The organism is Rarobacter incanus, assembly GCF_006715765.1.
GTDB classification, from domain to species: Bacteria; Actinomycetota; Actinomycetes; order Actinomycetales; family Cellulomonadaceae; genus Rarobacter; species Rarobacter incanus.
The window spans coordinates 519043-576713 of the sequence record NZ_VFNV01000001.1; the positions used below are offsets into that span (position 1 = coordinate 519043).

At 64.4% G+C, this 57671-nt stretch carries 51 protein-coding genes and 4 tRNA genes (2 of these 55 only partly in view); 29 read left to right on the forward strand and 26 right to left on the reverse strand.

What is annotated here, in order from left to right:
- Positions 1 to 228: the start of a lysophospholipid acyltransferase family protein gene (locus FB389_RS02125; RefSeq protein WP_142111152.1), read on the reverse strand. The gene continues 534 nt to the left of window position 1, outside the view; only the first 228 of its 762 coding nucleotides appear in the window; the start codon lies at positions 226 to 228; its stop codon lies off the left edge, out of view.
- A gap of 74 nt (positions 229 to 302) precedes the next feature.
- Here FB389_RS02125 and FB389_RS02130 point away from each other — a divergent pair, with 74 nt between their 5' ends.
- The 3 genes from FB389_RS02130 to FB389_RS02140 all read left to right on the forward strand — a co-directional run bounded on the left by FB389_RS02130 (position 303) and on the right by FB389_RS02140 (position 4448).
- Positions 303 to 860 carry a hypothetical protein gene (locus tag FB389_RS02130; protein WP_142111153.1) on the forward strand — a complete coding sequence of 186 codons (558 nt, stop codon included), beginning with the start codon at positions 303 to 305 and terminating at the stop codon, positions 858 to 860.
- A 103-nt stretch (positions 861 to 963) separates the two neighbouring features.
- Positions 964 to 2772 (forward strand): AMP-dependent synthetase/ligase, encoded by a 1809-nt coding sequence (locus FB389_RS02135; RefSeq protein ID WP_142111154.1) that lies wholly within the window; start codon positions 964 to 966, stop codon positions 2770 to 2772.
- Between the two features lie 29 nt (positions 2773 to 2801).
- Complete coding sequence (locus FB389_RS02140) at positions 2802 to 4448, forward strand: DEDD exonuclease domain-containing protein (protein ID WP_142111155.1); 1647 nt, start codon at positions 2802 to 2804, stop codon at positions 4446 to 4448.
- A 69-nt stretch (positions 4449 to 4517) separates the two neighbouring features.
- On the opposite strand, the gene trpD is transcribed toward FB389_RS02140, so the two are convergent.
- Entirely contained in the window at positions 4518 to 5594 is a 1077-nt protein-coding gene (gene trpD, locus FB389_RS02145) for an anthranilate phosphoribosyltransferase (protein ID WP_425467263.1), read from the reverse strand.
- Between the two features lie 275 nt (positions 5595 to 5869).
- Between trpD and ctaE the strand changes: the two genes are divergently transcribed.
- From ctaE to FB389_RS02170, 5 genes are all read left to right on the forward strand, one after another.
- A complete protein-coding gene (ctaE, locus tag FB389_RS02150; protein WP_142111157.1) occupies positions 5870 to 6511 on the forward strand; it encodes an aa3-type cytochrome oxidase subunit III in 642 nt (213 codons plus the stop codon).
- 44 nt (positions 6512 to 6555) lie between these two features.
- Entirely contained in the window at positions 6556 to 7344 is a 789-nt protein-coding gene (gene qcrC, locus FB389_RS02155) for a cytochrome bc1 complex diheme cytochrome c subunit (protein WP_142111158.1), read from the forward strand.
- Positions 7338 to 8390, forward strand: a complete 1053-nt coding sequence (gene qcrA, locus FB389_RS02160) for a cytochrome bc1 complex Rieske iron-sulfur subunit (RefSeq protein WP_425467264.1) — start codon at positions 7338 to 7340, stop codon at positions 8388 to 8390. Before qcrC ends, qcrA begins: the two co-directional genes overlap by 7 nt.
- Positions 8387 to 10051 carry a cytochrome bc1 complex cytochrome b subunit gene (qcrB, locus tag FB389_RS02165; RefSeq protein ID WP_142111160.1) on the forward strand — a complete coding sequence of 555 codons (1665 nt, stop codon included), beginning with the start codon at positions 8387 to 8389 and terminating at the stop codon, positions 10049 to 10051. The genes qcrA and qcrB overlap by 4 nt, the downstream gene beginning before the upstream one ends.
- A 187-nt stretch (positions 10052 to 10238) precedes the next feature.
- Positions 10239 to 10862, forward strand: a complete 624-nt coding sequence (locus FB389_RS02170) for a superoxide dismutase (protein ID WP_142113431.1) — start codon at positions 10239 to 10241, stop codon at positions 10860 to 10862.
- A gap of 301 nt (positions 10863 to 11163) precedes the next feature.
- Here the strand turns inward: FB389_RS02170 and FB389_RS02175 are convergent, their stop codons facing one another.
- Genes FB389_RS02175 through ctaC form a run of 3 tightly spaced genes read right to left on the reverse strand, consistent with a single transcriptional unit; the run spans position 11164 to position 14242 of the window.
- A complete protein-coding gene (locus tag FB389_RS02175) occupies positions 11164 to 11580 on the reverse strand; it encodes a cytochrome c oxidase subunit 4 (protein WP_142111161.1) in 417 nt (138 codons plus the stop codon).
- Between the two features lie 14 nt (positions 11581 to 11594).
- Positions 11595 to 13325, reverse strand: a complete 1731-nt coding sequence (gene ctaD, locus FB389_RS02180) for an aa3-type cytochrome oxidase subunit I (protein WP_142111162.1) — start codon at positions 13323 to 13325, stop codon at positions 11595 to 11597.
- The gene (gene ctaC / locus FB389_RS02185) at positions 13325 to 14242 is read right to left on the reverse strand and encodes an aa3-type cytochrome oxidase subunit II (protein ID WP_246043475.1); all 918 of its coding nucleotides are present in this window, start codon (positions 14240 to 14242) and stop codon (positions 13325 to 13327) included. The genes ctaD and ctaC overlap by 1 nt, the downstream gene beginning before the upstream one ends.
- A gap of 278 nt (positions 14243 to 14520) precedes the next feature.
- On the opposite strand from ctaC, the gene FB389_RS02190 reads away from it, so the two are divergent.
- Positions 14521 to 15621, forward strand: coding sequence for an aminotransferase class V-fold PLP-dependent enzyme (locus FB389_RS02190; protein WP_142111164.1), 1101 nt, complete (start codon positions 14521 to 14523; stop codon positions 15619 to 15621).
- A gap of 166 nt (positions 15622 to 15787) precedes the next feature.
- Here the strand turns inward: FB389_RS02190 and FB389_RS02195 are convergent, their stop codons facing one another.
- Positions 15788 to 16138 carry a HesB/IscA family protein gene (locus tag FB389_RS02195; RefSeq protein WP_142111165.1) on the reverse strand — a complete coding sequence of 117 codons (351 nt, stop codon included), beginning with the start codon at positions 16136 to 16138 and terminating at the stop codon, positions 15788 to 15790.
- Positions 16139 to 16385: 247 nt separating this feature from the next.
- On the opposite strand from FB389_RS02195, the gene FB389_RS02200 reads away from it, so the two are divergent.
- Together FB389_RS02200 and rarD are read left to right on the forward strand one after the other, a co-directional pair.
- Complete coding sequence (locus FB389_RS02200; RefSeq protein WP_170207835.1) at positions 16386 to 17525, forward strand: GTPase; 1140 nt, start codon at positions 16386 to 16388, stop codon at positions 17523 to 17525.
- Between the two features lie 98 nt (positions 17526 to 17623).
- Entirely contained in the window at positions 17624 to 18568 is a 945-nt protein-coding gene (gene rarD / locus FB389_RS02205) for an EamA family transporter RarD (RefSeq protein ID WP_142111167.1), read from the forward strand.
- A 170-nt stretch (positions 18569 to 18738) separates the two neighbouring features.
- Here rarD and FB389_RS02210 read toward each other — a convergent pair.
- The 3 genes from FB389_RS02210 to FB389_RS02220 all read right to left on the reverse strand — a co-directional run bounded on the left by FB389_RS02210 (position 18739) and on the right by FB389_RS02220 (position 19021).
- Positions 18739 to 18813, reverse strand: a tRNA-Val gene (locus tag FB389_RS02210).
- 11 nt (positions 18814 to 18824) lie between these two features.
- Positions 18825 to 18895: transfer RNA gene (locus FB389_RS02215), tRNA-Cys, on the reverse strand.
- A gap of 53 nt (positions 18896 to 18948) precedes the next feature.
- A tRNA-Gly gene (locus FB389_RS02220) sits at positions 18949 to 19021 on the reverse strand.
- Positions 19022 to 19271: 250 nt separating this feature from the next.
- Here FB389_RS02220 and FB389_RS02225 point away from each other — a divergent pair.
- The 4 genes from FB389_RS02225 (at position 19272) to FB389_RS02240 (ending at position 23129) form a co-directional block, all read left to right on the forward strand.
- Complete coding sequence (locus tag FB389_RS02225; protein ID WP_142111168.1) at positions 19272 to 20300, forward strand: chorismate-binding protein; 1029 nt, start codon at positions 19272 to 19274, stop codon at positions 20298 to 20300.
- The gene (locus tag FB389_RS02230) at positions 20297 to 21169 is read left to right on the forward strand and encodes an aminotransferase class IV (protein ID WP_142111169.1); all 873 of its coding nucleotides are present in this window, start codon (positions 20297 to 20299) and stop codon (positions 21167 to 21169) included. The genes FB389_RS02225 and FB389_RS02230 overlap by 4 nt, the downstream gene beginning before the upstream one ends.
- A 166-nt stretch (positions 21170 to 21335) precedes the next feature.
- A tRNA-Val gene (locus FB389_RS02235) sits at positions 21336 to 21410 on the forward strand.
- A gap of 645 nt (positions 21411 to 22055) precedes the next feature.
- Positions 22056 to 23129 carry a PfkB family carbohydrate kinase gene (locus FB389_RS02240; protein ID WP_170207836.1) on the forward strand — a complete coding sequence of 358 codons (1074 nt, stop codon included), beginning with the start codon at positions 22056 to 22058 and terminating at the stop codon, positions 23127 to 23129.
- On the opposite strand, the gene FB389_RS02245 is transcribed toward FB389_RS02240, so the two are convergent.
- Entirely contained in the window at positions 23126 to 23782 is a 657-nt protein-coding gene (locus FB389_RS02245; protein WP_142111171.1) for a nucleoside/nucleotide kinase family protein, read from the reverse strand. The genes FB389_RS02240 and FB389_RS02245 overlap by 4 nt on opposite strands.
- Positions 23783 to 23927: 145 nt before the next feature.
- On the opposite strand from FB389_RS02245, the gene FB389_RS02250 reads away from it, so the two are divergent.
- Positions 23928 to 24323 carry an LbetaH domain-containing protein gene (locus FB389_RS02250; RefSeq protein WP_142111172.1) on the forward strand — a complete coding sequence of 132 codons (396 nt, stop codon included), beginning with the start codon at positions 23928 to 23930 and terminating at the stop codon, positions 24321 to 24323.
- A 157-nt stretch (positions 24324 to 24480) separates the two neighbouring features.
- Here the strand turns inward: FB389_RS02250 and FB389_RS02255 are convergent, their stop codons facing one another.
- Positions 24481 to 26079 carry an ABC-F family ATP-binding cassette domain-containing protein gene (locus FB389_RS02255; RefSeq protein WP_142111173.1) on the reverse strand — a complete coding sequence of 533 codons (1599 nt, stop codon included), beginning with the start codon at positions 26077 to 26079 and terminating at the stop codon, positions 24481 to 24483.
- A gap of 119 nt (positions 26080 to 26198) precedes the next feature.
- Here FB389_RS02255 and FB389_RS02260 point away from each other — a divergent pair, with 119 nt between their 5' ends.
- The 4 genes from FB389_RS02260 (at position 26199) to FB389_RS02275 (ending at position 29456) form a co-directional block, all read left to right on the forward strand.
- A complete protein-coding gene (locus tag FB389_RS02260) occupies positions 26199 to 26831 on the forward strand; it encodes a biotin transporter BioY (RefSeq protein ID WP_142111174.1) in 633 nt (210 codons plus the stop codon).
- The gene (locus FB389_RS02265) at positions 26828 to 27586 is read left to right on the forward strand and encodes an energy-coupling factor ABC transporter ATP-binding protein (RefSeq protein ID WP_246043476.1); all 759 of its coding nucleotides are present in this window, start codon (positions 26828 to 26830) and stop codon (positions 27584 to 27586) included. The genes FB389_RS02260 and FB389_RS02265 overlap by 4 nt, the downstream gene beginning before the upstream one ends.
- Before the next feature lie 146 nt (positions 27587 to 27732).
- Entirely contained in the window at positions 27733 to 28290 is a 558-nt protein-coding gene (locus FB389_RS02270) for a hypothetical protein (protein ID WP_142111175.1), read from the forward strand.
- An 83-nt stretch (positions 28291 to 28373) separates the two neighbouring features.
- Positions 28374 to 29456 (forward strand): polysaccharide deacetylase family protein, encoded by a 1083-nt coding sequence (locus FB389_RS02275; RefSeq protein WP_142111176.1) that lies wholly within the window; start codon positions 28374 to 28376, stop codon positions 29454 to 29456.
- 33 nt (positions 29457 to 29489) lie between these two features.
- Here FB389_RS02275 and FB389_RS02280 read toward each other — a convergent pair whose 3' ends face one another.
- The 8 genes from FB389_RS02280 to FB389_RS02315 form a co-directional block, all read right to left on the reverse strand.
- The gene (locus tag FB389_RS02280) at positions 29490 to 29873 is read right to left on the reverse strand and encodes a metal-sulfur cluster assembly factor (protein WP_142111177.1); all 384 of its coding nucleotides are present in this window, start codon (positions 29871 to 29873) and stop codon (positions 29490 to 29492) included.
- Positions 29866 to 30363, reverse strand: a complete 498-nt coding sequence (sufU, locus tag FB389_RS02285) for a Fe-S cluster assembly sulfur transfer protein SufU (RefSeq protein WP_142111178.1) — start codon at positions 30361 to 30363, stop codon at positions 29866 to 29868. Before sufU ends, FB389_RS02280 begins: the two co-directional genes overlap by 8 nt.
- Positions 30360 to 31667, reverse strand: coding sequence for an aminotransferase class V-fold PLP-dependent enzyme (locus tag FB389_RS02290; protein WP_142111179.1), 1308 nt, complete (start codon positions 31665 to 31667; stop codon positions 30360 to 30362). Before FB389_RS02290 ends, sufU begins: the two co-directional genes overlap by 4 nt.
- A gap of 90 nt (positions 31668 to 31757) precedes the next feature.
- Positions 31758 to 32519: a Fe-S cluster assembly ATPase SufC gene (gene sufC / locus FB389_RS02295; RefSeq protein ID WP_142111180.1), complete on the reverse strand. Its 762-nt coding sequence runs from the start codon at positions 32517 to 32519 to the stop codon at positions 31758 to 31760.
- 63 nt (positions 32520 to 32582) lie between these two features.
- Positions 32583 to 32918 (reverse strand): non-heme iron oxygenase ferredoxin subunit, encoded by a 336-nt coding sequence (locus FB389_RS02300; RefSeq protein WP_142111181.1) that lies wholly within the window; start codon positions 32916 to 32918, stop codon positions 32583 to 32585.
- A complete protein-coding gene (sufD, locus tag FB389_RS02305; protein ID WP_142111182.1) occupies positions 32918 to 34105 on the reverse strand; it encodes a Fe-S cluster assembly protein SufD in 1188 nt (395 codons plus the stop codon). The genes FB389_RS02300 and sufD overlap by 1 nt, the downstream gene beginning before the upstream one ends.
- A gap of 54 nt (positions 34106 to 34159) precedes the next feature.
- Positions 34160 to 35596: a Fe-S cluster assembly protein SufB gene (gene sufB / locus FB389_RS02310; RefSeq protein WP_142111183.1), complete on the reverse strand. Its 1437-nt coding sequence runs from the start codon at positions 35594 to 35596 to the stop codon at positions 34160 to 34162.
- 46 nt (positions 35597 to 35642) lie between these two features.
- On the reverse strand, positions 35643 to 36317 hold the full coding sequence (locus tag FB389_RS02315; RefSeq protein ID WP_246043477.1) for a helix-turn-helix transcriptional regulator: 675 nt from the start codon (positions 36315 to 36317) through the stop codon (positions 35643 to 35645).
- A gap of 164 nt (positions 36318 to 36481) precedes the next feature.
- On the opposite strand from FB389_RS02315, the gene FB389_RS02320 reads away from it, so the two are divergent.
- Positions 36482 to 37426 (forward strand): ABC transporter ATP-binding protein, encoded by a 945-nt coding sequence (locus FB389_RS02320; RefSeq protein WP_246043478.1) that lies wholly within the window; start codon positions 36482 to 36484, stop codon positions 37424 to 37426.
- Positions 37426 to 38172 carry an ABC transporter permease gene (locus tag FB389_RS02325; RefSeq protein ID WP_142113437.1) on the forward strand — a complete coding sequence of 249 codons (747 nt, stop codon included), beginning with the start codon at positions 37426 to 37428 and terminating at the stop codon, positions 38170 to 38172. Before FB389_RS02320 ends, FB389_RS02325 begins: the two co-directional genes overlap by 1 nt.
- A 116-nt stretch (positions 38173 to 38288) precedes the next feature.
- Here the strand turns inward: FB389_RS02325 and FB389_RS02330 are convergent, their stop codons facing one another.
- The 3 genes from FB389_RS02330 to FB389_RS02340 form a co-directional block, all read right to left on the reverse strand.
- Positions 38289 to 39428 (reverse strand): alkaline phosphatase family protein, encoded by a 1140-nt coding sequence (locus FB389_RS02330; RefSeq protein WP_142111185.1) that lies wholly within the window; start codon positions 39426 to 39428, stop codon positions 38289 to 38291.
- Positions 39429 to 39436: 8 nt separating this feature from the next.
- Positions 39437 to 40030 carry a DUF5998 family protein gene (locus tag FB389_RS02335; protein WP_142111186.1) on the reverse strand — a complete coding sequence of 198 codons (594 nt, stop codon included), beginning with the start codon at positions 40028 to 40030 and terminating at the stop codon, positions 39437 to 39439.
- Between the two features lie 115 nt (positions 40031 to 40145).
- Positions 40146 to 42734: a GNAT family N-acetyltransferase gene (locus FB389_RS02340; RefSeq protein WP_142111187.1), complete on the reverse strand. Its 2589-nt coding sequence runs from the start codon at positions 42732 to 42734 to the stop codon at positions 40146 to 40148.
- 492 nt (positions 42735 to 43226) lie between these two features.
- Between FB389_RS02340 and FB389_RS02345 the strand changes: the two genes are divergently transcribed.
- Both FB389_RS02345 and nadA read left to right on the forward strand, forming a co-directional pair.
- Complete coding sequence (locus tag FB389_RS02345; protein ID WP_142111188.1) at positions 43227 to 45701, forward strand: DNA gyrase/topoisomerase IV subunit A; 2475 nt, start codon at positions 43227 to 43229, stop codon at positions 45699 to 45701.
- Between the two features lie 172 nt (positions 45702 to 45873).
- Complete coding sequence (gene nadA, locus FB389_RS02350; protein WP_170207837.1) at positions 45874 to 47115, forward strand: quinolinate synthase NadA; 1242 nt, start codon at positions 45874 to 45876, stop codon at positions 47113 to 47115.
- A 42-nt stretch (positions 47116 to 47157) separates the two neighbouring features.
- On the opposite strand, the gene FB389_RS02355 is transcribed toward nadA, so the two are convergent.
- On the reverse strand, positions 47158 to 48513 hold the full coding sequence (locus tag FB389_RS02355; protein ID WP_142111189.1) for a dipeptidase: 1356 nt from the start codon (positions 48511 to 48513) through the stop codon (positions 47158 to 47160).
- Positions 48514 to 48562: 49 nt separating this feature from the next.
- On the opposite strand from FB389_RS02355, the gene FB389_RS02360 reads away from it, so the two are divergent.
- Positions 48563 to 49150, forward strand: a complete 588-nt coding sequence (locus FB389_RS02360) for a DUF3043 domain-containing protein (protein ID WP_211344933.1) — start codon at positions 48563 to 48565, stop codon at positions 49148 to 49150.
- Positions 49151 to 49233: 83 nt separating this feature from the next.
- Positions 49234 to 52173 (forward strand): FAD-binding and (Fe-S)-binding domain-containing protein, encoded by a 2940-nt coding sequence (locus FB389_RS02365; protein ID WP_142111190.1) that lies wholly within the window; start codon positions 49234 to 49236, stop codon positions 52171 to 52173.
- 69 nt (positions 52174 to 52242) lie between these two features.
- On the opposite strand, the gene FB389_RS02370 is transcribed toward FB389_RS02365, so the two are convergent.
- Genes FB389_RS02370 through FB389_RS02380 form a run of 3 tightly spaced genes read right to left on the reverse strand, consistent with a single transcriptional unit; the run spans position 52243 to position 54165 of the window.
- Positions 52243 to 53331 carry a quinone-dependent dihydroorotate dehydrogenase gene (locus FB389_RS02370; RefSeq protein WP_142111191.1) on the reverse strand — a complete coding sequence of 363 codons (1089 nt, stop codon included), beginning with the start codon at positions 53329 to 53331 and terminating at the stop codon, positions 52243 to 52245.
- A 49-nt stretch (positions 53332 to 53380) separates the two neighbouring features.
- Positions 53381 to 53782 (reverse strand): hypothetical protein, encoded by a 402-nt coding sequence (locus FB389_RS02375; protein ID WP_142113442.1) that lies wholly within the window; start codon positions 53780 to 53782, stop codon positions 53381 to 53383.
- 23 nt (positions 53783 to 53805) lie between these two features.
- Positions 53806 to 54165 (reverse strand): hypothetical protein, encoded by a 360-nt coding sequence (locus FB389_RS02380; protein WP_142111192.1) that lies wholly within the window; start codon positions 54163 to 54165, stop codon positions 53806 to 53808.
- A gap of 64 nt (positions 54166 to 54229) precedes the next feature.
- On the opposite strand from FB389_RS02380, the gene FB389_RS02385 reads away from it, so the two are divergent.
- The 3 genes from FB389_RS02385 to sucB form a co-directional block, all read left to right on the forward strand.
- Complete coding sequence (locus FB389_RS02385) at positions 54230 to 55714, forward strand: leucyl aminopeptidase (RefSeq protein ID WP_246043479.1); 1485 nt, start codon at positions 54230 to 54232, stop codon at positions 55712 to 55714.
- A gap of 157 nt (positions 55715 to 55871) precedes the next feature.
- Entirely contained in the window at positions 55872 to 57260 is a 1389-nt protein-coding gene (gene lpdA / locus FB389_RS02390; RefSeq protein WP_142111193.1) for a dihydrolipoyl dehydrogenase, read from the forward strand.
- Between the two features lie 24 nt (positions 57261 to 57284).
- A protein-coding gene (sucB, locus tag FB389_RS02395) for a 2-oxoglutarate dehydrogenase, E2 component, dihydrolipoamide succinyltransferase (RefSeq protein WP_142111194.1) crosses the window boundary here: on the forward strand, positions 57285 to 57671 show its 5' end (the start). 1425 nt of this gene lie beyond the right edge of the window; the window shows 387 of its 1812 coding nt (coding positions 1-387); the start codon lies at positions 57285 to 57287; its stop codon lies off the right edge, out of view.

Below are 57671 nucleotides of genomic sequence, written 5' to 3' on the forward strand. Positions count from 1 at the left end.
CATAAAACCTGCCGTGATGCGACCCGTGATGCCACGCCCGGCGAAGTATTCGGCTTTCCCGATGAAGACGATGTTGCGGTCAAGTACCAGCGGCAGCAGGAACGAGTCGAGTACCGAAAGGTGGTTGGAGGCCATGATAACGGGGCCGGATTCCGGCACGTTCTCGGCGCCGATGACCCATGGTCGAAAGGCCAATTTAAGAAGGGGACCGCCAATGACCCGCTTCATGAGCCAGTAGAACAACGAATCTCCCTTACGCCCGCGCCTGTGATAACCACCGCGGATAACCCTACAGTGGAGGCATGTCGACAAGCCACGAGGACACCCCCGAGCCGCCCGCCCATGTCCCGACCTCACACGAGGGTGGTGCGCCAACACATCCATCGGATAGCACTCAGCCTAACGCGAACGACGTGCAAAGCGTGAACCGCGATGAAGCCGGCGCATCCGCAGATCCCGCGGCGCCATTCGATCTCGACGAGGAGTTCCGTAAGCTCGCCAGGGAACTCGATGACATTCCGGGCTTTAGGAATCTACAACCGCTCGACGCCACCGGCGACGATTCGACCGCGTTCGGCGGCGGTCCTCGCGATTGGTCGGTAGGCGAAGACGTCCCTGTTGAGGGCGAATTTGTTCCGCCAGACCCGGAAGTGCGTCTGGACGGCAGCCCCGCCCGGATCGTTGGCTGGCTCTTCGTGTTGCTCGGGTCGATCGGCTCCGTCTTGTATGCGATCTTTCACGCGGTTGCGCCCGCCGTCTTGTTCGCGATCACCGGCAGCCTCCTGGTCGTTGGCGTCGTCGTTCTGCTGCTCACGCTCCCCAAAGAACGCGATGACTGGGACACCGGCGCACAGGTTTGACCCGGTTGCCACGCTGCGCGACCGTACTGAAAGCCGTTCGATTGCCCGCCGTAATCGCGCCTCACGTACGCTGGTAACCGCCTCACGATGCAAAGGAGCACCCATGGTGCAGCTCTCGGAGTACCACACTCCCCTTCTTGTGGAGATCGACGATGACTCGAACATCAACGATCTACTTGCCGACCGCGTTCGCTCGCAAGGACCACTGCCTGCCGTCGAATTCAAGACGGACCACGGGCAATGGCGCACGCTGACGGCCTCGCAGCTGGATGCCGAGGTTGTCGCCGTCGCGAAGGGACTCGTAGCCCGCGGGATCAAACCCGGCGACAGGGTCGGAATCATGGCGCACACCAGCGTGAATTGGGCGATCCTGGACTGGGCAATTTGGGCGGCGGGAGCAGTGACCGTGCCGCTTTACGAAACCTCCAGCGCCGAACAGGTCGAGTGGATCTCACGCGATTCCGGAATCGCGCATCTCTTCGTCGAGAGCGACGCCTTTCTCGCGACCGTGACGGAGGCACGCACGCTCGGCACCGTCCCGGACGAATCCAATGTTGGGGTCTTTGCGAACGGAATCATGGAGGGGCTCAAGGCTGACGGCACGTCCATTTCCGACGAGGCCATCGCGTCCCGCCGACGGCACGCCTCGGCAGCGACCGTCGCCACGATCATCTATACCTCCGGCACTACCGGACGCCCCAAGGGCGTCGAACTCACGCACGGCAATTTTGTCTCGCTGGCTAGGAATTCCGTGGCGGAGTTCCCGGAGATCATTGCGGCACCGGGCGCAAAGGTCCTTCTGTTCCTTCCGCTGGCACACGTGTTCGCCCGGTTCATTCACGTCCTGGGCATGGCGGGCGGCTCCGTGGTCGGGTATGTCGGCGATATCAAGTCGCTGCTAGATGACTTGAACGCATTCCGTCCGACCTGGTTGCTCGCCGTTCCGCGGGTCTTCGAGAAGGTCTACAACGGCGCGGACCAAAAGGCTTCGATGGAAGGCAAACAGAAGGTCTTCAGGTGGGCCGCTAAAACGGCAATCGCTTACTCCCGCGCGCTCGATACACCGGGCGGCCCCAAGCTCACGCTGCGAGCTTCCCACCAGGTCGCCGACCGGCTGGTCCTCAGGAAGATACGCACGCTCCTGGGCGGACGCGTGCAGTACGCGATCTCGGGGGGTGCCGCCCTGGGCGAACGCCTTGGACACTTCTACCGAGGCCTGGGGATCTTGGTGCTCGAAGGATATGGGCTCACCGAGACCACCGCCCCCATTACCGTCAACCTGCCGCGAAACATCAAAATCGGAACGGTCGGCCGCCCTTTTCCGGGTTGCTCGGTGCGGATCGCCCAGGACGGCGAACTGCTGTTGGCCGGCCCCAACGTCTTTCACGACTATCACAACAATCCGGAGGCGACCCGCGCCGCGTTCGACGGTGAGTGGTTCCGCTCCGGCGATATCGGCATGGTGGATGCCGACGGCTACGTCACGATCACGGGGCGCAAGAAGGAACTTATCGTCACCGCCGGGGGCAAGAATGTCGCCCCAGCAATCCTGGAAGATCGGCTGCGCGGCCACCCCCTGGTGAGCCAGTGCGTGGTTGTGGGTGACGGTCAACGATTTGTCGCCGCGCTCATAACGCTCGATAAGGAGGCGCTCCCCGGCTGGCTGAAGGCACACGGCAAGCCCACAATGACCGTCGCCGAAGCGAAGCACGACCCCGATGTCCTGCGCTCCTTGGACCAGGCTGTTTCCCGCACCAACCGGGCGGTGTCGCGTGCCGAGTCGATCCGGAAGTACCGGATACTCGACGGCGATTTCACCATCGAGAACGGATACCTAACCCCGTCGCTCAAGGTCAAGCGCCACCTGGTCATCCGCGATTTCAAGGACGACATTGACGCCATCTACGCGTAAATGTCAGACGCGCGCCATACGCTTGTTTCATGATTCTCGCGGCGCATGATTCGGCACAAGGCGTGCAGGCAACTTTCGACGATTTCGGCGAGCCGTTGCACCAGACCACCTTTGTCGTCGTCGATTTGGAGACGACAGGGTCCAAACCAGGTTCGGCGGCAATAACCGAAATCGGCGCCGTGAAGGTGCGCGGTGGCGAGGTCATTGGGGAATTCCAAACCCTGGTCGACGCGGGACTCGATATTCCGCCCTTTATTCGGCATCTCACAGGGATCACTCCCGACATGCTCGTCGGGCAACCGGGTCCCGGCGAGGTCATCGCATCCTTCATCGAATTCCTGGGGGACGCCGTCATCGTTGCGCACAATGCGCCGTTCGATGTTGGGTTCCTGCGCCACTGCGCAACCGAACACGGTTATCCGTGGCCGCGGTCATTGGTCGTGGATACCGTGAAGCTCGCGCGCGCCGTGGTCCCGAAGGGCGAGGTCCCCAACCACAAGCTATCGACCCTCGCCCAGCATTTCGGCGCGCGCGTAACCCCGGACCACCGTGCCCTATCCGACGCCCGTGCCACGGTCGATGTCCTGCACGCGCTGCTCGAGCGCCATGCGGCGCGGGGCGTGCTCTATCGCGACGACCTGCGCACGGCGTGCGACCCCATACCCGAGGACGTGCGCAGGCGGCACACCCTGGCCGACAACCTGACGCGAGGTCCGGGGGCCTACATGTTCGTTGGCTCCGACAACCGCGTCCTGTATGTCGGCAAGTCCACCAACGTGCGTACCCGGGTGCGTTCTTACTTCACGGCGGCAGAAAAGCGGGCGCGGATGCAAGAAATGACGCGCCTGACGGTTCGCGTCACGGACGTGCCGTGCGCCACGGCTCTCGAAGCGGAAGTCCGCGAATTGCGCCTGATCGAGCAGCATTCTCCCCCGTATAACCGCCGCTCGAAGCGCCAGCGCTCCAGGAGCTGGATCAGCCTCAGCCCGGGGCCAAACCCTCGCCTTGTGACACGAAGGCGATCCCCCGCAAGCGACGCTGCGATCGGCCCACTAACGACTAAGCAATCGTCGATCGTCAAAGAATTTCTCGAATTCGTCTATCCGATCCGCACGTGCACAAAGACGCTGCCAGCGACCCCGCGTCCAGGCGCGACGGCGTGTGTGAGATTGGATATGCAACAGTGCCCGGGCCCATGCGTCGCGTACTCACCCGATCACGAAGACGCCGTCGCCCGCGTCGGCAGCGTGCTCGCGGGCGATGTCACCGAGTTCGTGCATCGATGCACGACGCGCATGCGGGAGCTTTCCGCGGCGCAGCGGTACGAGGCCGCCGCATACGTTCGCGACGGAATCGACGCAGTGACCCACGGGGTCGAAACGGCCTTACGGTTACGGGACCTGCGCAGGCGGGGGGCGCTCGTTCTTATATCGCGCGGTGCTGGCGATGCCACTGCGCTCGACCTGATTGTGCGTGGTCGCCACTGCGCATCGATGTTAGCGACGGGTCCGCACATCGAACCGGCTATCAGCGCATTGCTGGCTACAGCCGACCGCGGATACGATCAGGATTCATCCGCAGAAGAACAGCTCGTCATTGCCGCGTGGATAGACCGCGCCGATGTTGACGTGCGGCAGGTCCACGCCGACGATTCTCTGTCCCCCCACCGCGGCTGAGATTGAACGGGGGCGGCGGGTTGCAGAATAAGCACGAGCCGGGCCCGCTCCGACTATTTGGGGAGCGCCCTAGCGGGAGGTTGCCGCGACCCAGCGTTGCAGCAGATCGCTGGCCGCGCCGGAGTCGATTGCCTCGGCCGCGTGCGCTATTCCCGCGCGGAGCCGCTCAACCAGCGTCCCGCCGTCGCGTTCGGTACCCGGCAGCGTCCCGTCCGCGACCAGACCCGCCGCCGAGTTCAACAGCACCGTGTCGCGTACGGGCCCCGTCTTCCCATCCAGCAGGTCGCGAGCGACGCCCGCGTTGAATTGCGCATCCGCTCCGCGCAGGTCGTCGCGGGAGATCGGCGCGAGGCCCAGATCTTCCGCCGGATCGACCCGCAGGTGGGCGACGATGCCGCCGGAAACCTCCCAAATATCCGAAGGGCCCGTTGCCGCAAGCTCATCAAGGCCGTCCGCCGACCGAAAAACCAGCGCATTGACATTGCGGGTGGCAAGCACGCCGGCCATGAGCGGCGCCATGCGCTCGTCCGCCGCCCCCAGCGCCATAGCATCCGGTCGGCCGGGGTTGGTTAGCGGACCCAACACGTTGAAGACGGTGGGAACCCCAAGCTCCTTGCGGGTTTGACCCGCGTAGCGCATCGACGGGTGAAAGGTTGCCGCAAAGCAGAAAGTGATTCCGACCTCGCGCGCCACCTCCGCGACGCGTGCGGGCGTGAGATCGAGCCTGACGCCGAGGGCTTCGAGGACGTCAGCCGAACCCGATGCGGACGACGCGGCGCGGTTGCCGTGCTTGATCACCAGGGGGCCGCACGCGGCAATCGTAATCGCTGACATGGTCGAGATGTTGACCGTTTTGGCCCCGTCGCCGCCGGTTCCGACAATGTCGACCGCGCGCGTAGGGACGTCGAGCGGTTCCGCGTGGGCGAGCATGCCGCTGGTGAGCCCGGCTAGCTCGTCGACCGAAACGCCCTTGGACTGCAACGCGATCAAGAATCCAGCGAGCTGGGCCGGGGTTGCCTGACCCGACATAACGCTGTCCATTGCCCATTCAGTTTGGGCGCTGGAAAGTGAAGTTCCATTGACGAGCGCACTCAGCAATTCGGGCCACGTCGGCGTAACGGTCATGGTGCTTACTTCCTTTGCGATATCTGTGTGGCCGTCCACGACTCCGAACTGAGGCTGCCGTGCCGAGGCGGATGCTTCCATTCTAGGCGCGGCGGCGAGGACCCATTGGCGCGACCCGAATTGAACCTAGCGCGCGATCGCAGGCGCTATCTGGCGGGCCGTTAGGTGACAGTTCAACCGCAAGCGTCACACTTTGGCGGCAAAATGCGCGAAAAATGGGACATCCGCGCCCAATCTGCGCGACTCGCATGGGCCCAACGGCCCACACACAGCCTCCGATCAGCAATAATGACTATGTGTCAACAGCCTCGATAACCCCCAGCACCACGCCCCACGTGCATGTGAACCGGCCGAACCCAGTCTCGGTCGGCACAATCGTCTGGCTAGCCAGCGAGTTGATGTTCTTCGCGGGCTTGTTCGCGATGTACTTCACGGTCCGCGCAACGCTCCCGAGCGAGGAATGGGCCCAGGGGCCCTCGCACCTCAACGTCCCCCAGGCGCTGATCGTCACGATCGTTCTGGTTTTGTCCTCTGTGACCTGCCAGTTCGGTGTCATCGCTGCCGAGCGGTTCCAACCGGTACGGACAGGCAAGCTGTGGCAGCTGAACAAGTGGGGACTTGTCGAATGGACGACGCTCACCTTCATTCTCGGTTCGATCTTCATCGCCGGCCAGGTCCTGGAGTATGCAGAGCTTGTTGAACACGGGCTAACGATTTCGAGCTCGCCCTACGGTTCGGTGTTCTTCCTGGCAACCGGATTCCACGGCCTGCACGTCATTGGCGGATTGATCGCATTCCTCTTCGTCCTTGGCCGCACGTTCACGGCAAAGAACTTTGGTCACCACGAGGCCACCACCGCGGTAGTGGTCTCCTACTACTGGCACTTCGTTGACGTTGTCTGGATCGTCCTATTCGGAGTCATCTACTTCCTCCGCTAGGTTCTTTAGATTTCCTTACCCCCCACCACAGACAGGATTGAGACGTGAAGGCACTAGCCGCTAGACGGCATCACCGCTTCGCACCGGTGCTGCTGCTCACGCTGGCGCTGTTCTTGACCGGAGCCGCGTATTCGGCGTTCGCGCCGTCGTCGGCGACAGCCGAAGTAACCTCTGCCACTTCCGACGATGTTGCAGCCGGCCAGGCGCTCTTCCAAGCGAACTGCGCCACCTGCCACGGCACTGACGCGGTTGGAAAGACCGACGTCGCGCCGTCCCTGATCGGCGTCGGCGCTGCGGCCGTGAATTTCCAAGTGAGCACGGGCCGAATGCCCATGCAATCCAACTCGGTCCAGGCGCCGGTCAAGCCCGTGCAGTTCAATGAGGAGCAGACGGCTCAACTCGCTGCCTACGTCGCTTCCCTCGGTCCCGGCCCGTCCGTCCCGTCCGCAGAAGCCGTTGACCCGACGAAGGGAAATGCCGCGTCGGGCGCCGAAATCTTCCGCACCAACTGCGCCATGTGTCACAACGCCGTCGGAGCCGGCGGCGCTTTGTCAGAGGGCAAGTACGCCCCCGACCTATGGGACACCACCCCAACGCAAATCTACGAAGCCATGGTCACGGGTCCGCAGTCGATGCCCGTTTTCAACGATCAGAACATCACCCCCGAAGAAAAGCGTGACCTCATCGCATACGTGGTCGCGCAGCGCGACGGCTCTGCGGGCGGTGATTCCCTCGGATCCATCGGCCCCGTTTCGGAGGGTTTGTGGGCGTGGATTATCGGAATTGGCGCGCTCATCGGCGCAGCCGTGTGGGTAGGAGCGAAATCATCGTGAGCCAGAACCAAACTGTGGTCGACGGATCAACAAACGAGTCGCAGGACGTTGCTCCCTCCAACTTCTCCGATCCCGGCATTCCCGCCCACAAGCATCGCCTGGGTGATTCAGATCCAAAGGCGGCCCGCCGCTCCGAAACTATCGTGGTGACGCTCTTCGTCATCTCGATGCTCGGCACGATCGGGCTACTCGTTGCGTTCTTCGCGCTTCCGGACGACACGTCTGTGGCGGGGGTCAGAACGCAGAACATCACCCTGGGCGTCGCACTCGCTTTCGCGTTGCTGGGCATCGGGCTCGGTGCCATTCACTGGGCAAAATCGCTCATGAGCGACACCGAAGTTGCCGAAGACCGCCACGCAACCGAATCGTCGCAAGAGGTTCGTGCGGAAGCCGTCGCGAAGATTCAGGCAGGCGTCGAGGACGCGGGCGTGGAACGCCGCGGCGTCCTCAAAGGTGCCATGGTTGGGGCGCTCGCGCTCTTCCCGCTCGGCCTCGCAGTGCCCCTCATCGGCGAAGTTGGCGCAGACTGGAACATCAGCAAGTTCCGGCACACGATCTGGCGTAAGGGCGTGCGGCTCGCAACCGATCCGACGAACCGTCCGATTAAGGCGTCGGATGTCACCGTCGGTTCGGCCTATCACGTTATTCCGTATCAGGACGATATCGATGAATCGGTCCGCCCCGGAACTCACGCATGGCTTGACGAAAAGGCGAAGGCCATCGTTTTGATGGTGCGGATGGATCCGTCAGAGATAACCGAGGCCGATGACCGCAAGGACTGGTCACACGAGGGAATTGTTGCCTATTCCAAGGTGTGCACCCACGTCGGATGCCCGGTTGCTTTGTACGAACGCCAGACTCACCACCTGCTGTGCCCCTGCCACCAGTCCACGTTCGACATGGCGGACGGCGCAAAGGTTGTCTTCGGCCCCGCCAAGCGGCCCCTCCCGCAGTTGCCCATCACGGTGGACGACGAAGGATACCTGGTCGCGCAAAGTGACTTTACTGAGCCCGTTGGACCTAGCTTCTGGGAGCGCCTCAAGTGACAACCGCAAACGCCGAATCCTCACCGAATCAGGCAGCGCCCGCGACCAAAGCGGGTCGGGCAGCGGACTACCTCGACCAGCGCACCGGCATCGCGGTAGCGGTCAAGGAGTTTGCCCGCAAGGTCTTCCCCGACCACTGGTCCTTCATGCTCGGTGAAGTCGCGCTCTATTCGTTCGTAGTCCTGGTACTCACCGGGATCTTCCTGACGATGTTCTTCGTCCCTTCGATGGGCCTGACCACCTACCACGGCCCCGTCGCCACGATGCAGGGCCTGGAAATGTCGGAGGCGTTCGCATCGACCTTGCGGCTATCGTTCGAGGTCCGCGGCGGACTGCTGATACGGCAGATTCACCACTGGGCTGCTCTGATCTTTGTCGCCGCCATGGTGACGCACATGATGCGGATCTTCTTCACCGGAGCGTTCCGCAAACCGCGTGAGCTCAACTGGGTGGTGGGCTTCCTGCTGCTCATCCTCGGGCTCCTTGCCGGATTCTCCGGGTATTCACTCCCCGACGATGTCCTTTCGGGTAATGGCCTGCGGATCACGGACGGCGTAGTCAAGTCGATCCCGATCATCGGGTCGTACATGTCCTACATGATTTTCGGCGGCGAGTTCCCCGGACACGACATCATTCCGCGACTGTTCACCGTCCACGTTCTCCTTGTCCCGGGTCTCATTTTGTCGCTGATCGCCGTGCACCTGCTCTTGGTCGTGGTCCACAAGCACACCCAGTACCCCGGCGGCGGACGCACGGACAACAACGTCGTCGGATTCCCGCTCTTCCCCGTCTACACCGCGAAGGCCGGCGGCTTCTTCTTCGTTGTCTTTGGTGTGCTGGCGCTCATGGGCGGCACCATGGCGATCAACAACGTTTGGAACTACGGCCCATACGACCCATCGCCCGTATCGGCCGGTGCACAACCAGACTGGTACATGCTCTTCCTCGAGGGATCGCTCCGCTTGATGCCGGGGCAGACAGAGGTAGTGATCGGCGGATACACGCTGTCGCTCAACGTGTTGATACCCGCCGCAGTCGTCCCGCTGATCCTCTTTGCGTTCCTCGCGACCTATCCGTTCCTCGAAGCCTGGGTCACCAAGGACAAGCGCCCCCACAGCGTGCTCGACCGGCCACGAAACGTACCCACCCGAACGGGACTCGGCGTGGCCGTGCTCAGCGCATTCCTGATCCTGGTCCTCGCCGGATCGAACGACTTGATCGCGACGCACTTCGAAATGTCGATCAACGCAATCACGTGGGTGTTCCGTTTTGCGTTCTTCCTGCTGCCGGTGGCCTCGTTCTGGGTCACTAAGCGCATTTGCCTCAGCTTGCAGCGCAAGGATCGCGAGCTCGTACTGCACGGACACGAGCATGGGCGGATCGTCCGCACGGACGAGGGCGAATACTACGAGGTACACAAGCCGCTCAACGACCAGGAGCTGTGGCTTCGCGTCAACTACAACGCCCACAGCCCGCTGCCGCTCGAGGCGCAACCGTATGACGAATCAGGTAAGAAGAACAAGGGGTACCGGAAGGCGAAGTTCCGCTCCAAGCTATCGAAGTTCTTCTACGAGGATCGCGTGGAGCCCGTGACGCCTGCGGAACTCGAAGCAGCCCATGCGCATCACGGGGAGCGGATCGAAAGCGGCGCTTCCCACTGACCCAACACGACCCCTAAGAATCCGATGGCCACAGTCGCGACGGACGGTTTCGTCCCAGACTGTGGCCTTCGGCTTTCCGCGGTGGCCTTACCCAGGCTCATGTAGCAAAGTGGTAAGTAGCGCCCGACCTCATATGAGATCGGCGCAGCAGGTTCACAAGAGAATCCAACAATGGAGGATGAACAAGATGTCCGTATACACGCTCCCAGATCTCAGCTACGACTACGGTGAGCTCGCGCCCCACATTTCCGCACGGATCATGGAGTTGCACCACTCCAAGCACCACGCCGCGTACGTGGCGGGGGCAAACGCGGCACTCGAGAAGCTCGAAGAGGCACGCGCGGCCGGCAACTTCGACACCGTGAACCAGTTGGAAAAGAACCTCGCGTTCAACCTCGGTGGGCACGTCAACCACTCTGCTTTCTGGACTAACCTGTCCCCCAACGGCGGAGGAGAGCCCACCGGTGACCTAGCCGAAGCAATCGGCAAGGACTTCGGTTCGTTCGACGCGTTCCAAAAGCACTTCGCGGCAACAGCGCTCGGTGTGCAGGGATCGGGCTGGTCGATTCTCGCATGGGATTCGATCGGGCAGAAGCTGATCATCGTTCAGCTATACGACCAGCAGGGCAACCTCGCACTCGGTTTGACACCCATCGTGCTGCTGGACGTTTGGGAGCACGCTTACTACCTGGATTACGCCAACGTCCGCGGCGACTACGTCAAGGCCTGGTGGAACGTTGTCAACTGGGACGACGCCGCGGAGCGTTTTGCTCGCGCCAAGACCCAGACCGCGGGCTTGATCGTTCCGTAGTTCGCCGCGCAACGAAGCATAGTCGAGCGTGCGGCGTCCGAAGGACGTCTTAGTGGGTCCGCCGCGCGGCGGCGCCTCGCCGGTCGGGGGTCGCCGCGGCGACTGTCCCTGACAAGCAAACCACGCGATCGGCCGCGCGGCGCCTCCCCCGCGACCTCGGAGGCGGGGTGCCACATCCGCAACGGATGCGATACCCCGCCTTCGCGCTTCTTCCGCTTGGCGGCGCCACGACGTAGCAAAGCCGGTGGCGACCTCTTACGGGTCGCCACCGGCTTACTCGTGTTAGCGCGCTAGCGCCCTACTAGTGGGCGTGCTGACCCCGCGAGAATTCGAACACCCAGCCGACCAGGGCAACCACGCCCAGGGCGGCTCCAATGCCGAAGATCCACCAGCCCAGGGCCATGCCTGCGAAGCAAATCGCTCCAGCGGCGGCGAGAACCAACGGCCACCAGCTCCACGGCGAAAAGGCTCCCTGGTCCCCGCCGTTTCCTTCGATAGAGCCGGCCGGGTCGTCCTCGGGACGCGGATCGATGTGGCGGGCGGTGACCCGCAGGTAGACGCCGATCATCAGCGACAACGCCGCAACCAGGACCAGCGCTGCCGTTCCGACGGGCTCCAGGCCCTCCTGCCCCCACATGTGGGTACAGAAACCGTAGGCCAAAGCGGCCAGGGCGAAGAACGATCCCGTCCCTTCGAAGAGTCGAATCTCAGTCTTCATAGGTGATCTTCTCCCTACTTTTCTTTCGCCGTCGAGCGCAGATCAGCTTGGCCAACGACATGCGCCAGCTTGCTCTCATTGTCGGAAGGTACATCCATGGCGGCCAGCGCAGGATAGTGGGCGTCTAGCGCGGGACGCTCGGAACGGATGCGCGGAATAGCGTTGAAATTGTGTCGCGGCGGCGGGCACGACGTCGCCCACTCAAGTGAGGCCCCAAAGCCCCACGGGTCGTCGACCCGCACCAGGGGAGCTTTACGCCACGTGATGTAGACGTTCCACAGGAAGGGAAGAACCGATATGGCCAGGATGATCGAACCGATCGTGGACACCTGGTTCAGCGTCGTGAAACCGTCGGTCTTCATGTAATCGGCGTAGCGTCGCGGCATGCCTTCCACGCCCAGCCAGTGCTGCACAAGGAATGTCGTGTGGAAGCCGATGAATGTCAGCCAGAAGTGCACCTTCCCGATGCGTTCATTGAGCATCCTGCCGGTGAACTTCGGCCACCAGAAGTAGAACCCAGCGAACATCGCGAATGTCACGGTTCCGAAAATCACGTAGTGGAAGTGTGCGACCACGAAGTAGGTGTCAGAAATGTGGAAGTCCAGCACCGGTGAAGACAGGATCACGCCCGTGAGCCCACCAAACAGGAACGTCACCAGGAACCCGAGCGACCATAGCATGGGGGTCTCGAAGGTGAGTTTGCCCCTCCACATCGTCCCGATCCAGTTGAAGAACTTTACGCCGGTGGGGACTGCGATCAGCATCGTCATGAACGAGAAGAAGGGGAGCAACACCGCGCCTGTGACGTACATGTGGTGCGCCCAGACCGTCACGGAGAGGGCGGCAATCGAAATGGTCGCGTAGACCAGGCCCTTGTATCCAAAGATCGGCTTGCGGCTGAATACCGGGAATATCTCGGAGACGATTCCGAAGAACGGCAACGCGATGATGTAGACCTCGGGGTGGCCAAAGAACCAGAACAGGTGCTGCCACAGGATGGCTCCGCCGTTTTCCGGGTTGAAAACCTGAGCTCCCAGAACGCGGTCCGCTCCCAGCGCAAACAGCGCCGCGGCGAGCGGCGGGAACGCCATGAGGATCAGCATCGAAGTGATCAGCGTGTTCCACGTAAATATGGGCATCCGGAACATCGTCATGCCGGGCGCGCGCATGGTCAGGATTGTCGTAATGAAGTTCACCGCACCGAGGATGGTCCCAAAGCCTCCGAGGGCGAGACCGAATACCCACAGGTCACCGCCCACACCGGGGCTGAACGTGGAGTTCGACAGGGGCGCGTAGGCGAACCAACCAAACGCAGCAGCGCCGTCGCGGGTGAAGAAACCACCCGCCGCTATAAGCCCGCCGAACAGGTAGAGCCAGTAAGCAAACATGTTCAAACGTGGGAACGCGACGTCCGGCGCACCTATCTGCAACGGCACAATGACGTTGGCGAATCCGGCGAACAGCGGCGTCGCGAACAGCAACAGCATGATCGTGCCGTGCATCGTGAACAGCTGGTTGTATTGCTCCGAGCTTTGCACGAATTGCAAGCCCGGCTCGAACAGTTCGGCGCGGATGACGAGCGCCATGACGCCGCCGATGCAGAAGAAGATGAACGACGTGATCAGGTACATGTACCCGATCGTCTTGTGGTCCGTCGACGTGATCCACTTGACTACGGTGCGACCGAAGTTCCTGTGCGTGCCCTCAAGGCCTGGAACGGTCTCTACGTTCGCCGCCGCGCTCATCAGCTTTCCTCCACAGAAGTTTCATTGCCGCCATCCTGCAACCTGTTGAGGTCGAGTCCTAAGCGGCCCGTGTGATCCTGACGCTGCTCGTCGGCCCATTTCTCGTAGTCTTCCTGAGACACGACCTTGACGTTGAACAACATCCCCGAGTGCCGCTCGCCGCACAACTCAGCGCACTTACCGGCGTACGTTCCGATGCGAGTCGGTGTCACCTGCCACGTGTTGGCCCGCCCCGGGATCATGTCCATCTTGTCGAGGAACGCGGGAATCCAAAAGGAGTGAATGACGTCACGAGAGTAGATATTGAATTGGACGGTCTCGTTTACCGGCAACACCAGCGTCGGCAACGTCTCGTCGGTTCCCTTGACAATGTTGCCGTCCGAATCCAGAAGCGGCTCATCGAGAGCGCCGACGTTGTCCACTTGCAGGCCGGAGACGTAGAAGTCACCCTGCACAAGGTTGTCTGCGTCGAGCGAGGCCCGTCCCCGCGGCGCTTCCTTCAGGTAGTTAAAGTCCCAGCTCCACTGCTTTCCGATCACCTCGACGGTCAGGTCGGCCTTGGCCGACACGTCCCGGATTGCTAGCTGGTCCTTCACCGTGAAGAAGTACAGCCCACCGATCATAACGAGCGGCACCAACACATACATGATCTCCAGCGGCACGTGATAGCGGACCTGCGTGGGCAACTTGTTGTCGCCCTTGCGCTTGCGGTAGACGATGATGCACCAAATCGTGAGGCCCCAGGTGATGAGACCGACGATCAACGCCGATATCCAAGACCCGACCCACAAGGTCGTGATTTTCTCGGTGTGGTTAGTCACCTGACCGTCGTCGTAGCCGGGAAGGTATCCACGTTTCTCGGCTGCGGAGCACCCGGTCACGGCCAAGAGGCCGACCGTAAGCACAATGGCGCTCACCGATCTGCGCCACCGCCGGGGGGAAGCTGTCTGCGCGTGCAAGCCAGGGCCTTTCACCTCGTGTCCCGCTATATCCGACATGCGGATCGCGGGACCTTTGTCCTCGTCATCACAGAGCCTATCGCGACTAAGGGCACAGGCGACACTCACGACACAGTGATATCGTCCCAGATCACGCCAGTAACGGATTATTCCGACATGTTCACAACACATGGTCTTGGACTGTCAGGAACATCGGGTCCTCGCGCAACCGCCCGCTGACCAGGTAGCGTCGTTCTGTGCACTATCTCGATGCAACCGGGGCGGTCAGGCCTCGTCCCTGTGCCTTTGAGGCCATGCAATCCGGCATCGCAAGCCTGTGGGGCGACCCTCATCACGACCACGCCTACGGGCGCCAAGCACGCCGCGGCCTGGATGCGGCGCGCGAAACGATTGCCGGCGTAGTTGGTGCCAGGCGCGATGACGTCATCGTGACCAGTTCCTTGACGCAAGCCTTGAACACGGTCGTCGGGGCGGCCTCCGCGGCCCGCAGGCGCCGGTTCGGATCCCGCATCCTGGTTCAAGAATCCGCGCGTACCAGCGCGCTGCACGCGGCCTACTATTTCGGAGATGCGCAGACGGTTCCGGTCGACTCCGCGGGGATAATCGATGCAGGTGCGTTGGCGCAACGATTCGCAGCGGGCACGAGTTCCCTGTTCCTCGGCGAACACGCCAACGTTGAATCGGGCGCCATTCAGGATCTGCCAGCGGTCTTCGCCGCCTGCGACGCGGTCGGCGTGCCGAGCGTGATCGACGCGTCGGTCACCGCAGGGCGCCTGGAAATTCCCTCCGGTTGGGATGCGCTGGTATTGGACGCCGGCGAGTGGGGTGCGGGCTTCCGACTGGGCTTCGTCGTGGCGCGGCCCTCCACCCGGCTGCGTCCGGTCTGGCCCCCCGACGCCGAGGCATGGTTCCCCGGGGGAATTTCCGCACCGCTCGCCTTCACGGCGGCGGTGGCGCTGGAGCACGCAGTCGCCGAGCGCGCGGCCGAGCAGGCAAGGATCTTCGCCCTGAGCGCAATCCTGCGAGCCGAATTGGAGAGCGTGGAGGGGGTCTGCGTGGTCGGGCCGCCCGAGCCGAGCCGCCGCATGGCGCACATCGTGTCGGTGGCGCTGCAAGGTGCGGACGGCGAGGCCGTCGCGCGGGAGCTAGGCAAGGCCGGGTACGCGGTCGGCACTGGGTCCGCATGCACGTCAAGCACCATCGAACCCAATCACGTGCTCCGTGCGATGGGGGTGGCATTCGACGGTCACTTGCGGTTCACGCTTGACCACCAAAGCGTTGAGAGCGACGTCGTTGGGTTCGGGCCGGTTCTGGACGGTGTTCTGCGCTCGATCTAGGCCGCGACCGGCGTCCCGCAGGTGCTGTCCGGCCCGCCTGCCCAGCAGGTCCCACCCGCGGCGCGACGAAGCCCGGCGCGGATTTGCACCCGGCCGGGCTTCGAATCGGACTCGCCTCCGCACTCGCACGACGGGGCCGTGCCGGGTTGCTGGTGCCCGGGTTCTTCTAGGCGAATGATCCCCCGCATGCGCAGCTCTCGCCCGCGTTCGGGTTGTCGATCGTGAACCCCTGCCGTTCGATCGAGTCCGCGAAGTCGACCGTCGCCCCCTCCAAGTAAGGAACGGACATCTTGTCGACAACGACCTCGACGCCGTCATAGTCCTTGACCGCGTCGCCGTCGAGGATCCTCTCATCGAAGTAGAGCTGGTAAATCAGGCCCGAGCATCCCCCAGGCTGCACGGCGAGCCGCAGGCGTAGGTCATCGCGGCCTTCTTGTTCCAGCAGCGCGCGCACCTTATCGGCGGCTGCGGGTGTGAGGTTGACGCCGTGGGTGGCGATCTCGGAAATCTCGGTCATGATGTCATTCTCCGGATGGGTTGTGGCGTCGCTGAGCGTGGCGCGCTTATATGTTCGGTAACTGTGCCGATTACCCGGCACACCTACCTCAAGTGTGCCAACAAATTGGCATCGAACGCTATTCCCTGGCGCAGTGTGGCCAGTTTCACCGGTGGCGATGAAGCCGGTCGGTACTACTGTAGTGATCCACTTTGCGATTTCTAGGAACGAGGGCCCCGCTGCGCGGGGCGCGCCCGAGGAGCTGACGATGTTCGGAAAATTCAGTCGTAGCGACGCCAGCGATGTCGCGAATCTGGGGCGCATGTGGGATGAAAACATGGCCTCCATATCGCGTGTCAACATCCTGGTCATCGGGGAAACCGGGGTCGGAAAATCGACGCTGATCAATGCGGTCTTCGGAGCGGATTTTGCTCCGACGGGGACCGGGCGACCGGTCACGGAGGGAGTGCACCAGTATCAGAGTGCCGACGGAACATTTGCGCTCTATGACTCGCAAGGCTTTGAGATTGGAGCCAAAGACTCCCCCCTGGACTGGCTGCGCGGGCACTTCTCAGGTAACCGGGCGGCGGATCCTGCCGACATCATCCACGCCGCGTGGTACTGCGTTTCCGCCTATTCGGCGCGGATGACGGACGGTCAAGCAGCCGTCATAAAGGAATTGAGTTCACTTGGAATTCCCGTGATCCTTGTGATGACGCAGGTGCCAAAGGTCAACGGAGTGGTGATTTCGCGGGCGCTCGCGTTTCAGCAGGCGCTGCTCGACATGCGCCTTCCCACGGCCGACGGCCAGGTGCATTTGACCTGCGCTCTGGCCGATCCGGAACGCGACGAGGAACAATTCGGGCTGCAGGAGGTGGTCGAGGCCACGTCCTTTCGCATTCCCGCAGACCAGCAAACGGCTTTCGTTGCCGCGCAGCGCGTGGACCTCGCTGCGAAGAATCGCAAGGCGCGAACGTTGACGGCCGCCGCCTCGGCCGCGGCGGCTGGTATTGGCGCCGCTCCCCTGCCGCTCGCGGATGCGCCGGCGCTTGCCGCCATTCAACTCGGTCTGATGGTGAAGATCTCGCACATTTTCGGCGTCTCGAAACAGGACACCCAAAAGATCGCATTCGGCACCGGCGGGATCACCACCCTGGTCGGCCGCCAACTCGTGGCGGGGCTCGCGCGGCTCATCCCCGGCGCAGGCAACGTCCTCACCGCGGCGGTCGCGAGCACGCTGACGGGAGCCGTCGGCGAATCCTGGCGCGCCGTGTGCTACAAGGTCGCTACCGGCCAGGTGGATCTGCGCAGCGCGGCCGGAATCGCGGAGGCGGCCACTACCTTTCGCGACGTCTTTGGCACCCGCGTTCGGCTTCCCAACGCTTCGAAGTCGGGTTCTTCCAAATAGCGGTGAGTGGATTCTCAACGCGAGGGCAAACAGCGGCCGTAATATTCCGCGTCCAGTGGGACACTTCGGCGAAATCTACCGTTGCTAACGTCAAGCTGATGCAACCACAGTCAGCTCACCGACCAACGGCTCGGGACATCTCGCTAGGCCTCGCCCCGTACCTGCTGTGGGGAGTCTTCCCGCTCTACTTCCACGCGCTTCAACCCGCGGGCGCCCTGGAGGTAATTGTCCACCGTGCCGTGTGGGGGCTGGCATCGTGCCTCCTTGTGCTCGTATTCATGCGCAGGCTGGGGCAATTGCGACGCGCCATGTCGAACCGAACGATCTTCGCCCGGCTTTCGGTGGCGGGTCTGCTGATCGCGATCAACTGGACGACCTACGTCTACGCTGTGCAATCCGGGCACACCGTCGATGCCGCGTTGGGGTATTTCATCAATCCCCTGGTCACCGTCGTTCTCGGAATGGTGGTCCTCAAGGAGCGAATCACCCGCTTGCAGACCGCAGCAGTCGTTTTGGGCGTCATAGCCGTCGTAATAATCGTGGTCGGGCTCGGAAACTTGCCGTGGGTGTCGCTGGTTCTCGCAGGCTCATTTGGCGCATACGCGCTCGTCAAGAAGGATGTCGCGAATCAGGTCGAACCCATCGAGGGCATGGCCGTCGAGACGATGGCCATCTCCGTTCCCCTGGTCGGCTACTACATATGGCTATTGACCCAAAACCAGACTTCGATTCAAAACTACTCGCCGGCCAATGCGCTGCCTCTCGGGTGGCACGTCGCCCTGCTGGTTGGCGCTGGAGCCGTCACGATGATCCCCCTGGTGCTGTTCGCGGCAGCCGCAAAGAGGCTTCCCCTCACCGTCATCGGGATGCTGCAATACGTCAACCCGATTATCCAGCTGATCATCGGCGTCCTTGTATTTCACGAGGCGATGCAGCCGACCCGCTGGGTCGCCACCGGTGTCATTTGGATTGCGCTCGTGGTCCTGACGGTCGATGCGGTGCGCACTGGTCGGCAAAATGCCCACTTGCAGTCGGCCAATTAGGGACGAGGCCCGCTCTTCGGTCGGCGCGTGATCTCGATACGCGCGCAACGCGCGCAACTCGATCAACGAGAAGCACGGCCACCCGATCAACGAAAAGCACGGCCACCCGATCAACGAACGGCGAGAGGCGCCTTCCCTTTCGGAAAAGCGCCTCTGAACTGCACAAACACTGGTGGGCGATACTGGGATCGAACCAGTGACCCCTTCCGTGTCAGGGAAGTGCGCTACCGCTGCGCCAATCGCCCATTGCCTTGCGAGGTGGAGACGGGATTCGAACCCGTGTATACGGCTTTGCAGGCCGCTGCCTCGCCTCTCGGCCACTCCACCGTGTGACCTGCGCCAACCATCTGATTGGAACCAGTCAGCCAGGTGATCCACCGAGCGGACGACGGGATTCGAACCCGCGACCCTCACCTTGGCAAGGTGATGCTCTACCAACTGAGCCACGTCCGCATGTTGTTGTGGGATCGTTTCCGTTCCCTCAACGCCTCGACTACTTTAGCGGAAAGATCAGCCCGCGTACAACTCGGCGCAATTCCAACAGTTCCGCCCGGTCACCGGGCCCACCGGCACGCATACGCGTCCCAACGCGACGCGCCAGCCCCAGCACGCACCCCACAATGACGCGCCAGCCCCAGCACGCACCCCATAATTGGGTTACCAACGCCAACACATCACCGCTCCACATGAGGAGAACTGCCCCATGGTCGGTTCAGCCCGTTTCGCCGGCATCGATTTCGCGGACATCGTTGAGTCTGTCGACCTAAAGCGGCACCCCGATCGCCTGCAAAACGGCACGTGGTTCGTGGTTGCTACGTTCGAGGGCACCATAACGGGCTGGCGATTTCGCCACACAACTCCCTCGATTCCAAGCGACAACGCCCCCCACAAATGGCGAGGTCCGGCGCCGGGGGCATGGGCCTCGTCCATGGATAAGAAGAGCTACTGCGCGGCAGTCGAAACCGTGCGCGCACACGTGGTCGAAGGCGAGGTCTACCAAGCCAACGTGTGCAGAATCCTCAGCGCGCCGATGCCAGCCGAACCAGATGCAGAGGCGCTGGCGGCCCTGCTCAGCGCCGGGAATCCGGCCCCCTACCAGGGTTACATTCAGGTCCCGGCCGGTCACGGATCCGATCCCATCTGGGTGGTGACCGCGTCGCCCGAGCTATACCTGCGCGTCCGCGGCGCCCGCATCAGTTCTTCCCCGATCAAGGGCACCGCGCGAACCCCTGACGGATTGAGCGACAAGGACCGCGCCGAAAACATCATGATCACGGATCTGGTCCGCAACGACCTGCAACGGATCTGCGAACCGGGCACCATCACCGTCGATCCGCTCCTAGCTACCGAAGACCACCCCGGGCTGACACACCTGGTATCGACGGTGCACGGCGCATTAGCGACGCGCGAGTGGGCAAGGATTCTCGCGGAAACTTTTCCGCCGGGATCGATTTCGGGCGCGCCGAAGGAGGCGGCCCTCGCCATCATCGCGAAGCTGGAGACCGCACCTCGCGGCCCCTACTGCGGCGCCATCGGCGTTATCGATGCGGACAGGGACGAGGCCACCCTCGCCGTCGGGATACGCACATTTTGGTGGGAGCAGCCGGGCGTGATGCGGTTCGGCACCGGCGCCGGCATCACATTCGAGTCGGATGCGGAAGCGGAATGGGCCGAGACCGAGCTGAAGGCCGCGCGCCTGATCGCGCTCGCTAGCGGGGGCACGGTCGCGTGACCGCGGCCCGATTCTGGTTCGACGGGTCGGTGCGCGACGCCGCATTCGTCGCGGCCACCGATCACGGGTTCACCATCGGCGACGGATTGTTCGAAACATTCGTTGCCGAAGGCCAACGTGTTGTGGCCTTCGAACGGCACCTCGAACGCATGGCCACGTCATGCCGCAGGATCGAACTTCCGTATCCAGGTGACGAGTACGTGCGCCGGGCCGTGCGGGAGCTTTTACAGTCCTTTGAACCCGGTGCGCGCGTGCGGGTGCGCGCGACGCTGAGCTCCGGAGACGGTCCGCCGGGGCTCGGCCGCGGCCCTGCCGCACGACTGCTCATCGCGGGCAATCCGGCCCCCGCCCCTGCCGATCCCGTGAACATGGTCACGGTGCCGTGGAGACGTAACCCCGCGGGGGCCCTGAGCGGAATTAAGTCGATTTCGAAAGGAGAGGACGTGGTGGCCGCACAGTTCGCGGCCGCCCGCGGCGGGAACGAGGCCCTGTGGCTGAACACCCACGGCCAGATATGTGAGGGCTCGACCACAAACCTCTTCGTCCTGGCACCGGCCGCCGGCCGGGCACCGAAGCCGTGGAAACTGGCCACTCCCCCATTATCGAGCGGCTGCCTGCCGGGAATCGCTCGCTCCCTGGTCTTGGAGCGGGCCGCAGGCCGTGAATTGAGCGTTGGCGAGGAGACGATGGACTCGTCCATCATTGACCACGCGAGAAACGGCCGCGCCTGGCTCTTCGTGACCAGCGCGGGGCGGGGAATCGTGCCCGTTTCGAGTATTGATGGCGACGAGCTCCCCGCCTGCCCGCAAGCTCCCAAACTGAGCGCGATGTGGGGCCGCATAGCTGCGGGAGCGCTCGAATCCGTGTGACCGCCGGCGGGCGGGGCCCGTCCCGACGAGAACGGTCCGCGCCGCGCCGCCGACGGCGCCTGGCGAGTTGTGCCGCCGCGCCGCCGATTTCTCATTTGCTCCGCGATTGGCGCGCGGGGCCTGTCAGGGGCTACCATGTTTCAGCGTTGCACATTCATTTGTGCGCGGGCGATTGGCGCAGTGGTAGCGCACTTCGTTCACACCGAAGGGGTCACTGGTTCGAACCCAGTATCGCCCACCAGTACTTTGTGCAGTTCAGAGGCGCTTTTCCGAAGGGGAAGGCGCCTCTCGTGCACTACACGTGCAATTAGGTCAGGCCGGTGGCGCCAGGCATGAAGATGCCCCCGTCCCCGCTTATCGCGCGCACCGCCGCTCCCCGCCTATCGCGCGCACCGCCGCTCCCCGCCTATCGCGCGCACCGCCGCTCCCCGCCTATCGCGCGCACCGCCGCTCCCCGCCTATCGCGCGCACCGCCGCTCCCCGCTGAGCGAGTGCGGCGGTTTGAGCAGGGGTCTTGACTGAAAGCGGCGCGCTCGGCGTCTGCGAGGGTGCGCGGAGACGCCGAGTGCGGGGCTTTGGGCCGAGCGCGGTGGTTTGCGCGGGGGTCTTGACTGAAAGCGGCGCGCTCGGCGTCAGCGGGGGTGCGCGGGGACGCCGAGTGCGGGGCTTTGGGCCGAGCGCGGTGGTTTGCGCGGGGGTCTTGACTGAAAGCGGCGCGCTCGGCGTCAGCGGGGGTGCGCGGGGACGCCGAGTGCGGGGCTTTGGGCCGAGTGCGGTGGTTTGAGCAGGGGTTGTGACTGAAAGCGGCGCGCTCGGCGTCAGCGGGGGTGCGCGAACTCGTCGAGTGCGGGGTTTTGGTTCGAGTGCGGTGGTTTGCGCGGGGGTCTTGACTGAAAGCAGCGCGCTCGGCGCGACCAGCGAACGCGCGGGCTACTCGATCATCGAGCAGCGCAATCGGTACAGTAAGCGCGTGAGCCACGAAACCCGCCCGCTGCCCCACGACGAAGATCGCGCCACAGGTGTGCCGGGCCCTGCGGGGCAGCGCAGCGCGCATCCGATCGGACACTTTGTCGGATTGGCAACTCTCGACATCATCCACCGCGTCGAGCACGTACCTGGCAGCGACGAGAAGGTGACGGCGCTGGGCACCACGTTGGCGGCCGGCGGCCCGGCCACCAACGCCGCGGTGGTCTTCGCGGGCCTAGGAGGTCGCGCCACCCTAACCGCATCCGTTGGTGCCGACGCGGCGGGAGAACTCGTCCTTGGGGATCTAGACCGCGAGCAAGTGCGCATTGACCGCGCAGCATGCGTCACCGAGGGAGCACGGACCTCTGTGGCAACGATCGCGGTCACCGCCAGCATCGGCGAGCGAGCGATCATATCTGCCGGCGACGGGGCACATTCCCCCGCGCCATCGACGCGCCCGCCCGGCCTGGCCCGGTACGCCCGCGTGGTCTTGGCCGATTCCTACGAAACACACCTCAGTATCCCGCTGCTAACTGAAGCCAATGCCCTTGGAATACCAACGATCCTGGACATCGGGCGGCGTAAGCAGAACTCGCTGGACCTGCTGGAACTAACGACCCTCGCGATCGTTTCGCGGGACTTCGACCGCGCGCGCTCCACTGCCGCGATATTCGCCCAGATCCACGCTTGCGGGACCCCGTACGTTGTGATTACCGACGGCGACAAACCGATCGAATACTCGATTTCGTTGCCGACGGTGCGACGCACCGGGACCGTGCCGACAACCCGGGTCGAAAACGTGGTCGACACCCTGGGTGCGGGCGACTTTTTCCACGGGAGCGCCGCCCACTTCGTGGCCGCCAACGGCCTCAGTCCTGCCTCGTTCGAGCGGCTGCTCGCCTATGCCGGACGCATCACCGCGCTATCGGTGCAGTCCTTCGGGACACGCACGTGGCTACGCGACCTGCATATGGCCGCGGCGCGGGGGCACTAGCGGGCGGCGCGGATCGCCGCCACCAGGGCCTCGCCGTCGATGCGCATCGTCGCGCGGTCGCGCGTGGCCGCAATGCGCCGGGCATTCGGATCGTCCACGGCATCGATCCAGGCCAGCGCCTCCACACGAGTCCTACCGTGGGCCACATGCCGCGCCATCAGTCGTTCACGCCGCAGTGCGTCTTCGACGTCCAGGTACACCGTCAGGTCAAGCGCATCCGCACAGGCCACCCACTGCCCCTCGGGCAGCAGCAGGTAGTTTCCCTCGACGATCGCCAGTTCGTCGGCGGGGTCAACGCGCACGCGTGCGGCGACGGGCTCGTGCAGCGCCCGATCGTAGGCAGGGGCAAATACCGACGAGTTCCCCCTCTCCCGAACCCTGTGTAGCAGGCAATTGAGCCCTTCCACGTCGAAAGATGCGGGCGCCCCTTTTTGTGCACGCAGTCCCAAAAGGTCCAATTGCTCGTTCGAGAGGTGGAAACCATCCATTTCGATTACGGGGGCCGGAGTGCGACCGCGCGGCGATAGGGCTGCCGCGAGCATATTCGCCACAAAGCTCTTCCCGCTGCCGGGTGCGCCGACGATGCCGAGCAGCAGGCGCTGGTGGTCCCGCGGGGCTGGCAGGGCTGCGCGGAGGCGGGTGAACTCGTCCATATCTTCCTCCTTGCATGCTCAAGGAACTCTCAGCATCTGCCGTCAAAATTGATCCCTGGAATTATCTTGACCGGTTCATTGTTGCAGTATTCGGATTAAAACGGGCGGTTTGTGACCGCCTGAACTACAACGTGCAAGGAGTGGTATGCCTCGCAAACCGACTCGCGAAGAGTTTGAAACCGACGATGGCAGGGTGTTGCGCTACGTCCGGCACCCGCACGGGGGCGGATTTGTATCGCCGAAGGCCGTGGTCGCGCCCGACGCGTGGATTGCGCGGAGCGCCTACGTAGAGGAACGCGCCATCGTCGGGCCGCGCGCCCGTGTCGGCGAGAACAGTTGGATCGAATCCGATGCGCAGGTGGCAGCCGAGGCGATCATCGGAATTGCGGTGCATGTGGGACCGGGTGCTCGTGTCGGTTCGGGGGCGCGTGTCGGGCGCGGCGCGCGCATCGGCGAGCAAGCCGTTTTGCCGGCCAATGTGCAGGTCTCGGCCGATTCGACGGTGCCGGCGAAGGCAGTCGTAGGGAGTCGCGCCGCCTGAACTCGCCGGCCAGGTGGGCCGTCCCCGCCGGTCGAGTGGCGCTGCAAGCGCGTATCGAGATCACGCCCACACCACTCGTTGCTCTCGGTACACGCCCCCGGCGCACTCGATCAACAATGCACGGCGCATTCGATCAACAATGCACGGCGTGGATTCGCTACGCTAGCGCAACTAGTTCGCGGTAGTCGTCGTTCCAAAGGTCTTCGTCGCCGTCCGGCAACAACAGCACTCTTTCGGGCGTCAAAGCGTCCACGGCCCCGACATCGTGCGTCACCATGACGACCGCTCCCTCGTAGGTGCGTAATGCCCCCAGTATCTCGGCGCGTGATGCCGGGTCGAGGTTGTTGGTCGGTTCATCCAGCAGCAGAACGTTGGCGGCCGACACAACCAGCGTCGCTAGGGCTAGGCGCGTCTTTTCACCGCCGGACAGCACGCTGGTTGGTTTATCCGCGTCGTCGCCCGAGAACAGAAACGAACCCAGAACGGAGCGGACCTGGGTGTCCGTGAGGTCGGGTGCCGCGTGGCGCAGGTTCTCGACCACGGTCACATCGTTATCGAGCGTCTCGTGCTCCTGCGCGTAGTATCCGATCTTGAGACCGTGCCCGGGAACGACCTTGCCGGTATCGGGCTGCTGCACTCCGGCCAGAATCCTCAAGAGAGTGGTCTTACCGGCACCATTGAGACCCAAAATAACCACCCGCGAACCGCGGTCGATCGCCAAGTCAACGCCCGCAAATACCTCCATAGAACCGTAGGACTTCGAGAGGTGTTCGGCGGTGAGCGGAGTCTTGCCGCACGGCGCGGGCGCCGGGAACCGCAGCTTTGCAACCTTATCGGTGGCACGCTCCCCTTCGACGCTGGCCCGCAATTGCTCGGCCCTGCGCAACATCTGCTGCGCGGCAACGGCCTTGGTCGCCTTCGCGCGCATCTTTTCGCCCTGCACTGTGAGCGCGGCGGCCTTCTTTTCAGCGTTGAGGCGTTCCTTGCGGCGTCGCCTCTCGTCCTGCTCGCGCTGCTTGAGATAGGCATCCCACCCAAGGTGATACTGGTCGATTTCTCCGCGGTTCGCGTCCAGGTGGAACACCTTGTTGACCACGACTTGCAGCAACGCAACGTCGTGACTGATGACGATCAGTCCACCGGAGTAATTCTTCAAGAAATCGCGCAACCACAGGATCGAGTCGTGATCGAGGTGGTTGGTGGGCTCATCGAGCAAGAGCGTCTCCGCGTCGGAGAACAAGATCCGAGCCAAATCCACCCGTCGTCGTTGCCCGCCGGACAGAGCGCGCAGGGGCTTCGCCAGCGTTGCCTCGTCGAGGCCGAGGTTCGCCGCTATGCGCAGGGCCTCCGATTCAGCGGCGTACCCTCCACCCGCCAGGAACCGCGCCTCAAGCTTGGGATAACGCTCCATCGCCCTATCGTGACGCTTCGCATCGTCGCTGGCCATGTCCTCTTGCGCCGCACGCATCTTCTCGACAATGGCATCGAGCCCGCGCGCGGACAGGACGCGGGCCAATGCCGTTTGCTCAAGATCCCCGACCCGTGAGTCCTGCGGCAAGTATCCGACCGTTCCGCGCACCGTGATCTGTCCCGCGGTCGGCTGGGTTTGCCCCGCCAGGGTCTTGGTCAGGGTCGTCTTGCCGGCACCGTTGCGGCCGACCAGGCCGATGCGGTCACCTGCCTGCACCTGAAAACTGGTTTCGTGCACAAGGGTCCTTGCCCCAACTCGCAACTCAACATTGTTGGCGCTAATCACGTAGACGATTCCTTCAGGCGGTAGATAAGAACTTGTGCGATTGGCACAAACGAGGCCAAGTCTATCGGTCAGTAAGGTGGCAAACGTAGTTTAATTGCACATAAACCGTAGGGAAGATCATGAAATCGACCACTCGTAACTCAGGCCCAGCTTCGCGCACCCCAACGCCGCAGACAGCCACGGTCCGCCGCAGCGCCCTGGCGGACCGCTCGACAAGCACCGCCCTGATTGCCACGTTCGCGGCACTAATAGCGGCGTGCTCATTGCTCACAGGACCTGCCGTCAGCGGTGTCCCGATCACGTTGCAGACCTTCGCGGTATTGCTTGCGGGCGTAGTTTTGGGACCGTGGCGCGGAGCCGGTGCCGTACTTCTGTACATCGCGGTCGGACTAGCCGGACTTCCCGTCTTCGCCGGCGGCAAATCGGGGGTCGTGATGTTGGCCGGCCCCACGGTCGGGTATCTCATCGCATTCCCGCTCGCGGCGGCGTTGGCCGGCTGGTGGATCCACCGCGCCCGGGCCGGGCAGTGGCGCGCACTAGCGGCACACGCCGGATTGGCCGTGGCCGCGGCGACCATAGTGATCTACTCCATCGGTGTTCCGGTGCTTTCCGCACGGGTTGGCATCCCCCTCTCCAAGGCATTCCTGGGGAACCTGGTATACCTGCCATTGGACGCCGTCAAGGCCGCTCTCGCCGCGATAGTCGGGCTTTCCGTTTTGCGCGCCTTCCCACAGTTGGCACGCGCCAAGTGAGTCTCAGCGACCCGCCCGGTGGCGGCATCACATTCGACGGCGTATCGGTGTGGACGCAGGACGCCGCGGGAAACCGCGTCACACCCATCCTCGCCGACGTTTCGCTGTCGCTGACCGCCGCGCGGGTCGCAATCATCGGAGCCAACGGTTCGGGTAAGACGACGCTGGCGAAGTTGGTGGCGGCACTCGTCCTTCCGAACCTTGGGCGAGTGCGCGTCAATGGTGTCGACACGACCGTTTCCGCGCGCGAGGTGATACGCCAAGTCGGTTACCTTTTCTCCGATCCCGACGCGCAAATAATCATGCCGACCCCGCTTGAGGACATCGCGCTAACGCTGCGCTACCGCGGCGTTGGTCGCAAGGAACGCGACCGGCGAGCATTGGAGATTTTGGACGAGTTCCGCCTCGCCGATCATGCCCATCAACCGGTTCAAACCCTGTCCGGTGGGCAACGCCAGCTGCTCGCCCTGGCCGGCGTGCTGGCCGCCGAGCCGGCCGTCCTGGTGTGCGACGAGCCAACCACCCGCCTGGACCTGCGCTGGCGGCACACGATAGTCGAACGCCTGTCTGCGCTGCCCCAGCAGGTTGTGCTCGTCACCCACGACCTAGAGGCCGCGGCAGCTTGCCCGCAAGGCGCCGTGATCGCTGACGGGCGGCTCATCGCCACTGGCAGCGGGCGCGATTGCGTTGAACGCTACCGGGATCTCATCGCCGCGCAGCTCGCCGGCGGCAGCGTGCCGGAAGGCAAGCCGTGAGCAGGCTCGCACCGGCCCCGCGAGCCTCACGCGGCGCCGCGATAGGACCCAGGAGGCGCGGCCCCAACACGCCGGTGTGGCGGGGCGCACTGGGCGCCTACATACCTGGAAATTCGATCCTGCATCGCTGCCCACCATGGGTCGCCATGCCGACGCTGGCGGCCTTTGTCATTGCGATTACCGTGCTCGACAGCCTCGCCGCCTCCCTGATCGCTTTGGGGATCGCCACACTCGCGTGCGCTGTCGTGGGGATGAGGTGCCAAGCGATCGTATTCGCTTGCCTTCGCGCCATGGCCGTGACCGTTCCCGTCTTCCTACTGGCTTGGTGGTCACACTCGTTGGCAGCGGCAGCGCAGACGTCAATCGACCTCACGGCTGCCATCGCCGGGGCGCTCGCCGTCGTCTCCTCGACGAGGGCGGACGACCTGATCGACTCCGCGCTGACCGCCATGGGGCCGCTGCGACGCGTGGGCGTCGACACCGACCGGATCGCCCTATCCGTTGCGCTCATGCAAAGGTCCATACCAGCGCTGGGTGCAACCATGACGGCCGCCACCGATGCCGCCCGCGCTCGCGGGATTCCGCCCAACGCCCGGGTCATCATCACCCCTGTCGCCCTGCGGGCGGTGACCCGCGCGATCAACGTCGGCGAGGCGATCCATGCCCGCGGACTCACCGAACGTTCACTGCCGCCACATGAATAGTTCACCTGAAACGTGTAGCGTAGATGTTTTGGGGACGAGGCCGAATCGCGGACGTTATTGGGGCATAACTGGTGGCACGCAGGATGAGTTTTCGTAACTTCAGGATGGGTCTAGCAGGGGTCACCACGTGCGTGTTGCTCGCGGCTGCCGGCTGCTCCGCACCGGCCTCCGGCCAAAGCGGCACCAGCCATACGGCCGCGGCAACCTCTTCTTCCGCGCCGACCACGGCGCCCATGCAGAGCGAAAGTGACCAGGAGCAGGGCTCGCCCACCGCCGGCGATTCAGCGTCGCAGCCGTCTTCCGCAGCCGAATCCGGCACCGATAGCCCGCAAGACGCGGGTTCGCGGTCGGCGGGCGCCACCGACGATGGGACGGACCAGGGCGGCGCAGATAGTGGTCGTGCTCCCGCCACCACCGACGATGACGATGGGACGCTTGCGGACGCGAAGCAATCGGATGCCGCAGCGTCGGCGGACGACGCATCTGCTGCCAGCACGTCAGCATCGCGTTCCGCGGCCAAGTCGCAGACCGCAAAGAAGCGCATCAATTGCAAGAAGAAGAAGTGCATCGCGATCACCTTCGACGACGGCCCCGGTCCCTACACCGAAAAGCTCTTGCGGGAGCTCAAGGATGCCGAGGTCCGCGCAACATTCTTTGTCGTGGGCAGCGCCGCCAAGAAGCGACCCGGCGTCGTCCGCAAGATCGCGCAGCAGGGGCACGAGGTCGGCAACCATTCGTGGTCGCACCCCTACCTGCCGGGGCTGAGCGCCAAAAAGCAGGCCCAGCAAATCGATTCGACCACGCGCGCCATCACGGCCGCGGGAGTCGAAGCACCGACCCTGCTGCGCCCCCCGTATGGGGCGTTCAACAAGACGACTTCGTCAATCGCGCGCAAGCGCGCAATGTCGCTCGCTATCTGGAACGTCGATACCCAGGATTGGCGAAACCGCAACGCAAAGGCGACCACAAAGCGCGCCCTGAAGGGTGCGAAGCGGGGTGCGATCATCTTGATGCACGATATCCACCCAACGACGGTGAAGGCAGCGCCGACCATCATCAAGAAGCTGAAGAAGCGCGGTTACACCCTGGTGACCGTCTCGGAGCTGCTGGGAAGCCAAAAATCGGGGACCGCCTATTACCACCAGCCGGGAACTCGTCTTTGGTGATCGGTGTTGGGTCACCGACTCTGGCTTTGATGCTTAGACGTTGAATCCGAGAGCGCGCAATTGGTCGCGGCCGTCGGGGGTGATCTTCTCGGGACCCCACGGCGGCATCCACACCCAGTTGATCTCGACGTCGGTGACCACCTCGGCAAGCGCGGTGCGCGCCTGGTCCTCGATCACATCGGTGAGCGGGCAGGCGGCCGATGTGAGGGTCATGTCGATCAGTGCGCGGTTCTGGTCGTCCACGTCCAATCCGTACAGTAGACCCAGGTCCACGACGTTGATCCCCAGTTCGGGGTCGATGACATCCTTCAAGGCTTCCTCGACATCGACCAGGGACGCGCGCGGCGCCCAATCGGCGGCGGGTGCATCCGCGCCGGTCTGCGCGGAAGCGTCCGCGCCGGTGACTTCTTCACTCATTTTCTTCAAACCCCTCGCTGTCAGTCGTTGCGGCCACGATGGCGCCACGCAGTGCGGCCCACCCCAGCAGCGCGCACTTGATGCGCGCCGGAAACTTTGAAACGCCCGCAAAGGCGGCCGCGTCGTCGAGCCGATCGAGCAAGTCATCACCGGCATCCCTACCGCGCGAATCCATCAGTGCCCGGAAATCCCCCGCCACCCCGTAGGCCTGCGCAACCGTGCTGCCCTGCACCAGGTCCGTCATCACCGACAAGGAAGCCTGGGAAATCGAGCATCCCTGCCCCTGCCAGGAAATCGATTCGATGACGGCGTCCTTGCCGTCCCCGCGCAGCGCCACGCGCAGCGTCACCTCATCACCGCACGTGGGATTGACCTGGTGCGATTGACCGGTCGATTCAGCACCGTCGTAGTCCACCAGCCCGCGCCCATGCGGGCTGCGCGCATGATCCAAGATGATCTGCTGGTATAGATTCTGCAGGTCCGCGCTCATTGGCTCACCCCGAAGAACTTGCGCACCCCGGATAGTGCGTCGGCGAATGCGGCCACATCGGCCTCGTCCGTATATACCGACGCGGAGGCGCGTGTGGTTGCAGCCACCCCGAAGCGGCGGTGCAACGGTTGCGCGCAATGGTGGCCGACGCGCACCAGCACGCCCGCATCGTCCAGGTACTGCCCGACGTCGTGGGCGTGCACGCCGTCGACGACGAAGGAGACAACAGCGATGCGGTCGCGCGGATCCGTGGGGCCTATAACGCGCACGCCGGGAACCGCCGCAACGGCGTCAAGGAGCAGTCGCGTGATTGTTCGCTCGTGACCGGCCACGGCGTCCATCCCAAGATGGGAAAGGTACTGCGCGGCCGCGCCAAATCCGATCGCCTGCGCGACCGGCTGCGTTCCCGCCTCGAACCGCTGCGGTGGCGGCGCGTAGGTTGCCTCGGTCATCGTGACCACCTCAACCATCGACCCGCCCGTGGTCACCGGCGGCATCGCCGCAAGCAGTTCCGCGCGGCCCCAGAGCGCACCAATTCCCGTGGGGCCCAGCATCTTGTGCGCCGAAAACGCAACGAAGTCCGCTCCCAACTCGGACACGTTCACGGGCAGGTGCGGCACGGATTGGCACGCATCAATAAGGACGAGCGCCCCGACGGACCGCGCCGCGCGCACCAGCGCCGCGGTATCCGTGATGGCACCCGTGACATTCGACACGTGGGTGAAGGCGACCACCCGGGTGCGTTCCGTTATAATCCGATCGGCGTCCTCGACCGTTACCCGCCCGTCCTCGCCCACGGGAATCCACCGCAAGACGGCTCCGGTGCGGGCGGCCAGTTCCTGCCACGGAACCAGGTTTGCGTGGTGCTCCGCCTCGGTGACGACTATTTCGTCACCGGGTTGCAGCGCGAAGCGCCGCGCGGCCTGTCCCCCGCGTCCCGCTGTCGCGTTCGATATCGCGTACGTGACCAGATTTATCGTCGCCGTCGCCCCCGATGTCCACACGATTTCGCCCGGTTGCGCACCGATCAGTTCCGCGACCGTGGCCCGCGCTCCCTCAAACGCCTCCGTGGCTTCCTGCGCTAGTTGGTGCGCCCCGCGATGCACCGCGGCATTTCGCACCAGGTAGAAATCTTGCTCCGCGTCGAGGACGGGATCGGGCTTTTGCGAGGTGGCTGCGGAGTCCAAGTACACCATCGGACGGTCGCCGCGCAGGCGGCGTTTCAGGAGCGGGAAGTCTGCGCGTATGCGCGCCAACTCGGCGGCGCTGAGCGCGGCGGGCGGTTGCGCGGGTGATGTCGCCATGAGGGTCTGCGATTCTGACGTGGCCGGAGTGGTTGTTGGGGCGGCGGCGGGGGCGATAATTTGCGCGCGCCCCGCCGCCACCGCCTGGAACTAGTTGGCGTTCGCGCCCAAGAAGCGGTCGTATCCTTCGGCTTCCAGGCGTTCGGCCAGCTCCGGCCCGCCTTGCTCAGCGACCCGTCCGGCCACGAATACGTGGACAAAGTCCGGTTTGATGTAGCGCAGGATCCGCGTGTAGTGGGTGATCAGCAGCAGACCGAGCCCGGTGTTGTCCTTGGCGCGGTTGACACCCTCAGACACGATCCGCAGGGCGTCCACGTCCAGGCCCGAATCTGTCTCGTCCAGGACCGCGATCTTCGGTTGCAGCAGTTCCAACTGCAAGATCTCGTTGCGCTTCTTCTCGCCTCCCGAGAACCCTTCATTGACGCTGCGCTCCGCGAACGATTCATCCATTCGCAGATTCGCCATCGTCTCCTTCACTTCCTTGACCCAGGTGCGCAGCTTCGGTGCCTCTCCGGAGACCGCGGTCTTCGCGGTGCGCAAGAAATTGGAAACCGAGACGCCCGGGACCTCCACCGGGTACTGCATAGCCAAGAACAGTCCGGCGCGGGCGCGCGCGTCCACCGACATGGCCAAGACGTCCTCGCCATCGAGGGTGACAGACCCCTGCGTGACCTCGTACTTGGGGTGCCCTGCGAGCGAATACGCGAGCGTCGATTTGCCCGATCCGTTCGGGCCCATGATGGCGTGCGTTTCACCGCTATTGACGGTCAGATCGACGCCGCGCAGGATGGGCTTGGGTCCTTCTTTTGTTTCAACCTGCACGTGCAAGTCGCGGATCTCGAGCGTTGACATTGTTGTTCCTCCAGGTATGAAAAGTCGTTTCTTCGGTGCGCGTTGCGCCGCGCGGCGGGTAGTTCAGTTGGCTGCGTCGATATCCACGAGGACACGCTCGCCTTCTATAGTCACGGGGTACACGCGAACCGGTTTCGACGCCGGTGGTGTCGTCGGCATGCCCGTGTTGAGGTCGAAGGTCGAGCCGTGCAACCAGCACTCGATCAAGCACCCCTCGACCTCCCCGTCGGCCAACGATACGGCGCCATGGGTGCACTGATCATCGATCGCGTGCCACCCGCCGTCGCTGTCGCGCACGATCGCCACCTCTACGTCGCTGCCGTCGGGCGCGGTGAGCTCGACGGGAAGTGCAGCCTCCGGATCGAGATCGCTAACCAGGCAGGCAAACTGTGCGCTCATTAGCTCTGTCCCACCGCCAAGGCCAGTTCCTCCTCGATCGATGCCAGGAGGCGCTGCTCGACCGCGGGGATCCCGATCTCGTGCACCAATTCCGCGAAGAATCCGTGCACGACCAAGCGCCGCGCCTCCGCTTCCGGGATGCCGCGAGCCTGGAGGTAAAACAACTGCTCGTCGTCGAAGCGGCCGGTGGCCGATGCGTGCCCGGCGCCTTCGATCTCGCCCGTTTCGATCTCCAGGTTCGGCACCGAATCCGCGCGGGCTCCCTCGGTCAAGAGCAGGTTGCGGTTTAGTTCGTAGGTGTCCGTGCCCTCCGCGATTGCCCGGATAAGTACGTCGCCAATCCACACGGAGTGCGCGCCCTGGCCCTGTAGCGCACCCTTATACGTCGCGCGGGAGCGGGCTCGCGGCACGGCGTGGTCGACGAAGAGCCGGTGCTCCTGGTGCTGGCCGGCGTCGGTGAAGTAGGCGCCGATCAGTTCCAGGTCCGCGCCCTCGCCCACCAACTGGGCATTCACCGAGACGCGAACCAGTTCCCCGCCGAACGTCATGACCACGTGCTTGAGGGTTGCATCTTTGCCGACACGCAGGGCATTTTCTGCCACGTGGATTGCGTTGGCGTCCCAGTCCTGCACGGAAACGAACGTCAGGTGTGCCCCATCGGCAACGTCCACGGACACGTGCACGCTGTAGGTGGCCTGCCCCGAGTGCGTCAGGACCAGCGAGGCGTTGGCGCGCTCTCCCACCTCAACGAGGATCTGCCCCCACACGACGGTGTCCACGGAAACGCCGGCCAGGTCGACGATGATGGGATCAGGCGACTCGAAATCCGCGGGTATGGTGATCAGGATTGCGGTGGGGGCGAGCGAAGTTGCGGCCGCCGCAGGCAGGTCCCCCGGGGCTAGCACGGACTTGCTGCGCGCCTGCGCCTGATCGATCTCGGTGACCGTCACCGCGGCGGGAACGTGCGCGTCCCATTGCAGCGTTGCCACGGAGGGCTGTGCCGCAAAGATCGCATCTAACTTCTTAATTGGCGTGAAGCGCCATTCTTCCTCGCGGCCGTGGGGCCTGGCGAAATCCCTCACGTCGTAGGAGGTCACGCGCTCGGACCGGTCGGTCTGCGGAACCACCGCACCGTGGCTGTGCGCGGCGTCCAACGTCGCCTGGGAGTGATCCGTGGAAAGACTCACTTGTTGCTCACATTCGTTGTTTGAAATCAAAGAGTTGCAGGTGCACGCGGTCGGCTAGCCGACCGAGTTCTCCATTTGCAGTTCGATCAGGCGGTTGAGTTCGAGGGCGTACTCCATGGGAAGTTCCCTGGCGATCGGTTCAACGAATCCGCGTACGATCGTTGCCATCGCCTCGGTTTCCTCGAGTCCGCGGCTCATCAGGTAGAACAATTGGTCTTCGGAGACCTTGGACACCGTCGCCTCGTGACCCATTTCCACGTCGTCGACGCGCACATCGACATACGGGTAGGTGTCCGATCGCGAAATCGTGTCGACCAGCAAGGCGTCGCACAGGACGTTCGACTTGGAATGATGCGCGTTCTCGTTGACCTGCACCAGCCCGCGGTACGACGATCGCCCCCCACCGCGGGAAACGGACTTCGACATAATGGACGATGACGTGTACGGGGCCATGTGCACCATTTTCGAACCCGTGTCCTGGTGCTGCCCCTCACCGGCAAACGCGATCGAGAGCGTCTCCCCGCGCGCGTGCGCACCCATCAGGTACACGGCCGGGTACTTCATGGTGACCTTCGACCCTATGTTCCCATCGATCCATTCCATCGTGCCGCCCTCGGCAACCGTAGCCCGCTTTGTCACCAGGTTGTAGACATTGCTGGACCAGTTTTGAATGGTGGTGTAGCGGACCTTTGCATCCTTCTTGACGATGATCTCAACGACAGCAGAGTGCAACGAGTCCGACTTGTAGATCGGTGCCGTGCAACCCTCGACGTAGTGGACCGAGGAGCCCTCGTCCGCGATGATGAGCGTGCGCTCGAATTGGCCCATGTTCTCGGTATTGATCCGGAAGTAGGCCTGCAACGGGATTTCCACGTGGACGCCCTTGGGCACGTACACGAACGATCCCCCCGACCACACCGCCGTGTTCAGGGCGGCGAACTTGTTGTCACCCGAGGGGATGACCGAACCGAAATACTCCTCGAAAATCTCGGGATGCTCGCGCAGTCCCGTATCCGTGTCGAGGAACAGCACGCCCTGGGCCTCCAGGTCCTCACGGATCTGGTGGTAGACCACCTCGGATTCGTACTGCGCGGCAACGCCCGCAACCAGGCGCTGCTTCTCCGCTTCCGGAATACCTAGCTTGTCGTAGGTCCGCTTGATGTCCTCCGGCAGGTCCTCCCAGCTGGCCGCCTGCCGCTCCGTGGAACGCACAAAGTACTTGATGTTGTCGAAGTCGATGCCCGACAGGTCGGCGCCCCAGTGCGGCATCGGCTTCTTGTCGAACAGCTTCAATGCCTTCAGGCGCGTCTTGAGCATCCATTCCGACTCATTCTTGAGCGCCGAAATGTTGCGGACAACGTCCTCGTTCAAACCGCGCCGGGCGCTTTGGCCCGCGGCGTCCGAGTCGTGCCATCCGTATTCGTACGAGCCAATGGACGCGATGATCTCTTCGTCGCTGCGAGGCTGGGACGTATCAGTGGGAGCCGTCATTGTTGTCCTTAGGGGGTGTCGAAACTACGAGGTAAGAGTCTTGTGGTTAGCAGGCGGCGCTGGGGCCACGCGGCATGCCGATCGGGACGGTCGTGGTGCAGACGTGGCCGCCGTTTGCGAGTGTGACGAGGCGCTGCGTGTGTGATCCGAGAATCCGCGAGATGACCTGCGATTCCGCCTCGCAGAATTCCGGGAATTCGGTTGCGATCGATTGGACCGGACAGTGCCCCTGACACAGTTGCAGGGTCGTGGTTCCGGGCACCGAGCGGACCGATGCTACGTACCCGTCCTGGCTGAGCAGCTCCGCCAATTGCGCCGCCCGCTGCGCGACGGTGTCACCCGTCACCCGCGATGCGTAGCGTTCTTCGAATTCCGCCAGGCGTGTGCGGACAAACTCCTCGACGGCGTCCTTACCCGCGGTGTGCGCCAGGAAGTGCAGCGCCTGCGCCGCCAGATCGGGGTATGCGTCCGGCAGGGACGCCTGTCCCTGGCGGGTGGCGACGTAATGGCGCGCCGGACGCCCGCGCTTGCCAACGGAGGAGGACAGGTCGCGGGCCTCGACCCGGTCGCTGGATTCGAGGGAAGCGATATGGCGCCGGATGGCTGCCGTAGTCAGCCCCAGTTCGGTCGCAAGGCTCGCGACGGTGACCGGGCCTCGTTCTACAATGAGTTCCATCACCCGCGCTCGGGTCGACGCCTCGTCACTGGTTACTAATTCCAATGCGGCACCTCCCTGGGTATAAAATGCGTACAATCTGGCGCGAATTAGGACTTTCATCCCTGATACGCGCGTTCATATACTCAACATCTTTGTTCACTAATTGCCCTATTGCAAGCAAGGCAAGCCTCACACGTCGCCCACCATCTCGTGGATAGACTGCTCGGGTGCCTGATCCCATCGCCCCCACCGAGGCCGCCCTCGCGCTGAGTGACGTCGTGAAGTCCTACGGAGGAAAACGCGTCGTCGACCGGATGACATTCACCGCCCCGCGCTCGCAAATCACCGCCATTTTGGGCCCCAATGGAGCGGGCAAGACCACGACGATCGAGTGTTGCGAGGGGCTGCGCACCGCGGACTCGGGGACAATCAAGGTGCTGGGCAGGGACCCGCACGACCCGGCGCTGCGCGAGCACGTCGGGGTGATGCTCCAAGACGGCGGCCTGCCGACCGGCGTTCGCGCGCTCGAAATGCTGCGCCATATCGCCTCGATGTACGCGCACCCACGCAGCGTCGACGACCTGGTGGACACGCTGGGATTGGCCTCATTCGCGTCAACGACCGTTCGGCGCCTGTCCGGCGGCGAGCGGCAGCGGCTGGCACTTGCCGCCGCCCTGATCGGGCGTCCCTCACTTGTCTTCCTCGACGAGCCGTCAGCCGGAATGGACCCGCAATCGCGGCACGCGGTGTGGTCCTTGATTGAAGAGTTGCGCGGCGAAGGCGTCTCGTTCGTCCTCACCACGCACATGATGGACGAGGCCGCCGCCCTCGCCGACCACGTCGTCATAGTGGATCGGGGCAGGGTTATTGCGCAGGGATCTGTGCCCGATTTGGTCGGGGCCGAAGCCGCGACCGGCCCCGCAGTTTCGACGCTGCGCTGGTCCACCGAGGCGCGGCGCGATTTCACGCCCGTCTTCGGTGCCAGATCGACCCTGACCTGGACCGAGGCCGCACCGGGGCACTACACGGCATCCGGCGACATTGGCCCCGCGGTCGTTGCCCAGCTCACGCAGTGGTGCGAGGGCCAGGACCTGCTGATACGAACCTTGTCGGTCAACGAACGCAGTCTCGAAGATGTCTTTTTGGACCTGACCGGACGGGAGCTGCGGTGATGAACGACGGTATGGCGCTGCGGCGCGCTTTCTCGCAGGCGGGCTTCGAGGCCCGCATGATTCTGCGCAACGGCGAGCAGCTGATGGTCACCATCATTTTCCCGCTGTTTTTGCTGGTCTTGCTCGCAAAGACTGACGTCGTCTCGATCGCAACGGGTGGGGCCCGCCGCATCGATGTGGTGGCCCCCGGCGTGGTGGCGCTGGCGGTTATGACCACGTCGTTCACGTCGCAGGCGATCGCGACGGCATTCGACCGACGCAACGGCGTGCTGCGGCTCATGGCCACCACCCCGCTCGGCAAATCGGGGCTATTGATCGGCAAGATCGCGGGCGTCTTCGCCGTTGAGGCGGTGCAGATCGCCCTCATCGCAATCGTTGCCGCGTTCCTAGGTTGGCGCCCGGACCCTGCCGGCATTCTGCCCGCGCTGCTGATGGTCGTCGTTGGCACAATCGCTTTTACCGCCTTGGCGATGCTGGCCGCTGGAACCTTGCGCGCGGAGGCCGTGCTCGCCGTCGCCAATCTGGTGCTAGCCGCGCTGGTGGTCGGGGGCGGTGTCCTTGCTCCCGTGTCACAGCTGCCCGGCTTCTGGCAGCACCTGGCCCTCTTCCTTCCCTCAGGCGCACTGGGAGAGGCCATGCGCGGCGCGCTACAAACCGGATCCTTGCCGCCGATTTGCGTCATAATCCTCTTGGCGTGGTCCACGGCGCTGGGGTGGGGAGTCAACAAGCTATTCCGCTGGAGCTAACGCGAGCGGCCGCACGCGACGAAACCGAGCTGCCGCACGTGACGGAACCTGGCCCCCTTATCCCGCCGCAACCACTCAGCGGCCCGGCTGTGACCCGCAAACGGAAGGATAAGACCCTACTTATCCCACCGCAGCACGGGAACAAGCATTTCGTGCGGCGTCATGGAACCGTGGACGCCGATCAATTCCATGGACGCGGGAGTTTGCGACCTGGAATCGACCACCGTGGCGCGCCCGGCCATCGCGACGATAACATCGCCCATGCGCGGGATCATCGCCTGATCCACCTCGCCGAACAGTCCCGCGGCGACCGCCTCTTCGCGCACCATAACCAGCGCGCTGTCTCCCAGGACGTCCTGCCACCGATGCGCGACCGCTGCCGAATCGGCCCCGTGGGCGACGTGAACGTGCAGCGCCCGCGGCTCGCCCGCGGTCGTCACGACATCTTCGGCTAGGCCCGGTTCCGTGCTGGCATCCCAGCGTTGCGCGCGGTCGATGTCGATCATGCCGTGGTCCGCTGTCACGATTACGGTCGTGTCGGTGGGGACACTCGCCAGCAGGCGCCGTATTCCGGCATCGACCTTTTCCAGTTCGGCGGACCACTTGCTCGAATTCCACCCGTAGTGGTGCCCGGCCTTGTCTAGGTCCCCCCAATAGACATAGGCCAGGCCCGGTTTGCGCAGCGCCCGCGCCGCGGCATCGATTCGCTGGTACCAGTCCTCGGCACCTACGTACGCTCCCCCGCGCAGCGAGGCCCGCGTCATGCCAGAATCACGGAAACGCTCGGGTCCGATGCTTGTGACAGCAACCCCCTGAGCGACGAGCCTTCCGAAAATGGGCTGGCGCGGCTGCCATATCTCGGGCGCGGGGAGCCCCGTCCACTGCACTAGATTCCCTAGCACACCGGTCACGGGTTCGCGCACCGTGTAGCCCAACATGCCGGTTTGCCCCGGAGCACACCCCGTCCCGAAGGCCGCGATAGAGGCGGCCGTGGTCGACGGGTACGGAGCCTGCACCGTCCTGCCGGCAGCGATCCCGGAGCGCAGAGTCGGAACGTGCCCGGAGCGCTCGTCGATATTGAGCCGGCCCAACCCGTCGACCAAGACCACACAGACGCGCGAATTCCCGGACCCCAAATCTAGTGATTCCAAGACCCCCGTCACGCCGCCACTGACCGGCGGCACCACGTCAATCGCCTGCGGATCGACCCCGGGCCACACCATACCGAGCGCCGAAGCGCGACCAGGCAGAGTCATGGGAACGCCTAGAAGAGCTTGCCGGAGGTGCGCGCAGTTGCCGCAGAAAGTGCGCGCGCGAACCCGATCGCCTTGCCGACCGAGGCGGCGCCCTCCGCCTGCGCGGCCACGCGAACAACGATGTCATCGGGGGTTACCGTACCCGTGAATCCGTGATCCGCGGTGCAGTTCTGATCCCCGCAATCGGCGGGACCGATGTCGATTCGGTTCACGGCACCCCACGCGATCGCGAGAGTGACGTCTTGCGGTGCTTGCCCCATCGTGTGCGATTCCGGATCGGATACGCCGAACGTCATTGCGACCGTCCGTATCGCACCGAGCACGATCGACTCCGTCGTCGCCGCGGCCGACGACGTCGGGTTCTTGTCGTCGGCAGGACGGTCATCGACATGGGCCAGGATCAGGCGGGTGTCGGTGAGCACAAAGACCGTGACATGGCGCTGCACCTGAGCCATGACGAACGTGGTTTCGACGTGCACGAAGTGACTCACGGGCTCTTCGCCAGCCAATGCCACGTCCAAGACGTCTAACACCAAAGTGGGGTAATACCCCGATTCTACGACGTCTTTCTTCAGTGCGCGCCGATCAATTCCAACTGCCATAGGTACGATCCTAGTTGGACCCGACGACATCGGCCGACTGTGCGCGTGCGCGTGTATCACAAAAGCGCATTGTGCCGCGCGCCCCTACCAACGCACCAGGCAGTGCCGCGCGCCCCTACCAACGCACCAGGCATCGCCGCTCGTTATCGTTGCGGCGCGCCCTCCCAACTACCACGCGCCCGTCGAGGACCCGCGCGCCGTCGCCACCAACCACGACCGGCCGCAGTTCCAGGCTCGCAATCTCGGGATTGTCATCCGCCAGCAGGGCGACGCGACCGATAATATCCGCGAGTGCTTCGCGGTCAACGGGGGGCGTGGGGAACACGCCACGCAAACGCGGCGCTGCAACCAGATGATCCAAGGCCCCGCGAATATCCGCCTCTGTTGCGGGCGGCAGAACCTCGGCCCAGTCATCTAGCAAGTCCGTGGCGTCCCCCGCGATGCCGACGGAGACTACTGGCCCGAACAGTTCATCCTCGCGGCTGCGCACCACGCATGCCGCGCCAACCGGTGCCATCGCTTGCAGCCGCAACGGAGAGGTCTGCACGTTCAGCCGGTCGAGCTCGGTCACAAGATTCAAGAAAGCTCCGGATAATTCTGCGGCGGATCCGATTCCCAGACGCACTACGCCCAGGTCCGAGCGGTGCCGCAGACCGGGAGCACCTGTGGTAAGGGCAACCGGATACCCGATCGCGTCGGCGGCGGCAAGGGCACCGGGCAGGTCTGTCACGAGCTCCAGGCGGGCCAACTCGACCCCGTAGCAGTCCAGCAGGTTAGCCAAATGCGCCCGCGGTTGTTCCCCGGGTTCCCACCGACGCAAAAGGCGGCGAGCCCTTGCGCGATCTACGGTTGCACGGACGAGTTCCCCGTGGTCCCGCGCACGCCACAGCGCGTAGTCACGCGCGCCGCGCAACGCTTGGGCGGCCGCCGACGGGGAGCTGACGCTGGGGGTGCGGGTGCGCCCACCTGATCCCTCCAGGGCGACCAGCAAGGATGCTGGTCCCACATCGCGGGCACGTTGGAGAACGTGGACGCGGATCTCGTCCTTATCCTGGCCGGTCGTCGGTGACACCGCGGGCTCTCGACGGACCGCAAACCCACGCGCGGACAATTCCATCTCGACCAGCTCCGCGCCGCCGCTCACCTCGGAGCTAACCGCTATGCGATCGGTGTGCGGCACTGCCCCGGCGGCAAGCAACGCCACGGTGTCACCCAGCTCATCGATGTCCGCCACCCGAATAAGCCCCGCGTGCCTGAACAAGGTGGCCAACGTGCGCCTTGCGGAGGCGGACGTACGCGTGCGGTGACCGGGCACGGTCGCGCCCCCGGTTGCGGCAGCGGTCAAGATCGCAAGCGGTGAGCGGGCGCTGAGGCGTCTTGCCGCGCGGGCAAATTTGCGGGCGTTACCAAGCGATTCCAAATACACCCCGCCGGCAACGAAATAGTTGTCTTGCGCCCACCACTGCAACGCTTCGTTGCCGCTGACATCGATGCGATCGCCGGCACTAATGAACGACGAAACAGCGACGGCGTTTTCACGCAGGCGGCGAGCGGTCAGCGCGGCGGCGACCGCGGACTGACAGAACACTCCGGCACCCGGGTCGCTTGCCACATCGCCGCAATCGATGCACGTAGCGTCCAGGGTTCCGTCGTCGCGAGTGATGCGGATCCCCGCCGAGCCTGGGCCGATGATGCGGATTCCCGCCCGGCGGGCCCGCCGCAGTGCCGCTCCCGGATCATCGCGGTCGGCACCGCCGATGGGCGCCTGCGCGTAGATGATTGCCCCCACAGCCCCGCTTCCATCCAGGTCCTCTATCACCCCAGCCCATGTGCCTGATGCACTACAGATGAGCGCCAAGTCGATGCCAGCGGTTCCGTTCGTTGCGTCTTGTGCCAGAATCTCGCGGTGTTTCGGGTCCCGCCAGCGCGTGTCGCCCGGCGGCGCCATGACGCTAACGGCTATGGGAGCGGTCGAACGTTGCAAGTTGGCGAGCAACGTGTCGAATGCCTGCGGGGGCATCTGGGGGCCGTCGCTCCCGATCACCAGGGCGATACGGCGGGCTTCGAACACCGGCCGCATCGATGCGACATCGGAACGCCATTCGCGGTCGGCGCTCACGGCAGTCGATCGCTGAGTGGGATCCAAATCGATCGAGACCGCTACCACGCCGTCGTCGTGGCGCTTTTCTGTGCGGTAGCCCGCGTCGTCGAATACCCGCAACATCTTCGCGTTAGTGGGCAGCACCTCCGCCGTGAACCGCGTGATCGAGATTTCCCGCGCGATCGCGGCCAGGTGTTCAAGCAGGATCGATCCGAGTCCCATGCCCTGGTGGGAATCGGCGACGTTGAAGGCGACCTCGGCCTGGTCTTCGCCGTATCGGTCGAATCTTCCGACCGCGATGATCGAATCTGTGCGGGGCCCTGGGTTAGCTGCTGCGCCGGGGCCCGCGGATTCTGCCTGCTCCCTCTCAACCACCACCAACGCGACCCGGTCCACGTTGTCGACGGTCGTCAGGTGGGACAGTTCCTGTGGAGAGAGTTCGGGAACCGGTGCGAAGAAACGAAAGTACGTCGACTGGTCACTTTGGGCGCGGTGGAACACCTGAAGCGCCTGCGCGTCGGCAGGAACTATAGGTCGTATCCGCGCAATGGAGCCGTTCGCCAGCAAAACGTCGGCATCCCACGCCATCGTTGGGGCCTCCACCCCATCAGCCTACGGCCTGGCGGCCCGCCCGGATACCCCGCCGGTCGGGTTGCGCACCGCCGCACTCGACGTCACCGGGCACCCCCACACGCGCCGACCGCGCCCTCTTCAGTCAAAACCCCCGCACAAACCACCGCACTCGAACCAAACCACCGCACTCGACGCCCCCGCCGGTCGAGTTGCCCGCGCAGCGGGCGTATCGAGACCACCCCCGCAAGCGCCGACCGCGCCCCCTTCAATCAAAACCCCTGCACAAAACCCCGCACTCGAACCAAACCACCGCACTCGACGCCCCCGCCGGTCGAGTTGCCCGCGCAGCGGGCGTATCGAGACCACCCCCACAAACGCCGACCGCGCCCTCGACCGACGGGAGTGGGGGCACCGCCGCCCATTCGTGGGAAAATGCCAATGGCCCGTGCATGCTTTCCTGCGCAGCGACAGCGGATTGCGTGGCGGCTCAATACCGCGTCCCCACCCAAGGAGCACGACCCAATGGCAGCAAAATCGACCACCGGATCCGCCCAGGATCACGGCGATGGAACGATTATCGAAATCGACGTCGCCCGGGAGATGGAGGGCTCGTTCCTCGAATATGCCTACTCCGTGATCTACGCTCGCGCACTGCCCGATGCCCGCGACGGCCTCAAACCCGTGCAGCGCCGCATCGTCTTTCAGATGATGGCGATGGGCCTGCGCCCGGATCGCCCCTACGTTAAGTCCGCGCGCGTCGTAGGTGACGTCATGGGTCGCTTGCACCCGCACGGCGATAGCGCGATCTACGATGCGCTGGTGCGCCTGGCGCAACCGTTCTCGCTGCGGTTGCCGCTGGTTGATGGGCATGGAAACTTCGGCTCGCTCGATGACGGGCCGGCCGCGTCACGCTACACCGAGGCGAGGATGGCAGCGGCCGCGATGGCCATGGTTGCCGACCTCGACGAAGATGTCGTCGATTTTGTCCCCAATTACGACAACAAGCTTACGCAGCCATCCGTTCTTCCATCGGCCATCCCAAATCTGCTGGTCAACGGCGCGTCGGGCATTGCCGTCGGAATGGCCACCAACATGGCACCGCACAACCTGACCGAAGTGATAGCGGCGGCCCGGTTCCTCTTGGACAATCCGGATGCCGATTTGGAAGCGCTGATGCGCTTTGTCCCGGGCCCCGACCTGCCGACCGGCGGCAAAATAGTCGGGCTTGAGGGTATCCGCGACGCATATAGAACAGGCCGCGGCTCATTTCGCACGCGCGCGACGACGTCTATTGAAAATGTCACGGCCAGACGCAAGGGAATTATCGTCACGGAGCTCCCCTACCTTGTCGGCCCTGAGAAGGTGATAGACAAGATTAAGGAGGGCGTGCAGAACAAGAAGCTCCAGGGCATTTCCGCGGTGACCGACCTGACCGACCGCAATCACGGCCTGCGGCTTGTCATTGAGGTCAAGACAGGTTTCAATCCGGAGGCCGTGCTGGAGCATCTATTCCGTTACACGCCGATGGAAGATTCCTTCGCAATCAACAACGTCTGCCTGGTCGAGGGTCAGCCGCGAACGCTGGGCCTCAAGGAACTGCTCCGCGTGTGGATCGACCACAGGGTAACGGTGGTTCGTCGCCGCAGTGAGTTCAGGCTCACCAAGAAACGTGAACGCCTCCACCTCGTCGAGGGCCTGCTATTGGCCATACTGGATATCGACGAGGTCATACAGGTCATTCGCGCGTCCGACGATAGCGAGAAGGCCAAGGCCCGCCTGCAGACCGTCTTTGACCTCTCCGCGTTGCAGGCCGACTACATTTTGGAACTCCGCCTGCGGCGGCTGACCAAGTTTTCTCGCATCGAGCTGGAATCCGAACGAGATTCCTTGCGCGATGAAATCGCCGAATTGGAGAAGATTCTGGGATCGCAGGCGCGTCTGCGAGAGGTCGTCGGCGACGAAATGGATGCGGCCGCTGCTCAGTACGGCACGCCGCGCCGCACGATCCTCCTTGATGCTGCAGGCGGCGCGACCCCCGGCGGGAACGCGGGATCGGCGGGCAAGCGCGGGGCCGCGCCACTGGAAGTCCCCGATTCGCCGTGTCAGGTGGTGCTCTCGGCAACCGGTTTTGTGGCGCGTACCGCGGATGCGGAACCCGTTTCGCGGGCGGGCGGACGCCTGCATCATGACGGCCTGCGCGCCACCTTGTCGACGACGGCCCGATCCGATATAGGTGTGGTGACGTCGGCCGGGCGGGTCGTGCGCCTTTCGGCGCTGGAACTCCCGGTGTTGCCGCCCACTCTCGACGCCCCCAGCATCGCGGGTGGGATTCCGTTGTCGTCATTGGTCGATTTGATCGGGGACGAGGCCCCCGTCACCCTCATCTCGCTCGCCGATGAAGGTGCGGTGCTGGCGCTGGGCACGCGCCAGGGGGTGGTGAAGCGGGTGGCGCCGGGTCCTGCGCCGAGCCGCGATGATTGGGAAGTCATCTCGTTGCGCGACGGGGATCGTGTGATAGGAGCCGTGGAAACGAGTGAGGCAGCGGAGTTGGTCTTCGTCTCATCGGATTCGTCGCTGCTGCATTTCCCTGCCGCCGCCGTCAACCCGCAGGGCCGTGCTGCTGCGGGCATGGCGGGAATTCGGCTCGCCGCAGGCGAACACGCCGTGTTCTTCGGGGCGGTTGGCCGCGATGCGGCTATCGACGGGGCTGTGGTGGTTACCGTTGCGGGCGCCCGCGAGGGGCTACCGGGTATCGACGGCGGTTCCGTCAAGGTGACGCCGTTCGAAGCGTATCCGGGGAAGGGCCGCGCCACCGGTGGGGTGCGCTCGCAGCGGTTCTTGCGCGGGGAGGATTCTTTGACGGCTGCCTGGGTCGGCCCGGCCGCGCCGCGCGCCAGCCGCGCCGACGGTGCCCCTGTGGACCTGCCGGCCCCGGATCCGCGCAGGGACGGTTCGGGGCAGGCGACCAAGTATCCGGTTGCTACCATCGGGGAGTAGCCCTCGACAATCCCGGCGGTACGCGCTCGCCTTCGTGCGGGAACGCACCGCGGCCGATGCGCGCGCACCCACGAACACAATTTCGTGAAACAAGCGAGGGGGCGCGGGCAAGCCTGCCCGCCAGAGCCCAGTGCCGCTAGGCGGCGGGGGCACCATATGGAACAATTGCCGGGTGAGTGATTTGCTGAACGCGCCGTTCCTATCCGGCCCATCAAGCCCCGCCGCGGGAACATTCGCGGAGCCGGCCGCCAGCCCGACATCGTTGCTGTTGATGGGTCGCGGCGTCGACCTCGCCTCCGAACGCGGAGTTGAATGCGAAGGCATCTTGCCGCAGACGTCGCCCGCCGAACTGATCGCGCGCGCCCGCGCGGCGCGCGCCGCCCTGGGTGACCGCGCCTTCGTGCTCGGACACCATTACCAACGCGATGAAGTCATCGAGTTCGCCGACGTTACGGGCGACTCGTTCAAATTGGCGCGCGAAGCCGCCGCTCGCCCCGACGCCGAATTCATCCTCTTTTGCGGCGTGCACTTCATGGCCGAAAGTGCCGATATCCTCACGTCCGACAGCCAGAAGGTCATCCTGCCGGACCTGGCAGCGGGGTGCTCCATGGCGGACATGGCGAACATCGACCAGGTCGAATCGGCGTGGGACGACCTGGTCGAAGCGGGAATCGCCGACCAAACCATTCCGGTCACGTACATGAATTCGACGGCCGCCATCAAGGCTTTCACCGGTCGCCACGGTGGCACCGTGTGCACGTCATCGAACGCCGAGGTGGCCCTGCGGTGGGCCTTCGATCAGGTGGGCGGGGTGGATGGAACGGGCAAGGTGCTATTCCTTCCGGACCAGCACCTGGGCCGCAACACCGCGGTCTTGAAACTCGGGCTGAGCCTGGACGATTGCGTGGTGTTCAACCCCTACCGCCCCGGCGGTGGGCTGACCCAAGAACAATTGGCGAATGCGCGAATGATCCTGTGGCGCGGCCACTGCAGCGTGCACGGTCGCTTCTCGAAGCAAAACGTGGATCAGGTGCGCGCAAAGGTACCCGGTGTCACCGTCATCTCCCACCCCGAATGCAAACACGAGGTCATCGAGAGTTCGGACATGGTCGGCTCGACCGAATACATCATCAAGGCGCTGGACCGTGCACAACCCGGATCGAGTTGGGCGATAGGTACCGAGCTGAATCTGGTGCGGCGCCTGGCGTTGGCGCATCCCGACAAGAACATCCACTACCTCGATTCGACGGTGTGTTTCTGCTCAACGATGAACCGCATCGATTTGCCGCACCTGGTGTGGGCAATGGAGCAATTGCTCGATGGTGTGGTCCCGAACCAGATCACGGTCGCAGCCGACGACGCGCGCTGGGCCCGGGCTGCGCTCGACCAAATGCTTGCCCTGCCCGGAATCTAGCGCCACAATTCTTCGACGAGGCCCGCGCCCCCGACCAGCGGCCTACCGCCCGGCAAGCCCTAACAGTAGCAGCGCTTCGGCCTCCACGACCTTGCGCAATTCCCCCAGGTGCACCGATTCATTCGCGCCGTGGGCCCGCGAGTCGGGGTCTTCGACGCCGGTGACAAGAATCGTTGCGTCCGGGAACAACTCGTTGAGGTCGGCGACCAGCGGTATCGATCCGCCGATGCCGATGTCGACGGGCTCCGTTCCCCAGGCTTGCGCGAATGCCGTGCGAGCGACCCCCATCGCGGGGGCGGCGCCGTCCACCAGGAACGGGCGACCCGAATTCTCGGCGCGAACTACCTCCACGCTCGCGCCGAAGGGGGCGTTGGACGCGAAGTGTGCGCGCAGCGCGGCCTCGGCCGCGTCGGGGGTCTGCCCGGGCGCGATCCGCACCGAGATTCTGGCCGTTGCCGCCGGGATGAGCGTATTCGATGAGTGGGCAACACTCGGAGCATCGATGCCTATGACGGAAATCGCGGGTTTGGTCCACAATCGCGAGGTGAGCGAACCGGATCCCGCCAACTCAACGCCGTCCAGCACCGCGGCATCGGCGCGCAGGTCGGACTCGGGCATGTCCACCCGCGGATCCGAGGAATGACTGAGCCCCGCAACCGCAATGTTGCCGCGTTCGTCGTGGAGGGTGGCGATGAGCCGCGACAGCAGCGTCAAAGCGTCCAACACGGGGCCGCCATACATCCCGGAATGGACGGCATGACGCAGCACCCGCACCGTCACATCGAGTGAAACCAGCCCGCGTAGCGATGTCGTCAGCGAGGGGACGCCCACCTTCCAATTGGAAGAATCTGCAACCACAAAGACGTCGGCTGCAAGGTCATGGCGGATCTCGTCCAAAATCTCCGGCATTGCCGGGGAGCCAACCTCTTCCTCGCCCTCCATGAACACGGTGACGTTGACGGGCAGGTCGTCGCCCAGTGCACGCAGCGCCCCCAGGTGCGCCACGATCCCGGCCTTGTCGTCCGCCGCTCCCCTGCCGAACAGGCGATCGCCGATCTGCGTGGCCACGAACGGATCCGTATCCCAGGCGGCCGTCTCACCGACCGGCTGGACGTCGTGGTGGGCGTACAACACCACCGTCGGAGCGTCGTCGCTCACGTGCCGGTGGCCGATGATGGCGGGACGCGAATGCGCGGTCTGAATGATCCGCGAGTTGGGAATCCCGGCCTCCGCCAGCAACTCGACGATGCGCCGCGCGCTGACAAGCAGCGTCGATTGGTCGAACGCCGGCGCCGATACGGACGGTATGGCAACAAGTTCCTTCAGGGTCTCGACCACGCCAGGAAAAATCCGGTCCACGCCGCGGGATACTTCTTCGTTGTGGATGCTTTCGCTCATGTCTTCCACCGTAGACCCGATTGCCGGTTTTCCCCGGTAGAATGCCTGGGTGCCTTCGCAAATGAACCCCGATAACGCCGCCGAATCCACCGATCCCGCCGAACGCCAGGGTAAGGGTCACGCCACTCCTTCGCGTAAGGAAGCAGAGGCGGCAAACCGTCGCCCGCTCGTGGCCAACGACCGCAAGGCTGCCGCCAAGGCCGCACGGGACAAGGACCGCATCGAACGCGACCGCGAATACCACGCAATGAAGGTCGGCGACGTTGCCCACTACCCCGTCCGGGAACGCGGCCCCGTCAAGGCCTACATCCGCGATTTCGTCGATGCCCGCTGGAACCTCGGGGAGTTTTTCCTGGTGTCCGCGATCGTGCTGCTGATCTTGTCTGTCGTGACGAACAAGTGGCCGGTAATCTCCTTGGCTTCCATGGGCATCGTCTACGTGTACGGAATCCTGGCGATCGGTGACACCTTCGTCATGTGGTTCCAGCTCAAGAAGCGCTTGAAGGCCAAGTTCTCGGAGCACACTCTGTCGACCGAACGCTCCTTGGGCATATATGCGGCCAGCCGCGCCCTGCAATTTCGCCGCTGGCGCATGCCGCGCCCCCGCTTCGATAAGCACGGCAACTACCCCGAATAGAAACGCGCGCCCGACGTCCCAAGCGGCCCGCAACTCCTCGTCGTAGGATGAAATAGGATCATCCCCCGGCGAAGGAAGCGGCCATGTCACCAGCGGTTTCAATCCGACGAGCATTCCAACGACCGATCCGCGCGGCAGCACCGGACGCGGCCTCCGCGATCGTGTCAGTGGGCTCCCCGCATCAACTGGCGACCGATTTGCAGGCGATCGTGGGGGAAGAAAATGTCCTCAGCGAGCCGATCGATCTGGTCAGATTCGGCACGGACGCGTCACCGTATCGGTACATCCCGGCCGTCGTCGTGCGGCCCCGTTCGATACAGGATGTGCAGGGCCTGCTGGACTACGCCCGCAAGAGCGGCCGATCGTTGACATTCCGGGCGGGCGGCACGTCCCTGAACGGGCAGTCGCAAACCGACGACATCCTGGTGGATGTGCGCGAGCACTTCCGGGAAATCAGCGCGCTGGGCGGCGGGAAACAACTTCGCTCGCAACCGGGAATCGTCCTGACTAGAGCAAACGCGCATCTTGCTCCCTATGGTCGCAAGCTTGGCCCCGACCCCGCCAGTTCCGCGGCAGCGACGATCGGGGGCGTGCTCGCCAACAACGCGTCTGGCATGACGTGCGGAACCCAATTCAATTCCTACCGCACGCTCGCATCCGCAACGATCGTGCTCGCGTCGGGCACCGTGATCGATACCGGCAGCGCGGACGCCGATGCGGTTCTTGAGAAGAACGAGCCCGCCCTGTTCGCGAAGCTGGTCGACTTGCGGGACAGGATCCGCGCCGATGAGGAGCTTTCCGCGCTGCTTCGCCGCAAGTTCGCGATCAAGAACACGTCTGGGTACCGGCTCGATGCCTTCTTGGACGAGGATTCGCCCGCGCAGATACTGCGCCTCCTTGCAGTGGGCTCGGAGGGGACGCTCGGGTTCATCGCGGACACAGTGTGGAACACGCTCGAACTTGGGCGCCGCCACACAACCGCGTTCTTCCGTTTCCCCACGCTCGAAAGCGCGGCAGCCGCGGTTCCGGGCTTCAACGACGCGGGGGCGCAAGCGGTCGAACTACTCGACGCCGCATCGATCCGTTCCGCCGCGGGGGTCGCGGGGGCTCCGGACTGGATGCGCACGCTGGGACCCGATGCGACCGATGCGGCCGTCCTGATCGAGTTGAGATCCAACGACGAGGCCGCCCTCGCCGCATTCGAATCGCGCGCGCAGGCCGTCGTCGACGCGGCGCAGGCAGCGGGCCCGGTGACCGGCTCCTTCACCCGCGATTCTGCGGTTTCCGGTGGGTATTGGCGCGTCCGCTCCGGCCTATTGGCCACCGTCGGCGCGGCGCGCCCGCCCCGCACCGCGCTCATTACGGAGGACGTGTGCGTGCCGCCGACCGATTTGGCCAGTGCCTGCCCCGATTTGCAAAGGCTCCTCGTGGAGCACGGATTCACGGGTGCCGTCAACGGACATGCCTCGGCCGGGAATCTGCACTTCTACCTCTATTTGGACGCTGCCGACGCGCAGCAGGTTGCCACGTATCGGCGGTTCATGGACGATCTTGTCGACCTCATTTGCGACAAATACCACGGTTCCCTTAAGGGCGAACACGGCACCGGACGCAACATGACCCCCTACATCGAGCAGGAATGGGGCACCAAGGCCATCGATCTCATGTGGGAGGTGAAGCACGCGCTCGATCCCGACGGGCTCCTGGCGCCGGGCGTCTTCTTGAACAAGGATAAGGACGCTGCGTTCCGCAACCTGAAGTCGATGCCGCTGGTCGCCGCTGACCTCGATCCCTGCATCGAGTGTGGGTTCTGTGAACCGGTGTGCCCCTCGCGGCATATCACCACGACCCCGCGGCAGCGGATCGCGTTGCAGCGCGAGTTGGCTAGGCAGGGCTGGCACGGCCCGCTCGAACACCAGCTCGTCGAGGACTACGAATACGACGCCGTCAACACCTGCGCAGGCGATTCGTCGTGCGCGATTGCGTGCCCGGTCGGGATCGACACCGGCCACGCCATGAAGCGGGTGCGCCGCGATTCGTTCTCCCCCACCGGTCAGCGCGTCGGCAAGGCGGCCGCGAAGCACTTCGGCGCCATCGCCCCGGTGGCGCGAGTGGCAATCGGCGCGGCGGGTGCGATGCGCGTAGTCATTGGCGACCGCGGCCTGCGGGCGATTACCGATGTGGCCCGCACGGTCGTGGGGAAGGACATTTTCCCGCAGTGGCTTCCCGAAATGCCCGGCGCCGCACCGAAGCTACCGACCACCCACCACGCGGGGGCCCAGGCCGTGCTGTTCGCGGCCTGCATCAACCGGATTTTCGGGCCGCCGCGTGGCACCGATAAGCACGTAGGCGTCACGCAGGCCTTGGTCGCCTTGGGCGAGCGCACGGGGCACCCGCTGTGGATTCCCGACGACATCGCGGGTGATTGCTGCGCGACCATTTGGCAGTCCAAGGGCCTCAAGGACGGCAACGAGTTGATGGCGGCAAGGATCGTCGAGGATATGCATCGGTGGTCCGCGGGCGGCAAGCTGCCGATCGTGGTCGACGCGGCCAGTTGCACCCTGGGTGTTACCCATGAGGTGGTCGAACACCTCGACGCCGAGCACAAGGCCATGCATGCGCAGCTGACAATCATGGACTCGATGACTTGGGTGCGGCGGTACGTGCTACCGGACCTCTCCATCCAAAAAACTGTCTCTAGCACCGCGGTTCACCCCACCTGCTCGATGCACACGCTCGGCATCGAGGACGATCTGATCGCGCTGGCCCACAGCGTCGCCGACGACGTCGTGGTTCCCATAACCGCGACTTGCTGCGGTTTTGCCGGGGACCGCGGGTTCCTACACAAGGAGCTCAACGAAACCGCGACCGAGGAAGAGGCGGCCGAGGTGCGCGCCGCCGCCACCGAAGCGCACCTTTCGGGGAACCGCACCTGCGAGCTAGGCATGGAGCATGGCACCGGGGAAACCTACGAACACGTCATCGTCGCGCTGGAACGCGCGAGCCGCCCGGCTTCGCGGTAACGCGGCGCGGCGCGCCGCACCAACGACGCGGGTGGGGTACCCCAGCCCGCGGCACCCCACCCGCACCGCCTACTCTTCGAAGGACCCCACCTCGGGGTAGACGCGCGGGTGCGTGGTCGCCGTGGCGGTGCCGCGCACCAGCGGCAGGTTCACCCTGGACGCCCACAGCGGCCCGCGATAGATGAACCCGGTGTACCCCTGCACTAGGGTCGCGCCAGCATCGAGGTACGCCTGCGCGTCATCGGCCGTGGTGATCCCGCCGCAACCGATCACCACGAAGTCCTGCCCCAGTCGTTCGCGTACGCGCCGGACGACGGACAGCCCGCGCGCCAGCTCCGGCGGCCCGGACAAACCGCCGGGCCCAAGATCGTGATTGATCGTGGTATTCACGGCGACAACCCCGGCCAGGTTCATGTCCTTGACCAGGTCCACGACCTGGTCTATGTCGGCGTTGGCAAGGTCGGGAGCGATTTTCACCAGGATCGGGACATCGGGCCTGCCCGCCCGCACGGTCGCGATGTTCGCCGCGTGCCGGGTCGCCTCGAGGATCGGCCGTAAGGCATCGACCGATTGCAGATCCCGCAGCCCGGGGGTATTGGGCGACGACACGTTCACGACCAGGTAGTCGGCGTACGGCGCCAGCAGGGAGGCGCTGGTCGCGTAGTCCATCGCCGCGTCCTGCGCCAACGTCACCTTCGACTTGCCGATGTTGACGCCGAGCACCACCTCGCGTCCCACCCGCGTCCGCCGCAGGCGCTCGAGGCGCCTGGCGACGACCTGGGCGCCCTCGTTATTAAATCCCATGCGGTTTCGCAACGACTTGATCGCGATCTCGCGCCACAAACGCGGCTTTTCGTTCCCCGGCTGGGCCAGCGCGGTGATGGTGCCGACCTCGACGAATCCGAACCCGATGTGAGCCAATCCGACCGCGGCGCGCGCGTTCTTGTCGAATCCGGCTGCCAGACCGAACGGCGCGACGACGGTGCGCCCGAATACCTTGGTGCCGGCGGTGGGCCGGTACGGCGCGATCAGCCCCAGGCCAAGTTTGCGCAGCACCGGGACCTTTCCGTAGGTTTCGATCGCGCGGAACGCGAGTTCGTGGGCCACTTCGGGATCCATGCGTTTGAAAACCAGGGAAAAGATCGCGTTATAAAGCATCGAGGGCACCTCGGTTAGGTTGAATCACGCGCGCCGGTGAACGCGCTAACTACATTGTCCCCGATTGTCGGGGGCGCGTGCGCCACAGCCACCACATTCCGACGGCCGGCAACACCAGCGGAATCCACCCGTATCCCCTACCGAACTGCGACCACACCGTGGCGTCGGGAAAATCCTGGGGGGCGACGAGGCTGAGAATCCCAACGGTGACGACCCCGATCATCTCGATTCCCACCGCGGCCCACGCCACGGGCCGCCATCGCCCGTCACGCGCAAGCGAGATGGTCGCAACGATGTAAACGATCCCGGCGGCCAACGACAGCGCGTAGGCAAGGGGCGCTTCGCTGCCCTTCGTCGCGATTTGCACGGTGGCGCGCGCGGTCGCGGCCAACGCCAAAATCGCGTAGACCGTCACGATGACGCGTCCCGGGCCGCGCCCCGAATGGCGCATTTCGCCGGACGTTTCGGCTTCACTCACGCGACACCCTCCCAGATGCCGTGCATTCGCCACTGCATCACCAACATGACAAAACTGACCACGACCATAACCACCGAGCTGTATCGCGTGCGTTCGACGAAGGCGACCGCCGCCGCGCCGGGCAGCATGAGCAGCGCAATGATTGCGTAGCTGATCCAGGTGACGAAGTCGTCCGCGCCGCCGCCCCCGCGGCTCAGGATTCCACCCGCGATCGCCTGGATCAGCCATATGGCTTCGCCGACCGCGGCGACCCAAAGCTGGTTGAGGATGACCGCGCGGTCCTTGGCGGCGAAAACCGAGCTCCAGCAGATCAGCACCACCAGCGGCGCGCATGAAATCCAGGCAAGAGTCGTCACAGGGATGAGCCTATCGCCATTTCGCGGTGCGTAGTTTTGTCCCCGGGGCGATAGCATCGAAGGCGTGACTGAATTTACCGCGCTTCCGTTGTTTTCATTCGTCGACGAGTTCCCCGCCTCCGATTCCCCCGTTATTCGCGTTGCCGCGGTGTCGGGTGGCGGCGCCGAGCCGTCCACCACGGTACTGGGGCCGCTCAGCGCCCAGGTGCCCGCGGGCACCGACTTCGCGTTGCTGGGCATCAAGCCCGCAGCTGGCGCGGTGTCCACGTTGGCGCTCGGCCCGGGGGCGTCTCCCCTGGTGCTCGCGGGTATTGGCGCGGACGCGACCGTGACCTCGCTGCGCGACGCGGCGGCCAGCGCCGCGCGCGCGCTGGTGACGCGGTCGGCCGATCTGCACTTCGCTTTTCCCATCGGTGACAGGGATCAGGCAGTCGCGGTCGGGCTGGGGGCGGTTTTGGGCGCCTATACCTACGACCGTTACAGGTCGAAGAGTGCCGGTGACGCCGCGCAGGCGGTCATCCGCGTGCTGCTGCCCGCCGATTTGGCGGGCGTCGCCGACGAATTGACGCAGCGTGTCCTGGTCGTTGCCGAACAGGTGTACCGCACGCGTGACCTTGTCAACGAGGCGCCCAACGACCTGAGCCCGCAGGCCTTTGCGGACTACGCGGTGAAGGCGGCAAAGGCGGCGCGCGTGAAGACGACCGTGTTCGACTCCAAGGCGCTGGCCGACGGCGGCTTCGGTGGGTTGGTGGCCGTCGGGCAGGGTTCGGTTCGCCCCCCGCGGTTGGTCAAGGTCGCTTATAGGCCCGCCCGCGCCAAGCAGCACATCGCGCTGGTGGGCAAGGGGATTACTTTCGATTCGGGTGGGTTGTCCCTCAAGCCGGCGAAGTCGATGGAAACCATGAAGTCCGACATGGCGGGGGCCGCCACCGTTCTTGGCGCCGTGCTGGCGGCGGCCCAGCTCAAACTCCCGGTGGCGGTCACCGGGTGGCTGTGCCTGGCCGAAAACCTGCCCTCGGGCAGCGCCACTCGCCCCTCCGACGTGATTACCATGCGTAACGGGAAGACCGTCGAGGTCCTCAACACCGATGCGGAGGGCCGCCTGGTACTTGCCGACGGCCTGAGCGCGGCGGTTGCGGAGAAGCCGGATGCGGTGATCGACATTGCCACCCTGACCGGTGCGCAGCTCGTCGCGTTGGGCCCCGATATCGCGGCGGTCATGGGCACTGACGAAACGCGATCGGCCGTGCTTGCCGCGGCGCGCGAGGCGGATGAGTCGATGTGGCCGATGCCGCTGCCCGAGGATCTCAAGGACGGTCTGGAATCGCAGGTCGCGGACCTGAAGAACATCGGGGACCGGTTCGGCGGAATGCTCGTCGCCGGATTGTTCCTCAAGGAATTCGTGGACGATGTGCCGTGGGCGCACCTCGACGTGGCCGGCCCCGCCTACAACGAGCGCGGTGCGCGCGGGATCAATGCGCCGGGCGGAACCGGGTTCGGGTTGCTCACCCTCTTGCGTGTGATTGAGAATCGCGCCCTGGGTCGATAGGCCCGGGTGGTAACTTCGCACGACAGCCGGGTAATGTGGCCTTGGTCGCAATTTTGCCCGAAATTGACAAACCGTGCGGCTCGGCCGCACTGTTTGGTCGTAAAGTGTCCCCATGGGTCTTTAGCCCCCCGGATGAACTGCACCGAAGGAGTTGTACGTGGCCGACGCAATTGCCACCACTAAGTTCGACATCGTCATTTTGGGCGGTGGCAGCGGCGGTTACGCCACTGCTCTACGCGCAGCACAGTTGGGTAAATCCGTCGCGCTGATTGAGGGCGACAAGGTGGGGGGAACCTGCCTGCACTACGGATGCATCCCGACCAAGGCTCTGCTGCACGCCGCCGAGGTTGCCGACGAGACGCGCGAGGCCGATTCAATCGGTGTTTTGGCGCAGCTCAATGGCATAGACATGCCGAAGGTGAACGTCTATAAGCAGGGCGTTATCTCGCGCCTTTACAAGGGCCTGCAGGGCCTGGTTGCCTCCCGCAAGGTGACCGTTATCAATGGTTGGGGCCGCCTGGTCAGCCAGAACGAGGTCGAGGTCGACGGCGTGCGCTACACCGGCGAGCACATCGTGTTGGCAACCGGCTCGTATTCGCGATCGCTGCCCGGCCTGGAAATCGGCGGGCGGGTCATAACGTCCGACGCGGCCCTCAACCTCGAATATGTCCCCAACTCGGCGATTATCCTCGGCGGCGGCGTCATCGGCGTCGAGTTCGCTTCCGTGTGGAAGTCGTTCGGGGCCGACGTCACCATCGTCGAGGGGCTGCCGCACCTGGTTCCCAACGAGGACGAGGCGCTGTCCAAGGCGTTGGAGCGCGCGTACCGCAAGCGTGGCATAAAGTTCAACCTGGGCGACCGGTTCTCGGGTGTGGTGCAGAACGACTCTGGCGTGACCGTGACCCTCGAATCGGGCAAGACTTTCTCGGCCGACCTGCTGCTGGTGGCGGTGGGACGCGGTCCGCGCACGCAGGATCTGGGCTTCGAGGCGCAGGGCATCACCATGGATCGTGGGTTCGTCATCGTCGATGACAACCTGCGCACGGGCGTCGGCAACATCTGGGCGGTCGGTGACATTGTCCCCGGTCTCCAGCTCGCCCACCGCGGCTTCCAGCAGGGAATCTACGTCGCCGAACAGATCGCGGGACTGTCCACGGCCCCCATCATCGAGTCGAACATCCCCCGCGTCACTTACTGCAACCCCGAAGTCGCGTCCGTTGGCCTCACCGAAGCCAAGGCGAAGGAGGCGTACGGCGAGGGTTCGATCGAGACGCTCGAATACAACCTAGGCGGTAACGGCAAGAGCCAGATCCTGGGCACGCAGGGCTTCATCAAGCTAGTGCGCGTGACCGACGGCCCCGTTGTCGGCGTCCACATGATCGGCGCACGCGTTGGTGAACTCATCGGAGAGAGCCAACTCATCGTCAGCTGGGAGGCATTCCCCGAGGACGTCGCTCCGCTCATTCACGCACACCCCACCCAAAACGAGGCGCTCGGCGAGGCATTCCTGGCGCTCGCCGGCAAGCCACTTCACGCCCACAACTAGAGCCTGCGAAGGAGATAACCAATCATGTCCCACAACGTGGAGCTTCCCGCACTGGGCGAGTCGGTCACCGAGGGCACCGTCACGCGGTGGCTGAAAGGCGTCGGCGACACCGTCGAGGTCGACGAACCCTTACTCGAGGTTTCGACCGATAAGGTCGACACGGAAATCCCTTCGCCGGTTGCTGGCGTCATCGAACAGATCCTCGTGCAAGAAGATGACGAGGTCCCCGTCGGCGCCGTGCTTGCCGTGATCGGTGATGGTTCGGCCGCGCCGGCTCCCGCGCCTGCCCCCGCGGCTCCGGCCCCCGCATCCGCTCCGGCTCCGGCCCCCGCTCCGGCGGCCCCCGCTCCGGCGGCCCCCGCGGCTCCGGCCCCCGCTCCGGCGGCCCCCGCGGCTCCGGCCCCCGCCGCC

Excerpts from the sequence above, each read along its gene's own strand:
- FB389_RS02130 (WP_142111153.1), top strand. The coding sequence starts at position 303 with ATGTCGACAAGCCACGAGGACACCCCCGAGCCGCCCGCCCATGTCCCG.
- FB389_RS02135 (WP_142111154.1), top strand. The coding sequence starts at position 964 with ATGGTGCAGCTCTCGGAGTACCACACTCCCCTTCTTGTGGAGATCGAC.
- FB389_RS02140 (WP_142111155.1), top strand. The coding sequence starts at position 2,802 with ATGATTCTCGCGGCGCATGATTCGGCACAAGGCGTGCAGGCAACTTTC.
- FB389_RS02170 (WP_142113431.1), top strand. The coding sequence starts at position 10,239 with ATGTCCGTATACACGCTCCCAGATCTCAGCTACGACTACGGTGAGCTC.
- FB389_RS02175 (WP_142111161.1), bottom strand. The coding sequence starts at position 11,580 with ATGAAGACTGAGATTCGACTCTTCGAAGGGACGGGATCGTTCTTCGCC.
- ctaD (WP_142111162.1), bottom strand. The coding sequence starts at position 13,325 with ATGAGCGCGGCGGCGAACGTAGAGACCGTTCCAGGCCTTGAGGGCACG.
- FB389_RS02195 (WP_142111165.1), bottom strand. The coding sequence starts at position 16,138 with ATGACCGAGATTTCCGAGATCGCCACCCACGGCGTCAACCTCACACCC.
- FB389_RS02200 (WP_170207835.1), top strand. The coding sequence starts at position 16,386 with ATGTTCGGAAAATTCAGTCGTAGCGACGCCAGCGATGTCGCGAATCTG.
- rarD (WP_142111167.1), top strand. The coding sequence starts at position 17,624 with ATGCAACCACAGTCAGCTCACCGACCAACGGCTCGGGACATCTCGCTA.
- FB389_RS02225 (WP_142111168.1), top strand. The coding sequence starts at position 19,272 with ATGGTCGGTTCAGCCCGTTTCGCCGGCATCGATTTCGCGGACATCGTT.
- FB389_RS02245 (WP_142111171.1), bottom strand. The coding sequence starts at position 23,782 with ATGGACGAGTTCACCCGCCTCCGCGCAGCCCTGCCAGCCCCGCGGGAC.
- FB389_RS02250 (WP_142111172.1), top strand. The coding sequence starts at position 23,928 with ATGCCTCGCAAACCGACTCGCGAAGAGTTTGAAACCGACGATGGCAGG.
- FB389_RS02260 (WP_142111174.1), top strand. The coding sequence starts at position 26,199 with ATGAAATCGACCACTCGTAACTCAGGCCCAGCTTCGCGCACCCCAACG.
- FB389_RS02270 (WP_142111175.1), top strand. The coding sequence starts at position 27,733 with ATGCCGACGCTGGCGGCCTTTGTCATTGCGATTACCGTGCTCGACAGC.
- FB389_RS02275 (WP_142111176.1), top strand. The coding sequence starts at position 28,374 with ATGAGTTTTCGTAACTTCAGGATGGGTCTAGCAGGGGTCACCACGTGC.
- FB389_RS02280 (WP_142111177.1), bottom strand. The coding sequence starts at position 29,873 with ATGAGTGAAGAAGTCACCGGCGCGGACGCTTCCGCGCAGACCGGCGCG.
- sufU (WP_142111178.1), bottom strand. The coding sequence starts at position 30,363 with ATGAGCGCGGACCTGCAGAATCTATACCAGCAGATCATCTTGGATCAT.
- FB389_RS02290 (WP_142111179.1), bottom strand. The coding sequence starts at position 31,667 with ATGGCGACATCACCCGCGCAACCGCCCGCCGCGCTCAGCGCCGCCGAG.
- sufC (WP_142111180.1), bottom strand. The coding sequence starts at position 32,519 with ATGTCAACGCTCGAGATCCGCGACTTGCACGTGCAGGTTGAAACAAAA.
- FB389_RS02300 (WP_142111181.1), bottom strand. The coding sequence starts at position 32,918 with ATGAGCGCACAGTTTGCCTGCCTGGTTAGCGATCTCGATCCGGAGGCT.
- sufB (WP_142111183.1), bottom strand. The coding sequence starts at position 35,596 with ATGACGGCTCCCACTGATACGTCCCAGCCTCGCAGCGACGAAGAGATC.
- FB389_RS02325 (WP_142113437.1), top strand. The coding sequence starts at position 37,426 with ATGAACGACGGTATGGCGCTGCGGCGCGCTTTCTCGCAGGCGGGCTTC.
- FB389_RS02330 (WP_142111185.1), bottom strand. The coding sequence starts at position 39,428 with ATGACTCTGCCTGGTCGCGCTTCGGCGCTCGGTATGGTGTGGCCCGGG.
- FB389_RS02335 (WP_142111186.1), bottom strand. The coding sequence starts at position 40,030 with ATGGCAGTTGGAATTGATCGGCGCGCACTGAAGAAAGACGTCGTAGAA.
- FB389_RS02345 (WP_142111188.1), top strand. The coding sequence starts at position 43,227 with ATGGCAGCAAAATCGACCACCGGATCCGCCCAGGATCACGGCGATGGA.
- FB389_RS02355 (WP_142111189.1), bottom strand. The coding sequence starts at position 48,513 with ATGAGCGAAAGCATCCACAACGAAGAAGTATCCCGCGGCGTGGACCGG.
- FB389_RS02365 (WP_142111190.1), top strand. The coding sequence starts at position 49,234 with ATGTCACCAGCGGTTTCAATCCGACGAGCATTCCAACGACCGATCCGC.
- FB389_RS02370 (WP_142111191.1), bottom strand. The coding sequence starts at position 53,331 with ATGCTTTATAACGCGATCTTTTCCCTGGTTTTCAAACGCATGGATCCC.
- FB389_RS02375 (WP_142113442.1), bottom strand. The coding sequence starts at position 53,782 with ATGCGCCATTCGGGGCGCGGCCCGGGACGCGTCATCGTGACGGTCTAC.